This is a genomic window from Nonomuraea sp. NPDC003707 (assembly GCF_053587055.1).
In genome coordinates this window covers 35038-92708 of sequence record NZ_JBSFNK010000028.1, presented here as the reverse complement: position 1 = coordinate 92708, position 57671 = coordinate 35038, and the positions used below count along the sequence as shown (strand labels likewise).

Here is a 57671-nt window from a genome sequence, read left to right as displayed (position 1 = left end):
GCCGCGGCGGCGAGTTCGAGCTCGGCCGCCGAGCGGACCGTGGCGCTCACGAGCATCGCGAAACGGGTGACGCCCGCGCCGCGCGCTTCTTCGCGGGCGCTTTGGGTGGCGGCGGCGACCGCGACGGCGTCCCGTTCGGGGGTGGCCATCCCTCCAACCTTGAAGCGGGCGTCGCGCTTGTCGCGTTCGACGATGCGGGCGGCGGCGGCCGCATCGTGCGGCCGGTACAGCAGGGTGACACGTTTGCGCAGGATGTCGGGGTGCGGGTTGATCAGCTGGGTGAGTACCGAGGAATACACCTCGCCGCGCGGGGCGTCGGCCATGGCCCAGGTGATGGACACGCCGCTGTCGTGCACGTAGTGGTCCCATCCTTCCTGGTGGCTGGCCGGTCCTGCGTCGTCCCAGGTCAGGCCGGAGCCGCCCTGCTGGTGGGCTTGTTCGATGAGCGGGTGGGCGGCGGGGTCGTAGGCGATGCGGATCGCCTCGCACAGTTGGACGGCGCTCATCGGCCGGGCGGCTCCGGCGCCCGTCATGGCCAGCGCGCTGGACAGGCCCGGCAGCCGGGTGCCGATCTCGCGGGCCATCCGCTCAGCGGTGCGGCGTTTGCCGCCGGTGGGCGGGGTGGCCGTGTAGGTGAGCGCGATGCGGGTGCTGACCTGGGCTGAGCCGGCCGGGTAGGTGGCGACGATGTCGTCCAGGACGTGCCGGGCCAAGGCGGGCGCTTGCGGGGTGAGGTGGCTGGTGACCTCCTGGCCGAGGCGGGTGCCGGGGTCGGGCGCGGTTTCGACGGTGACGCTGGCGGCCACCAGGCTGGGTTCGCTGCCGAGGCTGGCCAGCCACTCCCCCCAGTAGGCGACCCACGTGTCGATCTGGTCGGGGTCGACGAGGCTGGCGCCGTCGGCGGCGCACTCCAGCACCACGCTGTAGTGGCCGACGGACGGCATTTCCAGCATGGCGAACGGCCGGTCGTAGCTGTCGCGGGCCTCGTGCAGGCGGCTGGCGGCGGCCAGCCCCGGCAGGCGGCAGACTCCTTCGTGGGTGCGGCTCAGCGGCCCGCCGTGATACAGGTGCCAGCCGGCCCGTTTGGTGCGGGCCCAGGACAGGCGGGCGGTCATGCGGTGCATCGCGGTGCGGCCGTGCCGGTCCTTGATCAGGAGCGGCAGCAGCCCGACCCCGAGGGTGACGGCAACGACCAGCCCGAGCGTCGGGGCGATGAGCGCGGCCAAGACGGCCAGGATCATCCCCGCCATCAGCACCAGGGTGGCGAGCATGCCGAGCCCGCCCACCCCCGGCGTGGTGGGCCGACGCCAGTTGCCGTAGGTCGGTTCAGACACTGCCACTGGGACCGCCCTGATCGTTCAGTTCCCGCTCGGTGGTGCTGCGGACCTTGCGGACGGCGCCCTTTGCTGTCTCGGCCGCGATGGTGACTGGCGCGGCCACCGCACCGGCTGCCCCGCCCGCGACGCGGCTGGCCCCGGCCGCGCCCTTGGCGGCGCCGACGGCGCCCTGACCGGCGCCCGCCTGGCCTGCGCCGGAGGTGGCGACCAGTTTGTCGGAACCCGCCACGGCGGGGGTCTCGGCGGCCGGGGTCTTGCCGTGCCGTCCCGACGCGCCGCGCTGACCATTCGCGCCGCGCACGCCGCCGCTCGGGGCCCGGCCCGACCCGGCGGGTGCCCCTCCTGAAGGGCCCGCGCCCGGGGCGCCTCGGGCGCCGGATCGCAGGCCCGTCATGGTCGGCAGCATGCGGGCGCCCGTGGCCACGGCCGCCGCCGCGCCCGCGACGGCTCCCGCGCCGCCGCCGCTGGTGGCCGCCGCCACCACGGGAGTCACGAACCGCATCAGCGCGGGCAGCGCGATCACGGCCAGGATGATCATCACAAACCCGGACAGCTTCGTGATCTCGTCGTTGGGTGTGTCCATCGCGGCGATGGCATAGGCGTAAATGGTCGCCGCCACGGGCTTGTACAGCAGGTAGGCCACCAGCCAGGAGACGGCCTTGCGGCCCGCGGCCCGGCCGCTTTCGCTGCCGCTGGCCGAAGCGATCAGCGGCAGCAGCCCGGTCAGCAGACCGAGCATGGCCGAGCGGATCAGCATGAGCACGAGCTGGATGAGGCCACTGATCAGCCCGAGCAGCGCAATGAACAAGATCATGCCCGCGGGTGGGACGCCGCTGGCCTGCGTGGTGATGAACGAGCCGGGGCTGGCCAGCGAGGTGAACTTGGTGAACGTGTCCGACCAATTGCCCTTGCCCGCCGATGCCTGCTGGAGGATCCACGCCGAGTAGCTGTCGCCGGCTTGGCTCAGGAGGATCACCACCGTAGCCCCGGCAGCGCTGACGACGGTGATGGCCACCACGGTCATCAGGGCACGCCCGGCGACCTCGGGCCTGCGCTGGATGGCCAGCCGACCGGCCGCGACCAGCAGGCCGAGCACCGCGGAGGCGGTCACGTACCAGTGGGTGTGCATCGCGATGAAGCTCACCGGGCCGCCGCTGTTGGCCAGGGGCGCCTGAAGGCCACCGGTCGGCATCTGCGCCCACCAGGTCAGCATCAGCGTCAGCACCTTGTCGCTGGATTCGGCGAACTTCTGGGCGAGCTGGTCGATGACGCCGCCGGGCACGCTCGCGAGCGCGTCGGCGGCGCCCTTGCCGGTGTCGCACAGCATCTTGGCGGCAGGGTTGCCGAGCAGCACATCACACGAGTTCGGCCCAGCACCTGGGCTGGCCGTCGGGGTCGGGGTCGGAGGGGGAAGCCGTAGCAGGTCCAGCAGCATCAGATGCCGCCCCACACGATGAACGAGGTCAGCGAGGCGACCTGCTGCACGGTGGGACTGAGGCCGCCGTCGGTGTGCAGGACCAACCGCCAGTCCCCGTTCACCCACCGGACGGTGAGCGTGTTGACCTTGAGCACCGACGACGGCGTCCGGGTGACCATCTGGATCACTGCCACCTCGGGCGCGTAGTGCACGAACCGGTAGCCGGCCAACTGGGCAAACACACCGGACTGGTCCAGGTCCTGGGTGATGGCGGCGCGGCTCTTGATGTAGGCATCCCGGCCGGTGCCCGGCACCACCTGCAGCCGGGTGACCTGCCGCCAGGAGTCGGCCAGCAGAAAGCGGACGCTGATCTGCCAGGCGGCGATCAGCGCGCCGTGCGGATTGTGGGCGTAACAGCGCGCGATCTGCCCATCCATGATGGCCGGACCCGCCTGCTGCGAGAGCGGCACCGCCACGCTCTTGAACACATCCCACCGAACCTGGGGCGGGCTGGACAACGAGGCCCGGCCGGCTGCTCCGCCGCAGGCCAGGGCAGGCGTGGGCGTGTCGGGTGTCGCCGACGATGTGGCGGCCTGGTCCAGGTCGCCAGGCGTGGCCGCCGTGGCCGCCGGAGTGGGCGGGGGCGCGCCGTCACCACCGAAGACGACGATCCCGGCCCCGGCCAACACCACGGCAGCCAGGAACAGGCCCGCCAGGACGAAGCCCGTCTTACGGGCGGCTGGCCTGGCCTGCGAGGCATCTGACGGTGGGCTGGTCACCGGCACCTCCGCAGGAAGCCCGCTCTTTCACCGGCGGCGGGAAGACAGTCGGTCATAGCAGGGCTCCGATGAGGCCGGTCGCCGAGGCGGCCAGGACGGCGGCCAGCGCCACCAGCCCCAGTCCGCGGGCATGCTCGCCACCTTCTCCGCGTCCGTGGATGATGGCCATCTTGCCCGCCACCAGCAGCACGCCGGCCACGCACAGGCCCGAGACGCCCCAGAACACCCACCTGAGAATCAGGGTGATCTTCTCGGATCCGGGTGGGGCGACCCCTCCCCCGCTCAGGTCGATGCCGGGCACCCCACCGGCCGACCCGGTTGCGGTGGCGGCGGGGCTCGCCTCGGGCGGTGGCAGGGCGACGAGGCCGGACACGGGCAGGGCATCCAGCGGCGCATGGGCACTGTGGCCGAGCACGGCCAGGTGATGCCATCCCTCAGCGATAGCGGCAAACACACTGATCATGGTTCATCCTTCGAGGTATCGGGCGAGGGATCGATACGGCCTGGGAAGGCGGACGTCGTGCGGCGTATCCACGCGGAGCGCCTGCACGAAGGGCAGCATCCACAGCTGCGGGACGCCGCCGGACAGCAGCGTGATGAAGTCGGCGATCGGCCTGGGCAGGCGGCCGGGCGCGTCGGCCACCACCGCCAGGCCGAGCAGGTCGACGCCCGCCAGGGATCCGCTGGCCCACTGCTGGATGGCGTCCTGGGCGGCCAGGAGCCCGGAGGCGTGGGAGCGGGCGACGACAACGACCGCGGCCCGCTCGCCGGGGCGGGGCTTGGGCCAGTAGCGGCCGTGCTCGCGGCCGCCTGGCACGGCCACCGCCAGGGTGGAGACCCCGGCCCCGCCATGGCAGCCGACCCACCACCACGGCGCGCTGGCTCCCGGCTGCAGCGGCCGCTCGGGCAGACCACGTCGCGGGGCGGGGACCGCGCCCGAGTGGGGGGTGACCTCCAGCGGCGGACGCAGCATCGTGCCCCGGTCCAGGGGTGAGGAACGGCGCCCGGCGTTGCCCACAGATCCTCCGCTTCCGTCGCAAACAATCGGTTTTACCGATGTGCGGTATTGAGTCAGATGTTGTGTCAGATAGTAGAAACCACCAATGAGGCGTTTCAACACGCTAGCTTGACTGACTTGTGAAGGCTTGTCAGGAAAAGTCGGGTGTCCGGTTCGCATGAGCGGAATCGTCAAGCTGGTCACCGGGGTGGTCGCCGTCGTGACCGCTTTGGTGCTCGGCCTGGTGGTGATGGCCGCCCTCGTCGGAGGCGCCGCGAGCTCCGCACCGGCCCCGCAGGTGCACGAGCTCAAGCAACAAGCGGTCCCGGCCAAGTACCGGTCCTGGGTCGCGCAGGCCGGACGCCTGTGCCCGCAGGTCAGCGCCGCCCTGATCGCTGCGCAACTCCAGGCGGAGTCGGGCTGGCGTGAGCGCGTCGTCTCATCGGCGGGCGCCCAGGGCTTGGCGCAGTTCATGCCCGGCACCTGGCGCAGCTTCGGCCGTGACGAGGACGGCAACGGCCGGGCGAGCCCGTTCGACCCGGGGGACGCCATCATGGCGATGGGCCGCTATGACTGCTTCCTGGCCACCAAGGTCGGCCACCTGGCCGGAGATGTGCTCGCCAACATCCTGGCCGCCTACAACGCCGGGCCCGGCGCCGTGCTGAGTCACCGTGGCGTGCCCCCCTTCGCCGAGACGCAGGCCTACATCCAGCGGATCAGGGCGCTGCTGCCGCGCTTCGGGCAGGTCCGCGATGCGCAGCTACCGCCTGCGGCGGGCGGGCTGGGCGGCCGGATCGTCGCGGCGGCCACCACGATGCTCGGCACCCCGTACTCCTGGGGCGGCGGGGGCAGCGGCGGGCCGAGCGCGGGTACCGGGCGGGGGGCGGCAACCGTCGGCTTCGATTGCTCGGGACTCGTGCAGTACGCCGTCTATCAGGCATCCGGCGGCCGGGTCCGGTTGCCGCGCACCTCTCAACAGCAGGCACGCGTGGGCAGCCCGGTAGAGCGCGGCGATCTGCAGCCGGGCGACCTCATCGCCTTCGACCGGCGCAACGGCGAGGGCTTCGGCCATATCGGCATCTACATCGGCAACGGGCGGATGGTCCACGCGCCGCAGACCGGCGATGTCGTACGCATCGGCTCCCTGGCCGGACGAACCGGCCAGATCTGGGCGATCAGGAGGATACGTTGAACACGTTCCGGCATCCCCGCTTCGGCCGCCGTGTACGGCGCGAGCAGCGTGAGCAGCGCGCCGATGCGCCGGCCCGGCGGCCTGCGGCGGCCACGCCCATGGGTGCTCTCGCCTCAGGCCGGGCCCGCGCTGCCATGGACCCGATGGCCGGGGACCCGACGGCCAGGGGCACGATGGGGTGCGGCCGGTGGCTGCTCGTGCTCGCCCTGGGCGCGCTGTGCGGATGCGGTGGCCCGGCCCCCGCGCCCACCACCACCGCCCCGGCGCCATCGGCGGTCCACAGGTCACAGACGCCCGACGCCGGTGAGGTCAACGGGCGCGACGCCGACGCCGTCAGCCGCACCACGCTGACGGTGATGGCCGGTGCGGACACGCGGACCGACACCGGCTTCCACGAGGCGAGCCTGCGCGCCGGTCGCTTCCTGACTCCGGGCTACCTGGCCGAGCTGCGCGCCGTGCGCCCTCAGGCCGGGCCGGGGGCGCAGTGGGAGTCGTGGCGCGCACACCGCGCCTACATCCGGCCGCAGCTGCGCCCCGGGGGTGATGAGCGACCGGCGGACACCGCGACGGAGGCGGTCCGGCAGTGGCGCGTTGACCTGCACCCGGTCGGCCGGGACGGCTGGCGGGGCGAGCCGCTGATGTGGATCGCGTTCGTGTCACTGGCGCGGACCGGTCCCGAGGCCGGGTGGAAGGTCTCGGCGGTGGTGCTGCGCTGACCTTGCTGTTCAGAGCTTGACACCGATCCGAGCGTTCTTGACTCCGGCCGGATATCTTGTCAAGACGCTGGTAACGAACGGGTAACAATGCCTTGGGGGTGTCATTGTCCCTATAAGCACACAAAACCCTCTGACTACATTTGACACCAGTATTTACTCATGTTGGGGCGTCGGCGTAGGGATTGAGGTGGCTGCATGTCGGAACCGACACCGCCCACGGCGCATCACCCGGCGCATCACCAGGCAGGCCCGCCGCTCGACATCCCCCCACTGGACATCCTCCCGCTGGATGCGGACTTCTCAGTCCCCTCCCCCACCTCCGGCCCCGAGTCGTTCGTTCCGCTGCCGCCCGGGCCGACGCCTGCGCCTTCCACCGCGGACACTCCCCCAGGCCAGGACCGCTTACCCTCGGCCGACCTGTGCGACTGGTACGGCGCCGACCTGGCCGACTACTGCCGCCTGTGGCTGCCTGATCCCGACTCCGCCGCCCGAGCGGTCGGCGACGTGCTGGCCTGGGCCCGCCACCACGGCGCGCACCTGAGCCAGCCCCATCGCATCCGGGCATGGCTGTACGCGCTGATGCGAGTGCGCTGCCTGACCGACACCGAGCACAGCCCCTCCACCGGCCCCTCCACGGGCCCCTTCCCCGCCGTCTCCGGCGAGCAGGCGCCCCAAGCCCAGCTGGCGCTGGACGCCCTGGCAGCGCTCGATCGCGATGACCGCGAACTCGTCGAACTGACCCTGCGCCACCAACTAGACCACGACGACGTCGCGGCCATCCTCGGCCGGCCACCGGCCGAGGTAGCCCACGCCGCTCAGGCCGCCATCGATCTGGCCCAGGCGTGGGCCAACGCCGTCCACCTCACCCGAACCGGACACCCCATCTGCCCCGAGGCGGCGCCGATCGCCGAAGCCTGGGACATTGGCCGCCGCCGCGAAACCCGCACTAAGCTGCGGATGCACATCGGCCGCTGCCCCACCTGCAGCAAGGCCGTCCATATGCGCACCAGCATGGAGTCCCTGCTCGCCGAACTCCCCCCGATCACGCTGACCCGGCAGCAACGCGAGCGCATCCTCCACGACCAGCCGCTCGCCGCCGCCATGAGCGTGGAACTCGACTCGTCCGGATTTCCGCGCCAGCCAGACGCTCTCCAGCCCGGCCTCCCGGCGGAAGAAGCGCCGCTGCTGGCCGCGGACCTGCGCGCCGCCAACGACGTCGATTTCTGGGCCGAGACGGAGCGCGACGAGGACGCCCGCCTGTGGCGCAGGCCAGCACGACCCGCCGCGGACGAGGTGTCCGCACCGCCCTCCAGCAGCCCAGCCGGCGACGTCGCACCGAGCGGGGCTCCTGACAGCGCTGGCGCCCGGCCGACGTTGAAAAGGACGCTGCCGACCCGCAGCCCTGATGGACTGCGGCCACTCGTGCCTGTCGTGCGGGTCAGCGGCATCATCGCCGTGGCGGTGACCGCCGTGATCGCCGCCGGCGCAGCCTGGTCAGCCCTTCAGCCCGCCCAGCCATCGGCGACGGTGGCTCCGGTGGCCGCTCCGGCCACCATCACGTTGCTCGGCAGTGACCCGCCGCTGCTGGATCCGCTTGCGGACGATCCCCCCGTCGACCCGCCCGCCGATCAGCCCACCACGGGGCCCACCAGCGCGCCCACCACCGGCAAGCCGACCCATCGGCCCACCCAGGCCCCCGCCTCGCGCTCGGCCCGCCCCACGGGACATCCGGCCAAAGCGGCCCCGAACAGCCAACCCGACAGCACCCGGACCCGGCCCACCAGAAACGGCGGAACACAGGATCCTCCTCGGCCCTCCTCCCGGCCGACCGTGTCCAACACTGTACGGAAACTGCCCAAACCGCCGTCACCCACCGCTAGCCTGTCCCCCTCATCGCTGGCGCTGGGCAGCGGCCGGTCCGCCTCGTTCGCCTTGCAGTGCACCGGCACCTGCCAGGTCACCGGCGGCTCCGGATCGAACGGCATCGCCGTGTCCGGCGTCCGCGTCAGCGTCTCCGCGCCGCAATCCCGGCCTGGGTGCACGCTCACCACGGAGTACGGCACCGCCTCCATCTCCTGGGGCGGCAGCGTCACCGGCGACGGCCGCACCAGCGCAGGCACCACGAGCGGCGGCGGCACCCTGACCTTGTCGGTCTCCTGGACGGTCGAGGCAGACAAGGGCACCTGGATACCCACCGGGTCGGTCGGCCATGTCGGCGATCGCCAGGGTTACTGGTCGAACTGCCGCAACGGCTGACCCGCCCCGCCACCCCTGGAAGAGGAAGAACGTGAAACAGTTCCTCAGCAGTATCACTCCGCGGGAGCGGCGCGCCGCCGCCGCCGGAACGATCATCTCCCTGACTCTCCTCGTGCCGGTTGTCGCGGTTGCCGATCCCGGCCTCATCCCCGGCACCGGGCCCGGCGCCGGGCCCGCGTCAACTCCCGAACAGTCCGTCAACGCCAAGAGCGGCGGCTCCTGCCGCAACATGTTGGCGGCCGACACCCCCACATACGTGGTGTGCCGGTGGCTGACCCCACCTCAGGACGCCGCCGGGGTGGCCGCGTTCTGGATGGCTGACAACGGCGCGAACCTCGAACGCGCCCGACCGCTGCCAGCCCAATACGTCCGCTGCAACCAGCCGACCGACCTCTCCAAAACGCCTCGCTGTAAAGGCGGCACCACGTTCTGCAAACAGCTTGCGCCCAGCGGCTGGCACCAGTGCACCAACGGCGTCACTGGCAAGGTCACCTACGAGCGGTACGTCAACGGCAAGAAGGTCGTCCGAAAGACGCCCCCGACTGCCGGGGCGTCCGCCTCGCCCTCCGCCACAACCCCGGCGGCGACGCCGCCCCCTGAGTCCTTCGACATCGCGACGCTCACCCCGGATGGCAACCCGGCCGACACCGCCGTGAGGCCTGCCCAGGACCCGACCCAAGCCGCCATACCTGCGGTGCCCACGGTGACCTCCGAACCGGCTGCCACCTCGACCGCCCCCAACCGTCCGGCCGCAACCGCGCCGGACGGGAACACCGTTGCCGAAGCGATCTCCGCCGCCAAGACCGCGGGGCTGCGCGTCTGGGTGGAAACCGACCTGGCAGACGACTACACGGCCGGCGACGCCCAATTCCAGGCCGCGCTGCGGTCCCTCATCGCCGCTGCCAAGCGGCCCGGCGTCTGGGGTGTCAAGTTCGCCGAGGACCTCGGCTACAACAGCGGCTTCGCCTCCAGCGAACAGGTCATCACATTCCTGGCTCGGGCCACCAAGGCTCTGCGCGCGGCACTGCCGGGCAAGCGCCTGGCCATCGGCGTGGTGGTGCCCGAACTCGGCTGCGGCTCCTCCCAACCGTGCATCAAGGCCATGCGCGCCAAGGCGCTGCTGGCCACCAAGCACCACGTCGACAGCTACCTCAAGGCCGCCGGCGTGGACCGGGTCGAGGTGGCCAGCGGACGGTTCGGCAGCGACCTGGCCCAGTACCAGGTGACCGACCCGCAAACGAACAAGCTGACCGCGATCACGCCAGCCCTGGCCACTCAGGCGCAGTGGCTGAGCATCCGGGCGCTCGGCTGGGACACCCTGGCCCAGATCGGCTCACGCGAGCACGGCCTGGCCCACAAGGGCGACAACTCCAGTTGGAACAAGACCACCGCCACCGCACAGATCGACGCCCGCGTCGGCACCGCGCTTGGGTTCGGCGCGCCCATCGTCACGCTGTGGGGCCATCACACCGTCGACAACGGCCAGACCTACCAGCTCTTGAACGCCGGACTGGCCACCAACGGAATGTGGAGCGTGCTGACCGGGCTGAACTTGCGAGGCCGGCTTGCGGTGGTCTTTGACCCCGGTTCTGTGGATGTGGGGGTCAGGCAGGACGTCACTGCACTCGGCCAGGGAGTGAGCGAGATCTTCATCCTGGCCTAATCCAGGCTCTGAAGGAAACGCTAAGTAAGAGCCTGCATTGCTGGCGCCTCGACCAGAAGCCTCTGATCGAGGTCCTGGTCGGCCACTGGAGATGCACCCCGTGACTGGAGACTTGACGGGGACTCGTTCACGATCGTCCACCGGCGGCCAGGCTCGACCCGTCGACCGATAAGCGGTACGGGCGGGCGCTGCGCCCCCCGATCGTCCTGTGGTCGGAGCCCGCATCCGATCAAGACGGGCGCCGCATGGTTTTGATCGGCGCCAACCGGGTGCTCGGCCCTGCGCTGCCGGACGGCGGTATTGATGCGTATGGGGCTGCTGTGGCTGATGTGCTTGGTGAGGTGGGCGAGTGGAAGCCTGGTCGGGTCGTGCGCCGTCCCGAGGTGGACGGGGACGGGGAGGCGGGGCCGTGCTTGTGGGTGCTCGCGCCGGACGCGTCGTGGCGGCCGTTCGCTGCGACTGGCCAGGTGGTAGACCAGGCGCAGGTGGGGCGTGGACGGCCATGAAGGCAGTGCCGCGTCTCAGTGACTTCGACTCTGCGGTGGACTGCGTGCGGGTTCAGGCGCCCCCGGCCTGGTGAAACGAGGAAGGGCCCGCCGTGGCGGGCCCCGCTGATGATCTTGTCGCACATGTGCGACAAGATCACCTACTCCTTCAAACCGTTCGTGCGGGCCCGCAGCCGCTTGGCTGCGTTCTCCAGCACCGTCGCCATCTCCTCGGCCTGCTCGGGATTGTCCCGGGCGAGCTGCTCCAGCGCGGCATCGTCGCGCCACAGTGTCACGCTCTTGGTGTAGCGGGGAAGCAACTCCTTCCGCGGCCTGTCGGGCGCGGGGGCAGGATTCTCGGGGCCCAGCACCATGTGCAGCTCGTCAACGGCCTTCTGCAGTGCGGCAGGGGAGGTGTCATCCCACTTCTCGACCAGACCCCATACCCTCTGCCTCGTGGCGGCGTCCGGGAGGCGAGCCAGGATCGCGATCTGCCGGAAGGTCAGCTTCGCCACGTGAGGAAGGTCGCGGTGGACTGGGGCGGCCTGCATCATCTTGTACGCGTGCTGCCGGGACATGTGCAGCCGGTCCTCGACGTACTCCTGGAACGACTTGTAGCCCAGAAGCTCCCACAGGTCGCCCTTCTTGACCTTCTCCAACGCCAACCCCTGAGTGAGGGTCAGATACCGCTCAGCGCGGTCTACGGCGCCATCATGGGCCTCCTGGGCGCCTCTGATGATCCGCTCGTAGTGGAGCAGCTTGTCGCGAGGGTCAGCGGCATCAGGCGCGTCCTCGTACTGCGGGCCGGTCGGAACCTGGAACGCAGGCTGCGGCACGCCCAGCACGGTACCGACGAGCACGGAATCGGGCGAGGTGTCGAGAACGCCGGCCCCCACTCCCCCACCGCCGGTGGCGTTGAGCCGCTCCATTTCAGCCTTCGCCCGGTCCAACGCGTTGAAGGATTCGTCGGCCTTGGCCTCTCCGCTGCGGGATCCCCCAGTGCGCTGCCGCCGAGGGGACGAGCGCTCACTCGGTTCGGTCACGGTCTCCACCACCTAGTTCCCTCCGTCGCGGCCGGCAGCCTTCTTCGGGTCCGCGGGCACTTCGTCCAGGTCAAGGGCGAACGTGACGATCTCGGCAAGGACCTCGGGATACTGGACCCACTCGCGAGGGAAGATGGGGAACGCCTCGGCATACTTGCCGTTGTCGTACAAGGGCATCGGCAGGACCGGCCGGTTCTTCTCCGCGAGTCGCGCGTACGACTTCCGGGTGAGGTGGGTGTCCTTACCGCCGGGCTTCTTGGCGCGGGCGAACATGACGACGCTGGCCAGTTCCTTGATGGCGTCGATCCTCGCGGCGAGCTCGAACGTCGGGTCGAGCTGGGAGGTGTCCATAGGAGTGGACTGGCACGGGATCAGAAGAGTGTCCGACACGTACAGCGCGGACTCCAGGACACCCTTGTGCTGGGGGCCGGTGTCCACGACGAGGTGCTTGAACTGACCCTCCATCGCCTTGATGCGCTTGGCCAGGTCCGGTGTCCCCCAGGCCATGACCTGAAGGTTGGTCGGCCAATGCTCCCCCGCGCCGAGCTTCCACAGCAGGCAGGAGTTGTTGGTGCCGTCGCCATCCACCAGAAGGACATTCTCCCCGGTGAAGGCCAACAGGAGGGCGAGGAAGACCGCGGTGGTGGTTTTGTTGACGCCGCCCTTCAGGTTGCCGATAGTGATCCTGATCGGTTGACCGTTCGCCACGATCGCGGCGACGATCACCTGCAAGTAGGCGCGGTCCTCGGGTGCCATCAGCTTCCACAGGATGGCGAGCTGCTCTTCGACTTCCTCGCGGTTGAGCTGGACGGGGGCAGACGGTTGACTCACCGGCTCCACCTCGCAGAGCGGTACGTGACGTGCATGGATGTCCTTCCAGTGATGAGGTGGCGACTCCGGCCGGCAAAGGGGGCGGCGGGAAGTCCCACACGAGGACATCCTAGAGAGTTGTTGAGCCGTGGTCTCGGACAAATAGCGGTGCCACGCAGACAGAAAGGCTGCCGTCCCGGATCGGAGCGGCAGCCCTTCCAAACCTCATCACTGGTTCGACACCCAGCATACCCGCGCCCTCGGCCCTGGTAGGGGGCTATGACGAAGCCCGTCGGAGCCGGATAAATGATCTTGTCGCACACGTGCGACAAGATCATTAACGCTATCCGGGGTGGCAATAGATGGACGCCGTGGCGATGTACCGGCTCCGCCTGTCCGCCTCGGCCACAGACCCGCTGTCCACCCCCGACCTCATCTAGGTGACGACGACCTGGCCGTCCTCGTGCGGCAGGTCCGTGAGGGGTGGTCGAATCCTCCAACGCGACGTACAGGATGCGACGCAACCAGAACTCCCCCACCGGCGCCTCGACCGAGTCGAGCGCCTCCAGCTTCAACTGGACGACCATCTCGCCGGTCTGAAGGTTCTCGCTGCCGCCCGGCGTCGGCCGTACCCGCAGACGTGGGTATGGCGGGACATGTTGCGCATCGACCCGGCCGGTGCCGCCCAGTTCGTGGCCGGGTACGTGGCGGGGGAGCGGGTGACCGTGCTGCGCGCCCGGCACAAGGTGGCGGCGCAGCCGGTCCGCTACATCGTGGCCGAGGCCGGGGTGCCGCTGCGGGGTTGGTGGGTGCCCACCGGGTGGGCGGCGGCGCCGGTTCGATCGGAGCCGGGCGGCCATGCTCGCGGGGCAGGGGCGGCCGGCCGGGGCGATCGCCATCATGACGGGGTGCTCGGAGGGGCACGTACGGCGGGAGCTGCGTGTCCTGGGGTACGACCGCCAGCCGATTCCGGCGGGAGAGGAGTTGGCGATGGCGTACGACCGGGCAGGCTCGATCCGTCGCTTGGCCGCGGAGTTGGGCTGTTCGGCGGGGCGGGTGAAGAACGCGCTGGAGCGGGACGGCATCAGGCGCCTGCCGAAGACGGCCGCGCTGGTGGCGATGGTGCGCGAGATGGGCGGCCGGAGGACGGCCGGAAGCTGGGGTGCAGCCTGGCCAGGCTGCGGGCCGCGCTGGAGAACGCAGGGGTGGCGGTTCGTGTCGTAGCGGCAGTGGCGTGAGACGGCAGATTCGGGGTTTTCTGGACGGATGGATGAGCAAGAGGCGAGGAACGCGGTGTGGGAATACAAGATGAAGCGGCTTGGCAGCAAGATCACACGATCGAAGCTGCAGCAGCAGTTCGACGAGCTTGGCGCGCAGGGGTGGGAGTTCGCGGGGTTCACGCCGACGGTGGAGTTGCAGGATGAGTCGGTGGAGTTCGATCGGTATTCCCTGGGCTGCTTGGTGATCTTTAAGAGGGTCGTCCAGAACCCTGCCTAACCGAGACATCACGAAGGGGCTGCACCCGCAGAGGGTGCAGCCCCTTCTCCTTGTGGTCCTACTCGGCGATGAGCTGCTGGTAGATGGCCCGAGCCTTCCTGACCAGGTGTTCGCCTGCGCGTACGCGCACGCTCCGGGTGCCGTGCACCCAATACTCTGCGGCGCCGTAGATCGTGATCTGCGTGTCGAGTGCCTGCACACGCGTGTCGTAGTCGTCGCGGTCGGGTGCCTTGACCAGCCACTCGGTGACCACCGTGACGTCGTGCGGCAAGCCGTCCTCCCGGTCGTACGCCCGAACGGCTCGGTTGGCCATCGTGGTGGTGAGGTTCTGGGTGGCGAGGCGGAGCGCGGTGCGGCGGACGGTCAGCATGTCGGGCGCCGGTCGGACGGGGCGGACCTGGCGGACGATCGGCACCGGGTCGGTGGGCTCGACGACGGGGACGGGCGCGTGCTTTCGGGTGAACAGGTTGAGCATGACAGGCTTCCTTTCTGAGGGTGGGTCAGCGCGCTGAGGCGCTGGCGTACATGTCGCCCAGCGCGTCGGGGTCAGCGCTGGAGTCAGAGCCGAGATCGGCGCTGACGTGATCGGAGCCAGCGCCAGAGTCGGCGCTAGGCGCCGGGACAGGGTCAGCGCTTGATCGGCCGTCAGCGTTCGTCTCGGCGGCGGCAGACTGGCGCTGAGTCGGGACAGCGGGCGCCGGGCCAGCGCTGGCGCTGACCTCGTCGCCGTCCGTCTCGGCGCTGGCTTCGCCATCCGAGTCGGCGTTGGGCCGGATGGCGGCCACCGCTGAGTCGCCGAGCTCGGCCATCCACTCAGCGCGCCAGGCGCGGGCGGTGGAGTCGCCAGCGCCGGTGTGCGCGACAAGCTCGGCGGTCTCCGGCGGCGGGCCGCCAGCGGCCATCCGCTCATCCCACAGGTCGCGGCCGCGCGCCTTCTTGCCGCTGCTCCTACCTGCGGTTTCGCTGTTCTTGCCGCCCGCGCCGGGGTCGGGCTTGGGCTTGCGCTTGGGCGCTGGGTCCGGGGGGAGCGAGGGCGAGGTCAGCGCCGGACGCTCCTCGCGCCCAGCGCTGGGGCCCGGGTCAGCGGTCGCCGCCGGGTCAGCGCTGGGCGTCGAGGCAGCGTCAGCACTGGCCGCCGGGTCAGCGCCGCCCGGCGCTGGGCCAGCGTCAGTCAGCGCCGCGGCGATCTTCTCGGCCCTGTCGTCAGCGGCCAACTCAGCGCGGGCCTGCTGGAACGCGTCGTAGATTTCAGCGACCCGAGCCAGCGCCAGATCGAGCGTCGCCGGGGCGGCGTCGTCCAGCATCCAGACCAAGTCAGCGTCGGCCTTGTCGCGCCAGAACGGGCCAAGCGCCACCTGCAGCCGCTTGCGGGCGGCCATGATCCGCTGCTGCATTTCCAGCGCTTGGCGGTAGCTGCTGATCTCCCACTTGACCATGAACCGGCGCAGTTCCCGGGACTCCTGGTAGTGGTGGAAGCGGCGGGCCCATGGGATCGGCTCCCGGGTGGCGTGCTTCTTGAGCAGCACGTGGCGGACCGACTCCACGATGCCGAGCACGACCAGGGGTGCCGGGAGGAAGATCAGCATCGCTCGGAAGTCGGGCCAGCCGGCGGCCGCGTTGATGACGACGGACAGCACGGTCAGCGCGCGGGCGATCCACCGCAGGACGGGCGCCTGCCAGCGGCACCAGGTGAACACGATGTCCCACACCACGATGACCAGCAGCGATATCTCGCCGGTCAGCGCCACACGCCACGGCTCGGCCACGCCGATGCGGGTCGCGAGCTGCACCAACGCCTCGTAGGAGGCGATCACGCTGTTGTAGAGCAGGTAGCCGCCCGCGATGACGGCGAACAGGACGGCCGCGATGTGGCCCTCGTGCAGCTTGCGCTTGGGGGTCTCTTCAAACGGGGGAGTCGTCACTTTAAGTCACCTTCAACGGATGGTCTTGAGCGGGGCGCTTGTGGGGGTGTGGGAGTTGGGAGAGGGAGGGGTCAGGCGGTGTTTTCGAGGCGTCTGGGGGAGGGGTGTGGGGGTCGCACACCCCCCACATGAGACGCTGTTTTCGCTGTTCAAGGCTGGTGTGCGGCCCTCATGTGTGGGGGCGTGGGGGTGTGGGGGTCTCCCACGTGAGGGTTGTGGGGGCCGCCGGGCCGGTCCCCGCCGTCCCCCGCCCCCGCCTGCCGGTCACCCTGCGTGGCAGTCACGAAGTGGATGCGGGCGTAGCCGCGCCGCCGATGACCGTTGCGCTCGAACGCGTTCGGCAGCGTGGTCACGCCGAACGGGGCGAGCGCAGCCGCCAACTCGGTCTTGCTGGGGAAGCCGAGCGCGGCCGCCAGATCCTCGGAGTGGATACGGTCGTCTCCGGCCGCGTCGAACACCGCCAGGGCGCGGCGGATCAGCTCCGGAACCTGGTCGGTGGCAGGCATTACGCCGGGCGCGATCCGCACACCAACCGCCTGGGCCGGTACGGCCCGGTTTTCCAGCGCGGCGGCGATCTCGGACGGGTGCGGCCAGTCGGCCATGTTCCCGCCCAGGACGAGCGTGAAGTCCCGCTGCCCCGCGACGGCCGGCGCGGGCGCGGGCGTGTAGACCGCGGGCAGCATGCCCTCCCCCTGCTCCTCGTAGTCGTCGTCAACGTCGAGTTCGGTGAACGCGGCCCGCATCCGGTCGAACCGGGTGTCGAACGCCGACCCGATCGCCGAGCGGGCGGCCCGCTCGGCAGCCGGGTCGAACTCCGGCCGGATGCGGGAGATCGCGATGGCGGCGCGGGTGATCTGCAGGAACTCCATGAACGGGGCCTTGAAGGGGCGCGGCTTCTCCTGGTCGAACTGGATGAAGCCGCAGCCCGGCCCGTCCAGGTCCTCCAGGGACAGGCCCTTGCCCCACCCGAACAGGTAGGCAATCTCCTCGGCGTCCTGCACGTACATGCCGATCCGCAGGCTGGACTGCTTTTTGACGTTGACGGGGATGACGTCCTGCGTGGCGCGCAGGCCGGAGAAGTGCACTTCGACCGCCTCGTTGCGGCCGATCCGCTGGATCTCGGCCAGGTTGGACCGCAGCTCAGCGAAGCGCGGGTCCGCGGACTGGCCCATCGCCTCGGCCGACTCGTCCACGACGATCACGTACGCGGGCAGGTCGGCGCTGATCGGCAGGAGCTGGGAGTTGGCTGCCTTCTTGATGCGGCGGGTGGAGCGCTTGCGGTCCTTGGCGATCGCGAGCATCGCCCGCGACACCTGCAGCGCCTCGTCGATGTTGGAGGCGGCCCAGCCCAGCGGAGAGCGCTCGATCTCGCCCTCGATCCACGGGTCGAGCCACGGCTGCGACAGGCCGCCGCCGTTGAGGTCGATGTGGATCACGATGGCGTCGCGGGATCGGCCGACCTCGGAAGTGAGGACGTGCTGGAGCAGCGTCTTGCCGGAGCCGCGCTGACCGGTGATGAGCCCGGCCTTCTGCCGTAGGACGACCTCGACGGGGGAGGCGTCGCGGAACTCGCCGAGGAACTTCGGGTCCAGGAAGCTGGTCGGGGTGTAGTCCTCCGGGTAGGGGATGATCTCGGCGAGCCGGTTGACGATGCCGACGCGCATCCAGGCCGAGCCCCGGTCGGGGCCCTTGGTGACCTCGATGCCGCAGCCGTTGGGCAGCTTGGCGTTGGTCGCCATGGTGTCGGCGCCGCGCTCCAGGTCGGCGCGGGACCGGCCGGGGGTGACGAGCCGCGTGAGTAGGTCGTAGCCGGTCCGGCCGGGCCACCAGCGGACTTCCTCGATCTGGACGTTCATCTGGCAGCAGGCCAGGACGCGCCGCTCCCAGTCCTGGGCGAGGCGTACGGAGGAGCGCAGCACGAGCGCGCCCCGGCCCGCTGCCACTGCCTGCCGCTGCTGCTCGCGCACGGCCAGCGGGGAGGCGACGACGGCGGCCAATGCGCCGATGCCGAGTGAGGCGAAGCTCTCCATCTGCCAGAACTTGGTGAACAGGGTCCAGGTGAGCCAGGAGCCGGCCGCGCACCAGCAGCCGAGCCGGTACAGCAGGGCAGAAGGCGCGACACCGTGGGCGGCGTCGGCGATGAAGGTTCCACCCGCGGCCACGACGGTCGCGGCAGCACCCCAGAACGGGTTGACGTCGAAGGCGTCGCCGAGGGCGGCCGTCGTCGCGAGGGCGGCGGTCGCCTGGGTGGCTGCCGACAGGACACCCTGGAGCGCGGACGGCTGCCTGCCGTTGTTGGTGCGCTGTGGGGTGGTGGCCACGTGCTTCTCCTTCTGTGCTGGTGCGCGGGGGTAGAGCGGGCGGGACGGGTCAGGCGTTGATGTCCCACTTGTGCTCGTTGACGCGGGGAGCGTCGTGCCTGGCGATGTCGTCGGCGTGGGCACCGCGGAAGGTGACGGCGAGCTGCCTGGCAGCGGGGATGACCGCGGCCATGCCCTTGACGACCTCGGCGAAGTCCTGAACGACGACCTGGTGGATGGGGTGTGCCGCCTGGAGTCGCTGCCCGATCCGAGTGAAGGCGAGGGCAATGTTCTCGGGCACCTGGTACATCGCGTCGAGGTGCTCGGCGACGGTCATCATCTTGGGCACGTCGTACAGCGAGGCGGCATTGAGCATTTCGACGGACATGAGCACGAGCGGGTTCTCGCCGGTGGCGGCATAGGTGACGTGGGTCATTCGGGGGCTCCTCATCTGTTGCGTCGGGTTGGGGGTTGCGGGCTGGCCGGTCGGTGCGTCTTCGGGCTGGGCGGTGGGGGCCTCGGCGTCGGGGGCGGGGGTCTTGTCGAGGAGGCGGCGGGCCCGCGCGATCAGTCGCGTGAACAGGGCGTACAGGCCGATCCGGGTGGTCGCGTCCCAGGCACTGAGGTGGCCCGCCACTCGGGTCACGCCGGTCCAGAGCCGCCGCCGCCCGTCCCACAGGCGGCCGGTGCGCCGGTTCGCCCAGGCGCGAACGGTCTGACGGGTGCGGGGGAACCGCTCCCGCCCGCCGCGCCATCCATGACGGTTCTCAGCCGACGTGCCGTTTCCACTGGTCTCGCGCCTGCTGTGAGGCTTCCGATATCGGAAGTTCCTCAGCGGGCCACCGTCCCCCGAACCCCTGCGGGAACGACGGCCGCCTCCTGCGGGAGTTCGGTGCGTTGCGTCCGCGCCGCTCGATCGGGCAGCGCGGCGGGCCTTGCGGGTGCTGCCCGATCCGCTGGCGTCCCCGCCCGCGCCGCCGCTGCGGACACGGCCGCGCTGGTTACGGAAAAGACCACCGCGGCGGTGGGCCACGTACGCGACGCCCGCCCCGGCGACGGCCGCACCACCGCCAACCAGGCCGCCGACTCCGGCGAGCTGGTAGAGGCCGGTGACGAGCAGCGTCGCCGTGGCCAGACCGCCCACAAGGAGCGTCCGGCCGGGCGCGAACGCGGGGGAGATGGCGCCGTCGTCGGTGATGGGCTCGGGCTCCTCGGCCGGGGCCGGGACGGGCACGTGCTCCTCCACCGTGACCTCGTCATCGAGCTCGGCGGGCTGCTCCTGCTGTTCGACCTTCACGTACGTCACGGTGTCACCGCCAGGAAAGCGGCCATGGCGTTGGTGAGGGCATCAAGGTTGCCGCTCAGGAACGCGACGAACGCGCCGCCGGCCGCCGATGCGGCCAGGAGGGCGAACGCCTGGAGGGTGGCGAGCTGGAACGCGTGCCAGTCGCGGGTCTGCCCCGTGCCGGAGCAGCCCCAGCAGCGGGCGATGAACGCCCCGCAGTAGGTCATCGAGCTGTCGCCCTGGCACATCTGGCACGGCTCGCGCGGGGGGATCAGAACGCTCATCTCCTCGCCCCTTCCGATCGCATCTTGGCTATCTACACCTTACAAGCTACCTTGATAGGTGTAGATAGACAAGAAGGGGTTGTTGACGTTGATAGCCAAGACCGGTATCCCGGTGGCTCCAAGGGCTGGCACCCTAGGTGTCGGCACACCACCAACAGCGATGGGATGGATCATGGCCGCAGGGCACCCCTTCGAGGAGATCGCCAAGAGGCTGCGGTCAGAGATCCTGAGCGGCAAACGGACGCCCGGTGAGAAGCTGCCGAGCGAGAACGACCTTCAGGACCTGTGGGGGGTGTCGCGGGTGACGGTGCAGCGGGCCATCCAAGAGATCGTCGATGAGGGCCTGGCCGTCACGGTCCCGAAGAAGGGGGCCTTCGTGCGCGCCTACGATCGCAGCACGCGCGAAGTAGAGCTCGACACCGTCAACCGGGAGTTCGGCGCCACGGTGGAGGTGGGGCTCGTTGCGACCCCGACCCTGCTGGAGGAACCCGCCCCTGTCGAGCCGGGCGTCTTCCGGAGACGGGTCGTGGGCGGCAGCATCCTTGAGACCTACTGGGCCCGGTCGATCACCAACCAGGTGCCCGAACTGGCGTCGCCGGCTCCGCTGGAGCACGCCGATCTGCTGCTCCTCGTCCGGGTCGGCATCAAGCCGATCAGGGGGACTGCTGAGGTGATTGCTCGGATGCCCACTCGGGAAGAGTCCGGCCTGTTGGACATCGTCCGGGCGACGCCCGTACTCGAGCAACGAGTGTGCCTGTTCTGCGGGCGGCGGCCCATCGGGATGCGGTTCGAGATCTACCCCGGCGACCGCCACATGCTGCAGTACGACCTTGCCCCGCTGGACGATCCCGAGGCGTGAAACGACGAAAGCCCCGCCGACGCGGGGCTTTTCTGATGAAGGGATGGCGTCTATTGCGTCGCATCGCGTACGACGGTGAGGCCCACCGTGGCGAAGCCCTCCACGCTGGCTTCGCCACCCACCTCGCACCAGCGAGTGATCGCGTCCAGGAGCGCGTGGTCCGCGACGGGGGAGAGCGCACCGAGGTAATCGAGTAGCGCCTGTTCGTCGATCCCCCACTTCGTGCCGAAGTAGCCGGGCGGATAGCCGCCGGCGCTGCCGAATGCGTCGCGGCAGTCCGCGTAGACCAGGCCGGGCGTAAGTCCGAGGCCGGGGGACATGAGGTGGCCAGTCAGGACGTCGGTGAGGCACCTGGCCTGGCCGAGGGAGAGCCGCAGGCGGCTCAGCTCGATGGCGAGCGCGTCACGCCACAGTCCCAACTCGATCGCGGCCTGCATATCGGCACAGCCGGTCCTCATGGTGTCGGCGCGCTGTTCCAGCCAGGCGCTGGTGTCATTGTCCAGGGTGATCGTCATGCTGGTCTCCTTCGTGGTGGCAATGCCCGCTGGATGGTGGGCGGGCAGAGAGGCGGCCGGGCATCGCTCCCGCGTAAGAGCTCTCGGCTCGGGGTGGATCCCAGATGTTCTCCCCGGCCGCCCGTCTGCTCGTCCACACGTTTGGGTGGGGTGGAAGGGGCAGCCGGGCGCCGCTCTGGGAGGGCTCAAGGCCCGGGGGGGATGAGGGGTCTCATCCCGGCTGCCCTGGTCTATCCGTCGGCGGTTGTGGGTGGAAAGGCGATCTCCTCGGAGTAGAGGACGTCATGCTGCAGGCAGTAGTGCAGGCAGCTCAGCAACCGCCCTGCAAGATTCCGGAGTGCGGCGGCCCAGCGGTCGCCGGCCTCGCGTCGCCGGTCGTAGTGCGCCCGAGCACCAGGGGAGCGGGTCAGGCTGGAAAAGGCCCACTGGTGGCAGGTCCCCTTCAGGAACTTGTTGGCGACTCGGCGATGGCTGACGGACCGACTGCCTCCGCTGGACCAGGTGAGCGGGGCGACCCCGGCGTAGGCCTTCAGGCCGCGCGGGCTGGCGAACCGCTCTGGGTCGTCTCCGATCTCGGCGAGAAGCCGGGAGCCCATCACGGGGCCGACTCCGGGGAAAGAAAGGTAGATCTTGGCCTGCGGGTGGGACAGGAACACGGCGGTGGCTTCGGCGTCGAGGGTGTGGACGAGGTGGTCGGCATGGTCGAGGAAGTTGAGGGTCGCGAGCATCGCGACTCCCATGGTCTCCTCCACCGCTGGCGGCTGGCGTAGTTGCCGCGCCCGGAACACCTCGTGGAGCCGTTCGGCCTGCTGGTTCACCAGCCTGATGCGGCCGGCGGCCGTCAAGGTGTCGGCGATCTGCCTGCGGGTGAGCTTCGCGGCCTTGGCGGGGGTGGGGGCGAGGTGGAGGAGGGCGCGCGCTTCAGGGCGCAGGATCTTCTTGGGCAGGTCTTCCCACGCCTGGAGAGCCGCGGGGTAGTAGCCGCGCAGCTGACTGCGCAGGCGGCGGAAGTAGTACTGCTGCTCGCGCACCGCGTGACGGTGGGCGCGGGACAGTTCGGTGAGGGCGAGAGCCTGCTCGCTGGTGGCCGGCAGCGCCCGGTGGAGGTGGCCGTCAGTACGGATGATGTTGGCCAGGAGCAGGGCGTCGCTTTTGTCGCTCTTGCGCTTCTTGGCAGGGCTCACCCGGCCGCGGTAGCGGGCTACGACGGTGGGGTTGATGGCGATTACCGGCTGTCCGACTCTGCGCAGCCCGGCGACGAGAAGGGAGCGGCCGGTCTCGATCGCGATGGGCACGTGCTTGCGGGAGTGCCGGTGCGAGGGGGTGAGCCCGGACAGCAATCGGAGCAGTTCTTTGAGCCCTTCGGGCGTCTCCAAGATTTGCGTCTCGGCGACCAGGGCGCCCTTGCCGTCGATCACTGCCACGTCGTGCCAGGTCTCCGACCAGTCGATGCCACACCAGAACCGTGGCACTTGCGCGCTCCCTTCGCCGGTGGTGAGGGCGGGCCGGGCCGCTCGCTCTCGGTCTCAGAACTCACGCTTCTGGGTCGCAAAAGGCGTTCACCCGGCCCGCTGCGCAGGACCCTACACTGATCAGCCATATATGGCTGAAAGTTGGGTGGAATGATGAGCCAGCACGAGCAGGCGGCGGCAGACGAACGGGCGTGGGAGGGGTCGGTGCGGTACGACCAAGCTCCCAATACCTACATCGCCCGCGGCGACTGGCCCACAGCGGATCTCGTGCCGGACGCACCTCCGGGAGCCCACTACGCCCAGGAGATCGCTCGACGCCTGCAGGCGGCCCGCGGCGAGCGTGGCCTGTCCCAGCAGGCACTCGCCGACATGGCTGGGCTCGGGCAACGCACCATCAGCCGAGTCCTGTACGGGGATGTGTACTGCGACGTCGCGACCTTGGCCCGGTTGGAGACCGCGCTCCAGATCAGCCTCTACCCAGGAGACTGGTTCACCCAAGAACTGTAGCGACGCGCAGAAGCCCCGACCCGAGCACGAGCGGTCGGGGTTTCTGCGTGAGAAGTTGATGGTGGCCCGTCCAGGAGTACGAGCTAGGCCCAGACCAGGTTCCTGCTGGCGCCGGCTCGGCCGGGCTCCTGCCAGAGCACGCGGATGGAGCGCCGCTGCTCGGCCAGGGTCGCGCGGAGGCGGGTGACTTCGAGTTCATCCGTCGCGGTCACGCGGCGTTCTCCTGGGTGTCGGGTTGCTCGGCGGGCTGGTTGCCTGCGCGGACGGCCAGCACCCGGGCGGGGTGAAGCTGGCTCGGGTGCGGCATCTCCTGCTGGTCGCGATCAAGGCACCAAAATCCTTGATCGGCGCCGCACGACTCGCAGTACACCTGCTTGGCCGCCTGCAGCTCCTTCTCGCGCGCTGAGAGCTTCTTGGGGCGCAGGGATGCCCGGAGGTCCTTGATCGCCTTGCTAGCGATCTCTCCGCGCTCTACAGGGGCGTTCTGGGGCTGCGCGCGGGTCTTCTCCTCGGTGGGCGGGGCGGCTGCCAGCTCATCCAGCTCGGCGCGGCGTTCCTCCCACGCGGGCGGCGTCGGCGTGCCCTTGGGTGTTGTCGCCGTGGCGGCCGCTGGTGGGGCGGCATGCGGCGTGGCCGGGGCGGGGGCCGGCCGGTCGGTGCGGCGCTTGCCGCCCTCGCAGGCCGAGCAGTCCCCGCCGTGGTCGACGTCCTGGCCGTCCTCGCACCGCGCGTTGGCGCAGAGCCGGGCACGGACCAGGGTGATGGCGGCCGCGACTGGGTCGTTGACGCGCTCGCCCTTGTGCTGCCACCACGCCCAACGGCGCTCGATCCTCGCGACCACCTCGACAGGGCTGCGGTTGCCCAACTCGCGCTGGATCGCACCCATCACCTTGCCGGACGCTCCGCGGCTGATGCGGCGGCGCAGCTCCTCGGGCAGCTGCTCGAACACGGCGACGGCTGGGGCCACCGGCGGGCGCTGTTCGAGGTGGGTCGTTGTCGCTGGCTTGTCGGCTCCGGCCGGAACGGCCGCGCGTCCCGACTCCTCCTCGACCTGTAGAGCGCCTACGGCGGGAGGAGGATCGTGGAGGGAGTTTCTTGTAGGGGAGTTGTCTTTAAAGGAGTTGGGGGATTCAGAAACCCCTCTGGAGTCTTTGCTAATCCCCCCTGGCAGGGATTCAGAATCCCCCCTGGCTTCGCTGCCGTGGGGGGGCTGTGAAACCCCCCTGGCATCCGAGACGCGTTCCCCCTGGTCAGATGGAGTGTCGTCGTCGAGACGGGGGCCGAGTGACTTGGGGCGGCGCTGCGGCGCGGACTTGCCCTTGTCGCTGCGTGAGGTACGCGCCGGGGCCGGGGCCAGGTTGGGCCGATCGGCCGGAGTCAGCGGCGGCAGGCCGCGCGTCGCCCGCTCGGCGTTCACCTGCGCCATCTGGGCGTCGGAGAACCACGAGTAGGGGATCTGGAGGTCGTACACGTGCGGCCGCCGGTTGGCCGGGATGTGAGCGGCGGCGGACTGGTTCCCGGAGGCGATGATGCCGCGCTTGCGTAGAGCGGCCTGCATCTTCTGCACCGTCTTGGTGTCGCACATGGCCGCCTGGGCGAGCGTCTTCTTCGACTTGTAGGAGGTGGTGCCGTCGTCGGGGGTGCGCTGCGCCATCGCGACCAGCACGAGCTTCTCGGTTGGTGAGATGACGGGCGCGTAGTACATGGCCCAGTCTTCGGACAGGTTGCTCATCGGGCGTTCATCTGTGTGTAGGGGTGGCGTCCGACGGGGACGTCGGGGGCGGCGATGTGCGCGAGCCGGCCGGCCAACTCCTCATCGGAGGGCGTGGCGAATGGCCTGGGCGCGGAGGAAACGGCCGCGGTGCGGCGCTTCCGGAGGGTGAGCAGCATGTGCGGGTCTTTCTCTCGGTGGGGGACCGAGGTGTCTCGTACGGGTTGCCGGACCTGCGCGCGAACAGGTCGCGAGACTGACGTCCAACGGCGAAGAGCAGAGGCGCGTTTTGTCTGGTCACGCCCGAGTGGGGTGCGCATCCCGAGCGTGACGCGGGTGTCTGCGCGGTGGCGCGGACATGACTGGGGCGTCGCCGACGCCCCGTGCGGAGTCCGTCAGGGCCGAGGTCGCCCCTGGAATGTGTTCCGCTCGCCCATGGCGATCGCCTCGTCCAGGCACCACCTACGAACGGGACAACCTCGGCGGCACTCTTTGGCCTCGTCGGATTGCGGGCGGGGACGGCCGCCGCGCAGGGGCTCCTTGTCGTTGACGTCATCGGGCACAGAGCCCGCCGCCTTGACGTCGTTGGTGTTCACGTGCCCACCTCCGCAAGCTCGCCAGCCTGCGCCGACTCGGCCTGGTGGGCGGCGTCGCGCTCAGTGACGAGCGCCTGACGCTTCGGCATGAAGACCGCGCCGATCGCCTGCTCGTCCGGCGCACTGATGTGACCCGCCTTGATCTCGGCGTCGATCTGGTTGCCGATATGGTTCATCTGATCGAGCGACGTCGCCCCGCTGATGGCGATGATGATCTTCGATAGCAGCGACGGACCACTGTCGCCGTTGAGCGGCCGGTCGCCCTCATCGTGGCCAAGCGAGACCTGCTCGGGCACGTGCGCCTGGATGTCGCCCTGCTCCTCGCTGCTTTGCGCCTCCTGCGTGGCCGCCATCTCCTCGGGCGTCGATTCGGGCCAGATGAGGGTACTGCGCACCAGGGCATCGGTCTGGCCCTTGTTGTAGAGCGACAGGCCGAACTGGTCGCCGAGCGGGATCGCGGCGCGCTTCGTCGCGACGGAGATCGCCGACTTCATGGCCAGTTCGTGGGCATCGCCCCGGACCTGGTTCATCGCGGTCTCGGCGGTGCCGTTCTCGAAGTGGCACATGACGTTACCGTCCGGATCCTTGATCGTCAGCCGGACGACCGCCCGGTAGCAGACGTCCCACCGGCCGGGCTTGTTCACCCGCTCCGTCTCGAACACGAGGTCGAGACGGAGGAGGTCAGTGTCCCAGTTGCCGAACCCGAAGATCCGGTTGAGGTGCGCGAGCCCGTCCTGCTGCGAGATGTGCGAATGGCCCTTCCCGTCGCGCAGGACGCGCTTCGTATCGATCGGCTGGAGGAGCTGCCGAATCTGCCGCCGCAGGAAGCCGCGTCGGCGAGGCTTCCGGGCCAGCTTGGTCGTGCCGAGCAAGGTGTCTCCATTTCCTGGGGCTACGCCAGGGCGTTGGGACCGCTCCCGCTGCCGCTGCCGTTCCAGCGGTGCCGAAGGGGGCGTACAACGAAGACGCTCCCCAGATAACCGCTAAAATATATAGGGTTATTTATTGCATGATCACACTATAGTCCAACCCGAACCGGGTCAACACACCCACCTCACTCGTCTCGCAACTCCTGAATCGCCACTCAGTGGATCGCTTCACCAGCAGCGCAAACAGTCCTGAGGGGGGTTACCAGCCGGCGAAAAGGTCTCTAATCTCCTCGACAGAGAACCAAGCCATCACCGCCAGGCGCCGCGGGACCGCAGCACGCCGGCTATTCAACCCGTGCGAAGCCGTCCCCATGGCAACCTGGTATCCGCGCTCTCATCACGTGATCCCTCCCCGGGGACACGAAAGGGCCCTCTCCCCACAGCCACGGGAAGAGGGCCCATCGTGTTCAAGATCGGTGTGCGCGCCCGTGACTCCGGCGGGCAGTCAATCCCCGAGAGGACTGAAGGCGGTACCCCTGTCCGGCGGACGCGCACGAGACGGTCTGCCCCAGGAATAGGACCACGCGTCTGCTGCACATCATAAGCGGCCCAAGACGGGTTCACATTCCCGTCGACTTGGCGTCCCCTACCTTCAGCGGCCACACCACGTCGTAGAGAGCGGAGATCGCCGCAGCTTCGGCAGTCTGCTCCCACCGCGAATCACCAGAAGCGATACCAGTTGCGCTGTTGGCCTTGGGGACGCAGGGCTCGTTTACCTCGCCCCCCGACTGCTCGGCGAGCGCCTGGTTATAGTCGCGGGACGGCCGGGCGGCCATCAGGCTCTTGCGCCAGGCGGTGACGGCCACCTCGACGTCGATCAGGTCAGTGAAGGCGAGGGGTGCTCGGTGGCGTGCGTGCCGATCTGACCACTCCGGCTCACGTTACTTGTTGGACCTCCACTCGGGTCGGTGCTATGCCCCCGAAGGGGAGGTGTTTTCGCAGGTCAAAGAAGGTCCGATCACGAGTTGAGCATTTTGCCTCGGCACAGGTGAATGGCGAGGTGGAATCGGAGCATGGGCTTCATCCGGCGCTCTCCCCAGCCGTATACGCGTCCGCCCGAGCTGCGGCCGCCCCGTTCGATGTGGTGGTGGGCTCTTCCCGCTGCTCTCCTGGTCGGTGCAGCAGTCTGGGGCACCAGCGCCTGGCTGCTGCGGGACGTGGACAAACTGGACATCGACAAGCAAGTCTCCACCCGGATCGAGGCCGTCCGGACCGCACTGGCGGCCGGTGCCGGCGTTGGTGCCGCAGTGACACTGCTACTGGCCGTACGCCGCCAGCGGCACCTGGAGCTGACCGCCGCGCACACCACCCACGACGCCGCCGAGCGCCGGGTGACCGAGCTCTACACGAAGGCGGTTGAGCAGCTCGGCAACGACCAGGCCCCGGTCCGCCTCGGCGGCCTATACGCCCTGGAACGCCTCGCTCAGGACACCCCGGCACTACGGCAGACCATCGTGGATGTCATCTGCGCCTACCTTCGCATGCCCTACACCCTGCCTCCAGACGAACTGCCCTCGGCCGAGTCCGCTGTACCACGCGTCGCCATCGCTGGCGTCTCCGCACCAGCCGGACGCGATCCGCATGAAGAACGTCAGGTCCGCCTCACCGCCCAGCGCATCCTGGCCGCGCACCTTCGCTATGACCCAACAGCCCCACGCCGCTGGTGGCGGCCTCGCGGCGCCCCCAACCCCGGCCACTGGGACGGCATCAACCTCGACCTCACCGGTGCCACCCTCATCAGGTTCGAGCTGATCCACTGCCGCGCCAGGGAGGTCAGTTTCGGCGGGGCGACCTTCACCGGCTCTGCCAGGTTCGGCGGGGCGACCTTCACGGGTACCGCCAGGTTCGTTGGGGCGACTTTCACCAGCTCCGCCTCGTTTGGCGGGGTTACCTTCGGTGGCGCAGCGGAGTTCCACGAGGCGACCTTCAGTCCCATCATGTTTGGGAAGGCGACCTTCACCGGGTCCGCCGGCTTCCTGGGGGCGACGTTCGCCAGCACTGCCCTGTTCCAGGAGGCGACCTTCACCAGCGCTCCCGGGTTTCAGGGAGTGACCTTCACCAGCGGCGTGCAGTTCAGGGGGGCGACGGGGCTGGACAAAGCGAAGTTGAACGGCGCGCGGGTGGCGCCAGCCGCGTCTGAGGAGCGGGTATGGCCGCTGACCTGGCGGGTGGAGGCTGGCGAAGACGGGTGGCAGACGCTGCGCGTGGCGACCTCCCCAGCGGAGGGCGAGACGGCGGACAGCGGAGCGGACCCACAGACGGGAGAGTGATACAAGGTCGCACTCCGGGCAGCGCGACCTGCGGAAACGGGCCGTGGCCGGTTGAGCCTGTGTCATTGCAAGCGGCAGTACATGTGCCCTCGGTACGAGGATTCGGCTCTACAGATCACGTTCGACGCCGTGTCTTGCTGGTCGAGGCGGCACGGCTGGCCGCCTCCCCGTCGTACCCGCCAGCCGATGTGCGGGTGAGCCGGGAAACGCGGATGCAGCTGGCGCCCTCTGCGAACCTGGTGCGGTGGATCGTGAGGACGCGAGACGGCTTTTGGGGCAGATTGAACCGCGTCGCGCACCTCATCCACGATCGCCTCGGTCACCATGTCCGAGGGGAGATCGAGAAGCTGCATAAGACGGCCAGCTTGTCGAGTGACCTGTTCGGGCGGGAGTTTCACCACGAACCGGGCGGCTGCGCGCAGGGCCATCAAGCGCTCTTCATTGAAACGGAGGGTGCGGTGGTCGCGGAGAACCGCATCGACGACCGCATCGCCGAGGGGGACAACCTCGTCGACCATGATGCTGGCCAGAGCCGGGCCCCCGCGTCGTGTGAGCACATCCGCAGGATCGCTGCCCTCAGGAAACCGAGCCGCGACCGGATCGGAGGCGACGGCGTAGATGTCCGCGTAGGTGCGAATCAGCGCCTTTTGCCCAGCTTGGTCGGAGTCGAAAGCGATCACGAGCCCAGTGCGTCTCACGTCTGCCGCGTCGGCCAGTGCCGTCAGCTGGGCAGAGGTAAGCGCAGTTCCTCCGGGACACACCGCAGGAATCCCCGCCACGGTGTTGGCCAGCACGTCCAGGGGGCCCTCAACGATGGCGGGGCGGGCACCGCTGCGCAGCACGGTTCGGCCTTCATAGAGGCCGAACAAGATGGCGCCCTTGTGGAAAATGGACGTCTCAGGGGTGTTGAGGTACTTCGGAGTTGTCGGTGAAGCATTGCTCGGGGCGCGACCAACGAAGCCGACGATGGAGCCACTGGCGGCCCGGTAGGGCAGCATGAGGCGGTTGCGGAAACGGTCGATGAGCCTGCCGCTACGATCCCGGGCGGCCAGGCCAGCCTGCTCGATGGATTCCAGGCTGATACCACGGGTGTGGTGTAGATACGCGAGCAGCGCTGTGCCGGTGGCCGGCGCGTAACCCACACCCCATCGAGTGAGCACGTCGTCGGGGAAACCCCGTTGATGGAGGTAGCGCGGCACCCAGCTGGCGGCAAGGCGGTCCTGAAAGAAGCGGTGGGCCAGGACGTGGATGCGCACCAACTCGTGATCGGGAGCCTGTGGTTGTTGCCCTGGCACGTTGGGGTTGAAGGGCGGGGATGCTGCGCTGGAGTGAGCCATCGTCCATCTCAGGTTGTGCGTCGGCGGTTGGAAGACAGGGGCTGTGTCACCGCTCGACTGCGTGGGCGGTCGAGGGACGGCCGGTCTGCGTGGTTCGGTGGTCGTGTGGATCAGCGTGCTGGGCCGCGTGGGTGAGCTGCTGTGTCGCCGAGCGGGGGAAGGCCGCGGCCACGGCTGCGCCGGCCATGTGCGCGGCTGAGGATGCTGCCACGGGTGGGGTGGCGTCGCCTGGGGGACGAGCATCAGTGGTGCTGGCCTGCAGGTGGGCTGCATGCCGGTAGGCCGCGTGCATGAGGGTCTGGATGGTGGGCCGGTGGGCGTAGCCGTTGGGGACGTAGCCCAACAGGAACACCATGGCGTGCGCTGCCTCCCCTGCCGCCGTGGCGTGTTCGAGGGCCGGCTGCGGGTCGGGTTCGTCCTGGCAAGACCGTAGGCCCTCCATGGCCTGCTCAAGGCGTGTCCCAGCGGCGTGAAGATGACGCATGTGAACCGTGTGTTCGTCATCAGGGCCGGATGCTGCGGGGCCGGCGGTGGCGATGTTGCTCAGGTCGCGCCACGTGCTGGTGTCCCGCCACCGGTCGTACGCTTCCACCACCTGGTGGGTGTCTGCCCGGCGAGCCTCCTGGGAGAGGAAGGCCTGGGCGTGGAGATGGCCTTGGTCCACAGGGGCCGTCCAGCGGCTGGCGTGCTGGAAGCTTGCCCGCGCCAGGTCCCGCAGTGCCTGTTGCTCGTCCGGATCCGTCATGGTGTCGGCGAGCTGGGCGGCGCGCATGCTGGCGTCGATCCAGCGCTGGCCGGTCTCGGTGACGCTGGCAGAGCCGAGACCGTCGCGCAGTTCGGTGAGCAGGGTCGCCACGTCCTGCTGGAGCGCGTCCATTTCGGGGGTAGGCGCGTCCTGGCGTTGGCGCGCCTCCTGCCACCGTTGACTTCGTTCGGCCAGCTCGCGCCCAGCACCAGTAACCGCCTGCAGATTCGGGTACGGCTCGGCGTACAGCATGAGCGGGTCGGAGACGGTCACCACCTGCGGATCATTGGGTTCGGTCTCGTTCGCCGGAATCAGCAGACGGTCCACTCTGACGGGCTCGGCAGAATCCGCGCGGGCGATGGCGGCGACCCGGGCACCGTGCCGGGCCAGCGCCTGCTCCATCCGGCGGGCCGCCAGAGCGAAGGGGCCGGTGGACATCGTGGCCAGCTCCGCGGCCTGGCGACGCGCCTGAACCAGGTGTTCCACTAGGTCGGCGTGCGATGCCCGGTCTGGTACGGGTTGTTCTGCTATCGCCTGGCTGAGGTCGCGCAGCAGGGAGGTGAGGGGCTCACTCTTCTCTTGCGGCCCAAGGTGAGGGCTGGCGTAGATGGCGAGCAGGTTGCCCCTGGCCTGCCGGAGCACGTTGTGGCCTGCGACGATCTCGGTTGGCTTCTGGTAGGGCGGCAGAACCGTTGCCAGGAACGACGTCTCATCCAGCGGCGGCAGGGATGCTGATCGCTCGCGGGCGGCATGGTAGGCGGGGTTCGGGCCGTTGTCGGGCGCGTCGGGGCCGCGTAGGTGACGGTAGGTGTGCGGGGCGAGCAGCTCGGCAAGCCGGGGCCGGAGAGTGCCCGAGCGGGGACCGAAGTACGCCGCCTTCACCGTTTCACTGGGGATGTCGTCGTAGCGGTCGGCCAGGTGGTTTTCCAGCCAGGAGTCATAGACACTGAGGAAGTTGTCCAGGTGGTTGACGTTGGCGACGCGCCACAACTTTTCGTCGCCGGCCTCGGTCAGCGCGGCAATCCACTCCACGTCGCTGGACGACAGCCCCAGCTGATGCTCGTCGTTGAGCTGGGTCAGGGCCTGCCTCACATCAGCCTCTTGCCTGGAGGGTTCGATCGCGGGGGCAGGGCCGGGGTCGTCGATGAGCCTGCGGTGCATGTCGGCCATCTGCCGCGGCTCCAGGGGGCCGCGGAAGGCGCCGCCGGCCATGTACCGAACAACCCGAGGGAGTTCCCGCCGGGTGCTGGTGCACGCCTTGCCATGAGCGGCCACCAGGAACGGACGCTCGGCGTCGTCACTGACCCGCACCTGCAGATGCACAGCCTTGCCCTCGCCGAGCGTGAACGCCAGCAAGTCCCGGCGCGGATCGTGCTGGTAGTCGCGGCCGGCGAGTTCCGCGCCGAGCACTTCCGCCATCCGGCCGGGGTCCAGATCGGCGCGAGCATCGGTGATGGCCATGTCCAGCAGCTCTTGCTCGACCTCGGCCATCCGAGTGCGAACCTCGTTCAGCCGGTCAGCGTGCGGGAACGGCTGGCCCAGCTGCTGCCGGGCAAGTTCGGCGTCCTGGATGTCGCGCTCGGCGCCCTCCAGTGCCGACTCGCGCCAGGCTTCCAGCCCACGCAACTGCTTTTCCAGTGCGACAATCGTGTGGCCGCCGTCCTTGTCGGCCAAGTTATCCAGGTCGAGGAACGTACCGTGCAGGTACTTGACGTCGAGGCCCAGGTTTACGAACGCGCCGCGCTTGCGCTCGTATCCGGCGGTCATCATCAGGGCGAACCCGCCCAGCTGTCCCACCTGAGTGGTGAGGTTGGTGTCGGGTTTGTTCTGGGCGGTGCGAACCAGTTGGTGTTGCACGATCGACTTGAGTTGCTGCCACGCGTCGGCCCGCTTGGTATGGCGCTGACCTTGGAGGGTGATGGCGAACTCGTCACCACGAGTGTCCACCCGCTGCTCAATCAGCTGAGCGAGTTCGTCTGCCTCACGGCGCCGGGAACTGGCCTGCGCGGTGAGCTCTCGTACGGTGCGGCCCAGGCGGCCCTGTCGCCGGTTGTAGGCGGTCGCTTGCCGCTGCAGCTGCTTGAGTTCGCCGTTGAGCTGTGCTTTCTCCACCAGCAGCGGGTTGCCGGTGGCCATCGCGCGTATCTCCTCCATTGACAGCGCCGGCGAGTCGAGATCGTCGATGTCCTCGCCGGTGATCTCGCCGCTTTGCAGCTTGTGGATCTCTTCGGCCTTATAGGTGAGGAGGTCCCAACTGGCCGCGTCTCGGGTGCCCTCAGTGACATAGACGAAGCGGTGCACCTGGTCGAACACGTTGCCATTACGTGGCAGCCGACCGTAGCGCTGGATCATGTCGCGAGGCCGGTGCGGCGCATCCAGATGGTGCTCGGCAATGCCCCAGCGCTGCATGTTGACTCCGACGCCCATAGTGGAGGTGCTGCCGATCACAAAGTCGAAGTCACCGTTCTGAAGGCGAAGCATGGCCTGCGCCTTAGCGTCCTCGGTCTTGGCATCCTGCATGCGCCAGATCCTGTGGCGCGGGACGCCGCCCGCGACCAGACGATCGGTGGCCTCGTCATAGACGTTCCAGGCCTCCTTGGGGGTGCTCATATCGCAGAACATCGCCTGCAGTCGGGCTGGTGCAGGGCGTTCTTCTCCGGTGGCCTTGTCGATGTAGGTGATGCCCTCGTACTGCTTGTAGATCTTCAGGGCGTTATCGACCGCAATGTCGACCTTTGTGGGGCCTGAGGGTTCCAGCCCACGCAGCCGCGGATCGAGTGCCAGCTCGCGAGCATGATGCGACAGCAGCAGCCAATTGTCGTCCTGAGGCTCGACGCCGCCCGCTTCGAGCCGCTCGGCCCGCTCCACGAGATGATCGATGTAGGCGTCCTGCTCCGGCATTCTCGGGCAGACGACAATCTCGGCCTCCCGCTTGCCATCGCTTGGCCGGGGTGCCAGCGGCGGCTCGGGGATGTAGGGGAGTTTCGATTTGGGAACGTAGTCGATGAAGCGGCGCCAAAACTGGCTCAGCGCCAGCGTCTTGGTGTAGCGCAGCCGTTCCTTTACCCGCAGCGCGTTGCCGACGACGGTGCTTTCGACGCGCATGTCAGGGGCAATGAACACAGAGGCGAAGTCGTCGATGTGGACAATGCCTTGCTCCTTCAGGAGATGGGGAGCTAGCTGAGCGGCGACGGTGTGCGTCTCGGCGATGGCGTTGGTGACGAACGTGGCCGTTGCTCCGACAGTGCGGCCGCCGCGGCTCCGGACGTAGTGCAGCATCACCTCGATCTGGGCGGAGCGCTTGCTGTTGTTGGTGTAGCGCAGGCCGTAGATCTTGGAGTCGCGGCGGCGGTTCTTGAAGTTGTCGAACTCGTCGACGAAGAGCGCGTCGATGCCCGACAGCTCCAGGTTGGCGCCGTCATCGCGTTGGCGCGCCAGATCCTGCTTGACCTTCTCTCTCGCGTTCTTGATCGTCTCCTGGCGCTTCTTGACCGACAGACCGTCCAGGTTGAGCGCGCCTAACACCTGGTCGTTGGTGTACTCGGCCAACGTCTCTTCCCGCAGGGGCATGCGAGCGGCGGCCTCGTAGGTCAGCAGCACGAAGTCCCAGTTCCCCTCAGCGCACTTCGCCACGAACTCGCGCCGGTTGCCGCGCAGGGTGCGGGCGGAGCCGCGCAGATAGTTGGCGTTGGGGAAGACTCTGCGCGTTTCGCGTTCAAACTCGTCGATGACGTTGCCGGGCACGATGATGGCCGGCTTGGAGGCAATGCCGAGTTGCTTCATCTTGATTGCCGCGGCGATCATCGTGCGGGTTTTGCCGGCGCCGGTTGCGTGGGCGAGCCCGACGGTGTCCTCGCACAGGGTGCGGGCGACGCCCGCTACCTGGTGGGGATACAACTGGACCGCAGGCGACATGCCTGGAAAGCTGATCTGCATGCGGCGGTAGTCCGGGTTGACGTAGCCGTTGAACGATTCGTTGAACTGCTTGGCCACGTCGTCGGAGCGGGTGGGATCGTCCCAGATCCAGTCGGCGAATCTCTGATGCAGTTCCGTGACCTTTTCGCGAGCGAGCGCGGTTTGCCCGTGGTTGGGAACCCGCCTGGTCGACTCGCCTACCTGGATCGTGTCGTACACGATGGGGGTGGACTGGTCGAGCGCGTGCACGGCGATCTCGACGGCCTTCTTGCGTTCGGTCCCCCACTCCTCCTCCAGCACGGCACTGCCGCGGCTTGGCCGGACCTTCCATCCGGTGTCTTCTTCCTTCTTCTCCAGGCGCACTGTGAGGTTCGGGTCGTGGAAGGCGTCGCGGAGGAAGTCCTGCATCATCTCGACGGGGATCCACGGCTCGCCCAGCTTGACGCTGATCTGCTCTGGCTCCCAATCTTCCGGGATGACCTTTTCCAGGGCTTGCACATTGCGCACGAAGTCGGGGTCGGCTTCAGCGGCCGCCTTCGCGGCGCGCAACTTCTTGCGCACCTCACCGGCCAGGTACAGTGTCGCGGTCTCGGGCTGGCCGGTGGCGGGGTCAGTGAACAGGAGATCCCCGCACATTCGGCGGGCCTCGTCCTCATCGCAGCCCAGCAGCCATGCCACGTACGGCATGCGGATCTCGCCGTGCTGGTCGAAGGAGACCATCAATGCCTCTTCGGCGCGGTCCACGCCGAGCGGCGGGTCGTTGCGGCCGATCACCCGCTGGGTGAAGATCTCCTGCTTGCGGGCGGTCTGGGTCTCCTCGTCGAAGATTTCCAGGCCCATCAGCCAGGAATCGTCGGCGAGGTGCTGACGCACCGGCGGGTACTGGCGGCGCAGCTTGGGTTCCCCGGTTTCGGGATCTATGTGGCCGCTGTTGATGAGCTTGAACCGGTTGTAGGGGCCGTAGCGGGTGACGTAGCCGTCGTAGAGGTGGTTGAGCCGTTCGCGCAGTTCCAGAATTTCCGCGGTGTCGTCGAGGGTCTCGAGCTGAGCTTCCAAGAGCCGTTGGACGGTGTTGCGCATCCGTACCGCTGTGGCCAACTCGGCGACCTGTGTCTTGGGCACCTTGTACGGGACGGCGTTGCCGCCTTCCACGATGGTGAAGCGGCCGGCGTCGTCGACGTCCAGGTGCCCTTCCGGCCGCTCGCGCACTTCCTGCACGGGCTTCACCGGTTGCTGTTGCTGGGGCGGCTCGCTGCTCCAGGTCAGCCCGTCGCGCTCGGCGCGCTCCACCAGCCGGGCCAGCGCCTGCTCCAGCACGGGCCCCAGAGGTTCGTCCAGCCGGACGGCCAACTCGTCTTCGCGGCGCAGCCCGCCCGTCTCCAACTGGCCGAGCACCTGCTCGGGATGCTCGCGGAAGTACTCGTTCAGCCGCACCTGCGTGTCGTCGACCGTGATGACGGGCGATCGCTCCCACGCGGTGGGATCCGGGGCTTTCCCCTCCTCACGGCGGCGCAGCAGCACGATGTCGGTCAGCGCCTTGGTGCCGGCGGCCCGCTGGTGGGCGGTGGACGGGAGCCGGATGGCGCCGACCAGGTCGGCCTGGGCCGCCAGTTCGCGGCGGGCGGCCGGGTTGAGCTTGTCCAGTGTGTAGGCGGAGGTGATGACGGCCAGCAGGCCGCCCTCCTTGACCATGTCCATGGACTTGATCAGGAAGTGGTCGTGGATTCTGTGCCGCCGCTTGGGGTTGTACCGTTCGTCCACCAGGGAGATCGATCCGAACGGCACGTTGCCGATCACCAGGTCGAATCCGCCTGCGGGCAGCCGGGAGTCGGCGAACGATTCGTTGAAGATGCGCGCCTGCGGATACAGGTAGCGTGCGATGGCTGCGGTGGTGGGGTCGAGCTCGACCCCGACCATGTTCGCCTTCTCGGGCGCCAACCCGATGAAGGTGCCCGCTCCGCAGCCGGGCTCCAGGACCTGGCCGCCGGTGAAACCCAGCCGCTGGATCGCGGCCCACAGCGGGCCAGCGATCGCCGGGTCGGTGTAGTGCGCGTTGAGCGTGTTGAGCGCGGCCGCGTCGTAGTCTTCCGGCGACAGCAGCTCGCGCAGTTGGTTGCGCGCCCACGCGAACCGCTCGTGCTTGTCGTCGCGTTCGTCGAACACCGCCGGCACCGCGCCCCAACCGGACCAGCGGGCCAGCACCTGCTGCTCCTCGGCGGTGGCGGGCCGGTCCTCAGCTTGGAGGCGCCGGAGCGCGGTCAGGGCGGCCAGGTTGGCGCGCACCCGGGCGACCTCACCGGACGGAGCGAGGTCGTCTTGGCCAGCGAAGCGGAAGGCCGGGTCGGCGTCCGGGCGTCCCGCCGTCACGTTGTCAGAAGGCGTGTCCTGGCCAGGGTCGACCTGACCGCTCTGGTCGGCGGCGGGCTCGGCCGCACCAGGGGAGACGTCGGATTCCGGCTGTGAGCCGTCCGAGCCTGGCTCACCGGCGACCTCGACGCCCGTTTCGCGGATGGTGCCGCGAATCTCCTCCCATCCCTGCCCGTCGGGATCCAACTGCTCGGCCCGCTCAATCAGCGCGAGCGCACCCTCGGCATCGCCGGCGGTGAACAGCTCATAAGCCTGCGAGGAGAGCTCTGTGGCCTGCTGACGGCGTTCGGCACGGGCGCGTTCGTGCTGGCGGAATCGGCGCCGCCGCTCCTTGTCATCGAACGTGAACACCTCGGGGTGAGCGGCCAGATAGGCGTCGACCCACTCCTTCTCCTGCTGGCCTGCCTCCCCTGTCAGATGGTGCTCGCCGTAGGTGTCGGCGATGTATCGGCCGGGATCACCGGTCCAGGCGTGGCTGGCCGCATGGTTCTCGATCGCCTCGACCAGGCGTCGGCGCCGCCCAGGCGACATGCCGGGAGGGGAAGGAGGGGTGCCGTCGTCGGTGGACGGCAGCGGTGTGGGGTCAATCCACCGTTCGCGCACCTGACGTCGCGTCTGCTCCCAATCCCCGGCATCGGGGTAGGCGCGCGCGACATCGTCCACGGCTGCCAGCGCGTTGTCCAGCTCGCCGGCCGTGGTCAGGCGATCCGCCTCGACCAGCGCGGCGGTGACGCGGTCCCGCCGCTCCCGATTGGCGCGGATGACCTCCTGATGCGTCGCATCCCATGCATCCCGAGCCACGATGCCGGCCCGATGCAGCCGCCTTTGTTCCTCATAGATCGGGCTGCCCAGGGCATGGCCGTCGGCTGCCTGATCGATCAAGTCCCGCAAGGCCGCCCAGGCGGCCAGCATGTCGCCTTCGTTGTCTCCGGCCAGGGCCTGCCGGTAGGCGTCGGCGGCGGCGGTGATCTGCGGCTCGATCTCTGCCGGAAATACTCCAGGCTGCGGAATCAGCGGCTGGCCGCTGTCCTGTACCGCAGCGGAAAGCTGTTGGTGTTCGTGCCCTGGGCTCTGGATCGCCGCATCGCCCTCAGGCTGTCCCGCCGGGCCGATGGCATCGGCGCCCGGCTGGGTTGCGGCGCCGTTGACTAGTCCGGTGTCACGCCCTTCTCCGGCGGCAGGTACACCATCTCGCTCAGAATGGTCTCCCGCGCGCTGGCCTGGGCCGCTTCCATGCGTCGCGTCTTGGCGAGGTAGCCCTCCTCGGGCTGGTCCGGCCCCGCCAACTCCTGCGTCTTGTCCAGCACCAGCTGAGCGATCTCCTCGCCTAGCTCGGTGAAGTGCGTCTCCGGGTCGCTGATCTGCTGGTAGGCCGTCGGACGCCACCGCTTGGTGTACTGTTCGGCCAACCTGCCGTAGTGATTCATGAGCCTGATTCTGTCCTTCTTCCGGCTGGGCTGCCTCGGCCGGCTCCGCTTGCGACGCCGGTTGTGCCGATTGGATGCGGTGTTGGTCAGGCCGCGTCGCAGGCGCGGCCTCAACCGGCTGAAGTTGGGCGATCAGCTCGGGGGCGACGTTGAACTCGTGCAGCAGTTCGTCGTCGAGGATCCACTCCAGCGATCCGATGTCCAGGCTGACCCGTGCCCGGGTGACGGTGACATAGGCGAGCCGCAGGTCTTCAGCGGGCGGCAGGTTCGTTGTGCCGTCCTCATTGGTGGTCGGGCCGGAGAAGTCGTCGGCGATCAACACGTGATCCCACTCGCGGCCCTTGGCCTTGTGCGCGGTGCTGACGATCAGCTCTGGCTTATGTTCCGGATCTTTGGTGTCCTCGGGGACCATCTGGTCGATGATCGAGATGAGGCCTTGTGGTTTGTGCTTGTCCACCAGGCGGACGAAGGTGCGTAGACCTCTCTCCTCTGGGTGTTCCTCGACGTACTCGCGAACCTCGTCCCAGTCCTTGAACCCGGCAAGCTCTGGATGCTTGGTGGGACGCCTCGCCATCAACTCGCCGGCCGCCTTGGCGATGGCCCGCAGATCACGACCACCACCCACCATGGCAACGCGCTTGCCCGCGTCCAGCCCTTGGATGACGGCGGCGACGGCTCCCGCATTGGTGCGACACAGCACCGCGTCAGGATCGGGGACCGGACCAAGACGGCTGTCGCGGTGGGGGTTTCCCTCCAGCAGAAACGGCGACTTGAGGAGGGCCAAGAACCGGTTTCCGGCGGTGGCCACCGCGTGGCCGAACCGCCAGGACTGAGTTAGCGGCAGGACGACCTCTGCGGGCCAGCGATCGAGCGCGTCGACGGCGCCGCGGAAGCCATAGATGGACTGGCGCGAGTCGCCCACCACGATGGTCTGGATGGGCTGGCGTCGCACCACGTCCGCTTGGACTTCTGAGATGTCTTGCGCCTCATCGAAGAAGATCAGGTCAGTGTGGAGGCGCGGCCTGCTCAAGGCCCAGATCTTCTGGTAGTCGTCGTGGTCGAACAGAAGTTTGCCTTGAGGGTCGGTGATGTCCGCCCAAGCGTGCTTGGCGTAGTGGAGCACCGTGCGGTTCAACTCCGACGGTGGTGTGTCGAACGTCGGCACATGGCGCGCGTCAAGCTCTGGGTCGGCGCTGTTGCGGAACTTGACCACGGCCTGCATCGCCAGGCGCGCCAGGGTGACCCCCTGAACGGTGTCCTCGCCGATGATGATCTCGTCAGGGATACCGAGGACCTCAGCGACCTCCTCGGGGCGCTGAACTCCCTTGCCGACTGCGTCCAGCTTGGCCGCGTATTTCCCTCCCACCAGACCGGCTCGGGCCAGCGCGTGGAAGGTGCTGACCCGGACGTTAGGGCCGAATGCTCCCTTGGCGTCGTTGACGATGGAGCTGTTGAACGCCAGGTAGAGGATCTTCTTGCTGGGTGCCGCCTCGGCGACGCGAGCGGCGAGCATGCGCAGGACTGTGGTCTTGCCGGTTCCGGCCAGCGCCTGCACGGCCACCTGCTGGCGGTCATCCAGGATCGCGTCGATGATGCGCTGCTGCTGGGGTGTCGGTGGGTGCGACACCGTTTCCTCAGCCGCTTCAGCATCCAGTGTGACCAGCGCCTGCCGAATCTGCGCAACGGCGTGGTCAGCGTTTGCGCTGCTGCCCATGTACAGCCAGGCGTCGGGGCGGCGTCCCCACCAGAACTGGTTCTTCTTCAGCGCCGCACGCAGCAGCTCGGGATCTCCTCGGTCGGTGCCGCGGACGAGAAGGTCGTGCCCCTCCTGCACAATGGTGATCTTGTTGGACCATGCTCCCGCCGGTGCTGGCGGTCCTTGTCCAACCTTCGGATCACCCGCCCCAACCTCTGGGACGCTCTGGTCTGGCGTCGAGGTCGCCGCTGGTTCACTCGTGCGGGCAGGCGCCTGATCAACAGCGGGGTTCGACCTGTGATCCTCCCGCGCAGGTGACGGCTGGGACGGCCAGACCCTGACCGTGTTGAGGTCCACCTCGACGGTGACCGTCTCGCCGGTGGCTGTATGCACGCCCTCCACCACGGCGACGCCGTTGGCATCGGCCTGATCTCGCAGCCACCTCATGTCGTGGTGCGCGCCCAGAGAGAAGTTCGTGTGTGGCGGCCACCCGGCGGCCTCGTCGGGGTAGGCGCTGAGGTAGTGATAGCCGGCGCCCAGGTTGACGTAGCCCTCAAGCAGGATCTCTGCCCGTACCTGCCGAACCTGCCCTGCCTGTTCGGCAGAGCTCGCGCCCGCTTCCGGATCCGCGGCTGCGTTCTCGGCGTCTGGGCTCACGGACTCGGCCGACTCTGCGTCTACGGCGGCGGCCGGTGACGGACCGGCAGCGGCAGTTGTTGCTTCTTGGCCGGCAGCGGGCGGTCGTTCCTCCGGCTGCGAGCCTGCCGGGGACAGTCCTGCATGCGTCTGAAGGGCGGCGTAGAAGCGGGTAGCAACCTCGCCCGCTGGTGGAGCACCGTTCAACCCGAGCGAGACGTCCGCCCATCGCCGGCCGACGAACACGGGGAACACGCCAGCCCCGGTGGTGACGAACATCGTCCAGGCGGCGGCGCGGCCACGCTGCCAGGAGACGCCGATGCTGGCCGCCTCGCTATCCCAGGTCAGCTGGAATCGGCCGCCGCCGGGGTCCTGCTCGGCCAGCGAGGTGTGGATGTCCATCGCATAGCGCAGGTTGTCGGCCTGCTCCTGGCCGAGAGGGGCCGCGCATTGGGAGGGATCGGCGCATCCATGAAGCTCGTGCCACACCTGCTGCAGCCGATCGCTCTCGGACGCGGCCGCGCCGGAGGTGGCCTGCAGGCTGGGATGCTGGGCTGGGGCGAACACGCCCACGGCGGGGAAGGGGGTGTTCGCGCCCTGCCGGGGGTAGGCGCGTTTCTTCGTCGCCCGAGGTCCTGTCCGAGTGACGATAGTGATCACGCCGGGCAGGGTGGGGTTGTTGGGCGCTACCTCCAGCACCTCGTGCGCGTCCATGGTGCGGGAGCGGGGACCACGCGGGACCTGGATGACGTCGCCGACCACGACACGGTCGGCGGGCAGGTAGGCGACGGGGTTGCCGTCAGCTTCGGCCCTGTCGAAGGCAAGCCAACGAAGCGCCTGCTCCGGCGTCATGCCTGCATACGGATCGATGGATTCCCGGCTGATCAGAGCGGGCGCGACAATCCCATAGCTGCCGTCCGACCAGCGCACCACCTGATGCAGGCCGGGCGCGAGGTCGGCATCGGCGGCAGGAAGCGCTCCGCTGGCGACCGCGGGCCGACTCTGATCGCCGTCCTCACCCTGACCTCGTACGGTCAGTGGAGTGTCGTCGGCATGCAGGATGCGTTCGGGCCGCAGCGGTCCACCCCACGGGCTGTCCTCGGCGAGGCCGCGCGTGCCAGATGGAACGGCATTCTCCTGGTCCGCAGCCGCATGCGGTTCTGCAGGAGCCGGGGCAGGTGGCGTCTGCGAGGTGGGCGTGCCCGCATCGTGAGCGGACAGCTCGGCTGTGGGTGAGGGGCCGCTGTCGGGCAGAGCCCACAGATCACCCATCCGCAAGATGCCATCATCGGCGGTCAGGTGAACCGGGCGGGTCGGCCCCTCAACGGTGCGCAGGTCGACGACGATGCCGTTCGAGTCGCGGTGGGGCGGCCTGATGGCGATGCCCTCGATGATCTCGGGGTCCCAGCGGCCGGCTCGCGGCCGGGCGATACGCAGCCGGTCGCCGCGTACGATCTCGTCCGGTTTGATGGGGCCGCGGTGGCGCCCCTCCCTGGCGTGGTGAGCGGTCCAGATGCGCTCGTTGTCCAGTACGACGGCAAGAGCGTCGTGGCGCTCGTGGGTGCGGTCGTGGTTGGCAACGATGTGCACGACGGCATCGCGCAGGGCCAGACCCTCCGCCGAGGTCCACGACTCCACGGCCTCCCGGAAAATTTCGGCGTGCCAGGGGAACGGCCGCCCGTCACGGTCTCGAGCTTGGCTCTCGACCAGGTGGGCCAACTCGACGACTTCGCTCTCCGGCCGGTTCTTGAGCAGTACGTTCGGCACCACGTCGTCACCGGCGTGCGTGGTGGCGATGCCGTACGCGCCGCCATCCTGGAAGACCACCAGGTGTCCGTCGGGGCTGACCGTCAGGCTGGGGCTGTCGGCGATGGTCTCCAGCCGTGCTCGGACCCGGGCGTTGCGTGACGCACTTGCCCGAGGGGATTGGGCCAGCGCGCGCAGGCGTTGGCGCAACGGCGCGAGCGGGTCGGCGGCGTCACCGGCGGCTGGCTGGTCAGCTGGCTCGCTGGCGGCAACTGGTGGCGCGTCGGCTGCGGGCGTGTGCGGCTGGCCCACGCTGGTGTGGTTGCCATCTTCGGCGGGCGCCGATCGTTCCGTTGCCGTGTCGGGCCGGTCAACGATCACGTCCGCCGGGTCGAACAGGGCTCCGGCCTCCGGCTGGGATGCCGGGTCCTCCAGCGCGGGAGCGGGCGCCGGGGGTGAGGTGGATGCCGCGGGGGAGCCGGGGCTGGCGCTCTGCTGCGGCACGGCCGCAGGCTCGGCTGGCGGCGCGACCTCCTTCGGCTCGGCGGTCTGCGGCCGGCCGGTGGCCACGACCATGCCCTGTACGGGTTGGCTGTGGTCGCCGCGCGCCCAGTGGTCGAATTGCGCGCGACTGGCGTGGATGACCTCCCACGAGCCGTTATGAACCTTGGCCCAGTGCTCGGCCGTGGCCTGCGCGGCTTCCGCGCTGGCTTCGTTGCTCTGGGTGAAAGCCAGCGCTCCAGCTGCGTTGTAGGCGTGCGCGATGAACATCGGCGCTGGTGCGGCCGCACGGTGCGGCCTGGCGGGCCGGGCCTTGCCGGTGCCCGTCCTCTGCGGGGCGGCGGGCGGCGGGGCCGTCTGGGGCTGGGTGTCCTGCCCTGGGCCGCCGGAATCGGGTTGCGCCGCTTCAGTCGGTTCCGCTGGTGGGGCCACGCGAGCGTCGTCGGCGGATTCCTGGTCGTCTTGCCGGGCGGTGTCCTTTGGCGCGTCGCTGCTGGGCGGGCCGGGCTCGGACGGAGGCGGGGACACCTGCGGGAGCAACTCGGCAGCCAAGTGCCGAATGCGTGTCAGCGTGGCTTCATCGATCGTGTCCGCCGCGTCCTCGGCCGGGCCGCCGTCAGTCGGAGGAACCAGCGGCTCGGGTTGCAGCGCGTCGGTGAAGAGCCGGTTCGTGTGCGCGGCCAGCAGCTGGGCGAGTTCCTCGGCTGCGTTCCGGACAGGGTCGTTGTCACGCGGGCGGTTCTTCTGCGCGTCCTGGACATGCTGGAGAAGCGCGCGGCCTTCGCGCAGGATCGCGGTCCGGGTATCGGTCAAGCCGCGTGAGACCAGTTGGCCGAGCCGTTTCCAGCCCCACCGGCCGGTTCGAGCACCGCCGGGCGTCTGCACCTGCACAGCCAAACCGCCCGCCGACACCTCGATGTCTTCGACAGCGCCGGGATCGGTTTCGTGTGGGAGGCGCCGCCCACTGGCGTGCCGGAACTGCGAGGGCCGGGCCGCGCCGGGAGTCGTGATCGATTCGACTAGCTGGGCCACCCAGGGCGCGCCGAGCCGTTGCATCGCCCGCGCCATGTCGTCGGCGGTGACCTCGCCGGGAGCGATGCCGAGGTGAGGCAGGTAGCGGGCGGCCGCCACGTCCGGCGGTAGCCTGGCGCCGTCCCGGATAACCTCGACCAGGACACGACCGTCCTGCTCGTGGTGTACCCCATATCGGATACCTGCCTGATACAGGCCGTGCAGGATGGTGTTCGTGGTCGACTCGGGCGTGGGGATGAGCACACCAGGCGGGAGGTCCTGCTCTGCCGGCGCTGGCGGGACGGGCGCAGCCTGCTGGACGCACGCGTGGAGCTTCCTGATGAAGGCGTCTTGAACTGCTGAAATCTCGTAGAACAGGTTCGCGAAGCTGGCCGGTATCCCGGTCTCGGCCGGGTGACGGAACTGATCCGCTACCCAGAATGACAGGATGCGCTCGGTGAAATCCTCCGACGCCAGCACCTCATCGGAGATCATCGTGGCGCGGGCGGCCTGTAGCCCCTCGTGCTGAAGGGCCCGTTCGAGCAGGATGCGCGCCACCGGCATCACATGCCGCATGGCCGAGCGTTGGGCCGCCGGGTGGCCGGACAGGAACTTCTTGCCGAAGTGCTCGGCAACCAGCGCCTCCAACTCCTGGCCTGCCGTTGGCTCGGCGGCGGCCTGGCCGGGCGCCGGGGCGGGAGTCTCCACCGCGGCCGGCAAGGCAGGCTCCGCGGCTGGCAGCCCGGCCGTTTGAGCGCCTGTGTCCATGGCGGCCTCGGCGTGCGGCTCCGCCGGCGAGCTCTCCCGCTCTTGCCGGTCGACTGCGAGGTTCGGCAGCCGGGGCAGCCGGACCACCGCCACCGATACCTCGTCAGCGTCGAGATGCAGGGTGTGCGGCTCGCTGACCGGTGTGCCCCACTCGCGCTGCAACAGCCTGCCGCGAAGCTCCAGGTGAGTGTCGTGGCGGCGCGGTGGTTCGTCGAGAATCAGCAGCCCGTGACCGTCCAGCGTGCCGACAGCATCACCAAGGCTGAGGTCGTCGAATGGCGGGGACTCCTCCCACGTTTTCGGAACGACAGCTTCAAGCTCGTCAAGGCGGTGCAGCAGCGAGGGCAGTTCGGCATCGTCGATGGAGCGCGGCGCGGGTTCGGCGGGGGGCGTGTGCCGGTCGGGCTCGAACAAGGTCTGCTGCGTCGCGGCTGCGCTGTTGCGCGCGATGGCCGCAACCACGATGTCGTCGCGAGCACGTTCGGCCATCGCGCTCAACTCGTCGATCGCCTGATCTTGAAACGGCCGCTGGCCCAGGAGTTCAAACGCTTCCAAACCGCGTCTGTAGTGCTGGTACAACGTTTCGGCGCGGCCGAGCACGACCATCCGCGGGTTGGATAGTGCCGGCCGGATCCACTTATCGGCCAGATCCGCCCACTTGATCAGCATCTCGCGCCGGACCGGCTGCCCGTTGGCGTCGTTCACCTCTACCCGTAGCCCGGCCCGCGTGTGATGGACGGTGCCGCCAAGCCCGCCGATCCCCACGGTCTTGCGGCCGAACCGATCAAGGGCCTGGGCCGGGTCAGGGCTTTGAACGGCCTCTACCAGCTGCCAGAACCACGTGGCGGTGAAGCGCTTGAGCTGCTCCCCGATTTCTGCAGCGGTGAACCGCCGTGGCACTGTGGCGGCGCGGTTGGCGGGCGAAGGGGCGCTCGCGGTCGGCCGCTGGTCGGCGGGGGGCACGACCGACGTCGAGGACCGGGATGCGGGCTCGCCTCCCGGACCGGCGCTTGCCGGCTGCTCGCTGGACGGCGGGAGGGAATCGGCCTGGTCAGACGACCCCGATGGGGCAGCTTCGCTCTGCTCGTGGTGGGCGGTGGCCGTTGCGAGCCGATCGCCGCTGGGGTCGGTATCCGGGACGGCGCCGGCCGTGCTGGCAGGGGCGGTTTCCGCACGGGCAGGCTCGACGGCGGGGACGGCGGGGGCTGCCGGGTCGGCCAGCGTTGCCAACGAGCGCGGCAAAGTCAGCGTGGTGACCGGCGCGGTATCTGCCGGATCGGACGGCTTGTGCCAGGGATGTACGACGCGGCGGCCGTCAGGGAGTACCCCGTGGATATCGTACCGGTCGGCGGCCTCCTCCACCGTGATCACACGCATGGGACTCAGCTGATAGCCGGGGGCCAGGATGACGCTGCCCGACTGAAGATCAAAAACAGGGGTCGGGTGTCGTGCGACTGCGGCAATGGCGTCGGCCAGCTCGTCAAGCCGCGCTCGCCCGCTTGACGTCTCCCCCGGGAAGGGGTCCAGATGGAGGTTCGGTTGATGCACGGCGAGGGCATCTCGGATGATGCCGTTCTGGGCGGTGTGCCCTATTGCCTCCAGTTCCGCGAGCACAGCCCGGTGGAGGGCGGACTCCCCCATCAGCGTGTAGGTATCGGCCAGCCACCTGTACCGGCTGCTGAGTGTGCTGGCCTTGGTCAAGTTGGCGGCATGGTCGCCCCTCAGTCCGGGCTGGATCCACCGGTGCAGCTGGGCCCATGTCAGATCGTGGATACGGCGGTTCGGTGCGTCTCCCGCCTCGATGCGCAGGCCTTGCCGGCGCACGCTAAAAGAGCGCCACGTTGGAGAACTGAGGGACCCGCCGACGCCGGCACCCGCGCTGGCGCCGCTGATCAGCCGCGACAAGGTAGCGGGATCGTCCCGGCTGAGGACGAGTTCGGCCATGAAATAGGAGCCTCTGGACAGCAGGACCTCGGCGGTGTCCAGGTCCATGAGGGCTGCGGGATTGACAGTGGCAGCCGTACTGGCCGTGGCGGCTTGCCGTCCGTCCTGCTCCGCCTGCTGCTGGTGTCGGCCCGGCTGGGGCTGCCCGTTCGCGGCGGCTGGGACGTGATGGTCTCCGTCGGCCTGGCCAGTCTGGCTGGCAGCGGCGGCCTGGCTCGGCGTCGCCCCACCGTCCCCGAGCAGGCTGTGATCGTCGGCCACGTCCGGCGCAGGAGGAGCCGGCACGGGGTGAGGCTGGGGCGCGGGCGATGGGCGTGTCGCGCTGCGAGGTGGCTTGGTGGGCTCAAGGCGGATCCGCTGGGCAGCGACCTCGCCGTTTCGAGAGGTGGTGCCATCGTCGCCGTCGCCGTTGACGACCAGGTCGTCTCCGATGACGTCGTTCCTGACGTTGAGATCGTCTTGGCCGTGCTGCTGGAGGCCGTGCTGCTGGAGCACGTTGGAACTCGCTGGTGGGGCTGCCTGGTCGGCGTTGCTGGTGCCGTTCGAGGAATGTGCGGCTGTCCGCGGCGGCGTGCTCGCGGTGGGGTCAGGTTCCGGATCGGGCTGCTGCTGCGCGCGCGGGGTGGCGACCTCGCTGTCCTGACCGGCGGCGCCCGGCTGCGGCTCCGCCATCCGCGAGGAGGGGGCGGCAGCGCCGGGAGAAGGAGGTGAGGCCGTCGAGGCCCCGTTGGAGGGAGAGCGGCGGACACGGGCGCGCATGGCGGCCACGGCGTGGTCGTCACGTTCGCGGATGCGCGGCCCGACGATGTCGCGCACCTGGTCGGCCGATGCCCCGGCGAGCACCACCACGCCCCACGCGGCGTACATGCCCTCCTGCAGGCGCGCCAGCATCGTCTGCCGGGCCTGGCCGTCTTGCCATCCGGTGACGTAGCGCCACACGCTGACCATTTCGTCGATGCTCACGTCGCGCCACCACTCGTTGGTGAGCCGTTCCAGCAACACCGCCTGCTGGTAGACGTGGGCGGGATTCTCGCCGCGCTGTTCGGCGTCGGAGGCGTGCAGGCGCAGCCGGGTGTAGTTCAGCTCCTGCTCGGCTTGCGCGGCGAACGTCAGCTGATCGGCGGCCAGCTCGGGGATGGTGTGCTCGGCGGCTCGATCTCGATGCTGGGTGATGAGGAGTTCGAGCCGGTGTTGTTCGGCGAGCAGGGCCTGTCTCAGCTCTGCCGGGCTGACCGGGACGATGTGAGTTCCTGCCAGCACGTGGGCGCGCCAGTCGAGGATGTGCTGATGGACCTGGCGGGCTTGGTCGGCGCTGACCGTGGCCACGGGCGGGCCGGTGATGGTCGGGCCGTGATGGAGCTCGACCTGGTAGCGGCTGGTCATCAGGTGGTCGGCGGGCTGGCCGTTGATCTGCGCCAGTGTGCCGACGTAGCGCTGCAGGTGCTCGGCCGCGACCTGCTCGGGTGGGATCCCGGGCGGCAGGGGCAGGTCGAGCTGATGTGCGATGACGGTGTTGCGGCTGGTATCGCGTACGGCCAGGCTGACGGTGGCGTACCCGGGATCGGTGCGGCGGGCCAGCGTAGAGGTGGCCGCGCGGGCGAGAAGCTCGACCACGTCCCGGGCGGGCGTGGACAGATCGATGGCGATGCCGTACAGCTGAGCCGTCTGATCGCGCAGATGACGCAGCGCGGCTTCGGCGTATGGTTCGCCGAGCCACGCCCAGCTGGCGGTGATCTCCCAGGCGGCGCCGATGCGTTCCGGTGTGGCCTGCTCCCACCACTGCTCCTGGTAGGGCTGGCGCATGTAGGGGAGCGCAAGCTGGTGCTCGGCGGTGAGTTCGAGACTGAATTGGCGGACCTCGGCGGGGCCGGCCGTGCGGGCGCGCTGGCCGCGCTGGCGGCGATCGTTGACGATCTGCTCGGCGCGCTGGAGTCCGGCGGTGATGGCCTGGCGAACTCTCCGCAGCAGGCTGCGGCCAGAGGGGGTGGGCCTGAACTGAGTCTCGGTCATGGCCGCCGCGTGCCTTGATCCCGCGGAGTGCAAGGGCGCACGTTGCCTCCTTCGATGCGTCGGCAGGCAGCGGTATGCGCGCCGGGCACGGGTGCCAGCGTTGAACAGGACACTGGCGGGGGCTGGGGTCCGGTCACGCTTTCCGCAGCAGCAAAGCGGTGACCGGACCCCTACCGATTTGGCGCATCCGGTGCCAATCGGAGTCGTGGAAGCGCAAGGTCGACGACTGAGGTGGCGGCCGGTACCTGGTCCCCGCGAAGGGTGAGGCCGTGGTCGGGCCACAGGTTGTCCGGTGCCATAGGCGCCTTCCTGCAACAGGCGTTGCGATGATGCGACGACGAGCTCAGGCCGATGATGACGGTCTGAACGATGAGACAAGACAGTAGCTGTCATGAGTGGTTAATGGCGATGTCAATATGCCGTTTAGTAGGCCCTTAACGTGAAATTTGATGGTTGCGGTGCCGATGCGGTGCTCGGCAGCCGCCTTGCGGCCTTGGTCAGCGTTCGAGATCTCGCCGCCGCTGGGGCGCCTTGCTGGAACGGGGCTGCTTGGCGGGCGTAGCGCGATTCTGCGCCAGCGTGAGCCGCTCGCGCGGGCTGCCAACGAAACCGGCGGGCACCGTGGCGATCGTCCGTGCGAGCTGCGCATCTTCTGGCGCCTGCTGAGCAAGGTCGGAGGCGGAGGTGGAGGCCGGGGCGGCGGTCGGAGCCAGCTCGTCGACGGCGGGCGCGCTGGGGACCGTGGGGCCAGCGGGCGACGAGGCCGGATCCGGGCCGGGGGCGGCGGTGGCAGAGTGTTGAGCGAGCTCGGCCTGGGTCAAGGTGATGGCGCGGTTGTCCGCGTCGACCAGGCGCAACGAGTACAGGCGCGGATGAGGCGCGTTGATCTCGCTCAGCCAGGCGTTCATGACCCGGCGTGCCGCGTCCTTGGTGTTCTCGCCGGCCTCGACCGTCACTACCCCGCGGCGAACCGTGTTGATCTCGCCCTCGTATCGGCTGCCGGGGCGGAGGATGGCGTACTCGTAGGCCGGGCGGCCTCGTGCGTACGCCTCGTACAGCTCGAGCTGTACCAGCACCTCGCCGCGCGTGGCGGTCGAGGCGACAGCGGCACCCGTCAGGGCGGCCAGACGCCCCCGCAGGTGAGCGAGCATGCCCGCCTGCGTGGCGCCCGGCTTCCACTGCTCGACCACGCCCCACACGCCCGCGATCTCTTTCGGACTAGCGGTCTCCCACCAGGCGTCATCCAGGTCCCTCACCAGCATGGCCGCCTGGAAAACATGGTCGGGATCTTCTCCGCGAAGCTCGGCTTCGCATGCCCGCAACTGCATGTTGGCATGAGCCAGTTGCCGCCTCAGCGTCTCCACGTCTGGCTGGATGGTGGACGACGTGCCGCCCTCTGTTTCCGCGCCGACGGCGGCCCCTGGGGCACTGACGCCGCGGGCCTCTCGCTCTCCGCGCAGCTGCTCTCGGGCACGATCCAGCCGCGGATCGTGCTGCCGGATCAGATCGTGGAGTCGGCGCCGTTCCGACAACCACGCGTCGATTCGCTCATCCGGCGGCGCCGTTTCCTGCCCAGCGATGATGCGTGCGCGACGCGCGGCGATACGTTCGATGACTCTGGGCGCCCGCCCGCCATCGAGTGTGAGGAGATGCCGCTCGTGAGGGCCCTCACCTTGCGTCAGCGTGATGACGTAGCGGGCGGGCTGGTCCCAACCGTTGGCTTGCGTCCGCGCCAGCGCCACGATCTGCTCGGCGGCGAACAACTCCAGCGGCACGCCCTCGCCGATCACGACGCCGCGTGCACCGGTCACCCGCTGATCCTGCTCGGCAGGGCCGCGAGCCTTCGCCATGATCTGGAAATTCACCACCCGCTCCGGCGGCGGGGCGTACTCCGCCTCCGCGGCCGCCTGGCCCGCGCCCGGCGCCGCCAGGAGCCGCGCCAGGTCGCCGTTCATCGGCACGGGCGCCAGCTCCAGCCCGAACCGTTCGGCGATCTGTTCGCGCATGTGCTGCAGGGTGGCCTGCGCGTATGGCTGGATCGGAGCCCAGGAGGAGGCCCGCTCCCACATGTCGCTGACCCGGTCAGGGCGGTTGGCCACTCGCGTCCACCAGCGGTCCCGCCATACCTCGCGCAGCAGCACCTCATCCACCCGGTACAAGGCGTTCATGCGTTCCCGGTAGGCCGCGCCGGCGGCCTCGTCGGCTGCCTGTGCCTGCTGCGCGGCCGCGGCTCGTTGATGCGCCAGAGCGGTGGCCACCTCCGTCGCCGCCGACAGCAGGGTGCGCAGCGTGTCCCGGACGGAGCCGATCACCTCGTCGGATTCGCTCATCTGCTGATCACGCTCCGTTCGTCGGCGCCGCTCTGGCGGCGCGGGACCGGCTCGGCCGTCGGAGCGGCCGAGCGAGGTTGTCGCACGCCGACCGTCGAGGGGGAGGAATGCTGTGGGCGATGGTGAAGGGTCGCCAACTGGTGGTGGGCGACCTCGGCGAGCAGCCGCGCCTGCCGGGCCTGGCCCCGGGCGATGTGCGCATCGTGGATCGCCTCCATCAGCCGGGTGATCTGGCGCAGCAGCAGCACCTGCCCGACAGCGCCTTGTCCCTGGGTGGAGGCTTGAGCGATGACGACGGCGACACCGCGCAGGTCTAGCACCGCCGAGCGGCGGGGGCTTCGCGGGGTGCCGCGCCGTGTCTGCGCCGAATACGCCAAGATGTTCGCGGCGCGCGCCAGCGGTCCGGACCTCTTCTCCAGGCGTTCGGACCAGGCCGAGAGCAGTCCGGCCGTGTCCCTGGCCACGGCCGCCCAGGCGTCTACGTCGTCGGGAGGGACGGCGCCGAGCCGCTGCCGAACCGAAGCCACGACCTGGGCGGCCTGCTCCCAGGTACGACCGTGGTAGGTGACCGTCTCCGGCAAGCTGCCTCGTTCCGTCCCCGCTCGTACCGAAGGAGTGGGGACGCCCATGGACAGCTCCCATCGTTGTCGCAAGCGCGGTAAGGCCAGATCAGCGGCAAGGCTGCTGCCCCTGTACCAGACCGGAGGCCCCTCACCTGGACGGGGAAGCGCCACGGCATAGCCGACCGTTCGCCCATCGAGGCGGTGGGCGTGCACGAGCGCGCCGGCCTGCTGGAGCCGTCGCGCGAACTCCGCTTCCCCGCCGGCCGTCGTCGCGCACGCGCGCACCAGGCGGGCCAACCTGAGCCGGTCAGGCTCGTCTCGGCCCTCCCGCTGAGCGCGTTCCAGCTCAGCTCGTGTCAGCCCAGGCAACCCCGCGCCGGGCCGGCCGTCGACCACCTGCAGGCCATAGGCGCGTTCGAGATCGGCGCACGCCCGGCTGAGCTTGGTCCAATCACGGAACGTCGAAGCGCGCGTCTCGTCCTCGCGGACGAGGTTCACCACCACGTGGATGTGGTCGTTTCCGCCGGCGGACAGGCCGTGATGAACCGCGATCCACCGGCACGGAGCCTTACCGGATGACGGGTCATCGAAGCCCAGTCGCCGCACGATCTCCCGAGCGATCTGCCCCCACTCCGCGTCCGACAGGCGTCGATCATCTGGTGGCAGGCTGAGCGAGCAGTGCCAGACATAGTCCCCGACCAGGCTGCGCGTGAGAAGCGTGCGAGGGGCATCCAGCTCCAGCTTGGCAGCATGAAGCTGGCCAGCCTCGGCAAGGCGTGGCTCGCCTTCCAGGTTCACGTGCTCGGCGCAGGCCACGAGATGCGGGTCGCGGTGCTCGTCGCTCCTGCCGGGCCCGAACAGGTAGTCGAGCAGCCCAGGAAGGTCATTCCCGTACGGCAGACTGACCTTGCCGTTCACGGCCTGCTCGCTTCGGCCGGCCGGGCGCTCGCCGCGAAAGGTTCAAGGGCTCGGCTCAGCCGGTTGGCGGCGTGCGCGACCGCCGTTGAGGTCGGCTCCCACACTGTGGCGTCGGCGCCCGCGGTTGCCGCCACCCGGCGCAGTTCGTCCAGGTTGACGCTGAGGCTGCTGATCAGCCGGCGTAATGCCATGAGCTCCAACGTCAACGTGCGCCGTTCTGTGATGCCAAGCCCGCCGCTACTCAAGGCCGACTCGACCAGCAACCGCGCCATCGTGACTCCCAGACGTGACGCGCGCTCCTCAACGAGCTTTCTCTCCTCGATCGACATCCTGACCCGGACCTGACGCGAGCGCCCACCACTGACCCGTCGACGCCGCCCAGTCTGGGGCGGAAGTACATCCGGAACGGCCCTGTCAGGAGGAGTAGCGCCAGCCTGCCTCACAACGAACTCCTCTCTCAAAGGCCGAGTTACACAACACCAACATGAGGAGTTTGCTCGCGTAAAGCTGATTGTCGGAAGACCTCGGGGGCCTTTAGGTGCCACCTAACGCCTATCTTGCTGCATAAAGGGGCTGGCCTGGTGATCTTCTGCGGCGGTTCCCGCTGTTGAGCGCGGAGATTCTGTCAGTGGAAACGCGGAGTTCCTGTCAGTCCTCGCGCGGGCTTGATGTCAGTACCCGACGCGCCTGCACCTGCCACGCCGCTTCACGAATGGCCAGGGCGGGTGTGGGCCAGCCCAAGTTCGGCTTCAATCCGGTCGCATGTTTCCCGCATCCGGTACCAGTTGCCGTGCATCTCCGGGATTCGTCCGTCCTGACGGGCGAGGGTGGCCACCAGGTGGATGTGATCGCGGGCATGCCGGAGCGCGATCCACCGGCAGGCTCCGACGTCGCCGAACGGGGCGATGCCGGCGGCGTCGACGAGGCGGGTGGCGATCCACGCCCAGGTGGTGTCGGTGAGGGGCCGGTCGTGGCGTGCGGTCAGCGCGGTGCAGTGCCAGACGTACCGAAGCAGCGGCCGGGCGGCAGCCCGAGCCGGACGGTTGAGGTGCGCGGCCAGGTCGTCGAGTGTCGCGTCGGTGCGCGCCGGGTCAGGCTCGAAGGGGTCCCAGGCGGCGATCAGGTGCGGCCCGACGCCCCTGCTCGCCGTCGCGCCAGGCGGCGCGTTCGGCGGGGCGCAGCTCGCGGGCGAAGGCCTCCTGCATGGTGCGTAAGGCCAGCGGCCGGGCCTGGGCCCATCCCCGGCGCAGGAAGTCCGGCACCGGGACGCCCGCCGCCAGTCCGTCGCCGGCCACGGCGGCGGTACGTGCTCGGTGGACCGCACTGATGTTGCCGCGGTAGTAGGCGAAAGCTTCTCGGTCGGTCTCGCTCAGCTGGTAGGGCTGTTTGCCGGGGCGGGCCGCGCGTGCGCCGGGCCCGTCCTGGCTGATCCATCGCCATACCGTGCGCTCGTCGACCCCCAGCCCGGAGGCGGCCAGCCGGACATGCCCGCTCGTCAAGGTCCCACTCGAGCGCAGCTGCTCCAACCGCGCCACGGCGACTTGCCGCTGTTCAGGATCAACCCGCTTCGGCACGCTGGCCTCCCAGCGATCCGGGGCTCACATTTGGCTCAGTGTGGCGCAAGCACCACTTTCTGCGAGCGTCGCACCCCTGCCGGAAGGTAGCAAGCCAGTTACGGAAAGTCGGCCACCTCAGAGATGTACGGAAGGAGCGGGCGGCGGACGGGGCGCGGACCTCGCGCCGCTGCGAGCAGTCAGAAACCTTCCACGAGGCCGGCCGCGATGTCGTCCGGCGGATTGGTGTACAGGCGCAGGTAGCGGTCGTTGGCGTGGCCAAGGCGGCGCTCCAACTCGGCGCGGTTGTGGCCGGAGGCCTCCGACAGCAGATAGCCGAAGGTGTGGCGCAGGTCGTGCGGCCGCAGCGTACCCAGGTCACGCTCGCGGTCGCCGCTCTGGGCGTCGTGCAGGCGACCGATCTCACCGACAATGGTGTTGATCGAGCGCGGGGACAGCCGGCCGCCGGGCCGGCGGGCGGTGATGGAGGAGGCGGCCAGGAACAGCGCGGCCGACTCGGCGTCGAGGTCGCCGACGCGTTCCTGCTCCAGGTAGTCGGCCAGCGCCTGGCGGGTGTCACGGCCGAGGAAGACGGTCCGGCTGGTGCGGCCCTTGCCGCGCACGTCGATTAGGCGGGCCTTCTTGACCCGTCGCAACTCCGCCGGCGTGGGCGGGTCGAGCTGGGCCAGGTCGAGGCCGACGACCTCGGCGCGGCGTAGCCCGGTGCCGAGGATGAGGTGCACGATGGCGCGGTCGCGCAGCGGACGGGCGTGCCGGTGGACCGCGCGGGCGGCGTTGCGGTGGCGGCGGCCGGTCAGTTGGTGGAAGTCCTCGATGCGGTCCAGCACGTTCTTGACGGTGCGGACCTGGCTGCCGGTCAGGGCCCGCACGGTGGGGGCGGGCAGCCGCAGCGGGGCGACGTTCTTGGTCGGATCGCCGTGGCGCAGCAGCCCGGCCGGGGCGTGGGCGCCGATCCAGGTGAACAGCGCCGACAGGTGGGCCAGGTGGTTGTTGACGGTGGCCGGCGCCATCGGGGCGGGGGTGCCGTCCTTGGTGCGGTTACCGGCGGCGGCCAGGTGGTCGCGCCAGGCGGTGATCTCGCGCGGGGTGACGGCCGGCAGCCGGTCGTGGCCGAGGCCGTCGGTGAGCCAGGCGATGAAGCGCCGCACATGACGGGTGATCTTGGCGGCGACCTCGTCGGAGCGCACCCCGCGGACGGCCAGGGCGAGGTAGCGGTCGGCCCAGGCGGTCAGGCTGTCCTCGGGGCTGGCGACATCATCGGAAAGCCGGATTACCTTTCGTGAAGTGATGTTGGCGTTATCCTGGTCCTCGCGTGGAGAGGTCGAGCTGGGAGTTGGGGCAGGCACCCTGCCAGGTTACTTCACAGAAGGGCCATTTCCTGAAAGGACTGGTCTATATGGCTCGGGGTCTTGCGAGAAAGGAAGTCATGTCCGTCACGGAAGGCCGCCAGGCGGGACCCGGCGTTCAGATCACGGTCTCTGACCTGTCACAGCTTCGGTCGCTGCGCGGCTGGCTGGAACGGGTCACCGGTATCCAGGTCGAGCAGGTGGCGGGCACGCCCGGGCCCGGTGAACAGGGTGCGGCGGATGCGCTAATGCTTCTGGCCGGCAGCGGCGGGATGCTGGCGGTCGCCATCAAGACGTTGCCGGAGTTCATCCGCTCGCGTCGCTCCGACATCGAGCTCACCCTGAAGACCGAGGGCAAAGAGATCACGGTGAACGCCAAGAACGCCGACGACATCCAGAGCATCGTCGACACGTTCCTCAATGCCTGACCTTCTGCGGGATTTCTCCCGGTCCCGGGCGGTCCTGATCGGGGTGGGCACCTACACGCATCTGCCGCCGGTGAAGGCCGCGCTCAACAGTCTGGCTCGTTTCACCTCTGTGCTCACCGGCCCGCTGTGCGCCTGGCCCGCCGACCGGATCTCGGTGCTCTCCGACGTCAGGCAGCCCGGCGATCTGCCCGACCGGCTGGTAGAACTTTTCGAACCCGCCAAGGACGTCGCGTTGTTCTACTACGTGGGCCACGGCCAGGTCGACCCCTTCGACACCTTATGCCTGGGGTTGGTGGACTCCCGTAAGGAAGCCACCCGGCGCAGAACCACCAGCCTGCCCTTCGATGCAGTGCGGCATGCCCTGGTCAGCAGCCGCGCCCGAACCAAGATCGTGATATTGGATTGCTGTTACGCGGGACTGGCCGCTGAGGGCCCCGGCTCCCTAACCGCCCCCGACATGCTGGACCACACCCGCGGTACCGGCGCTTACACGCTGGCCGCCGCCGGGGAGTTCGCCACCGCCTGGTACGACACCGACACCGCAGCGCCCACGCCGCAGACCTACTTCACCCAGTACTTGGTCGATGTCATCGAGGCGGGGATCGCGGGGGAGGGCCCAGACCTAGCCTTGGAGCCGATCTTCTACGCCGCCTTGGACGCTCTGACCCGCGATGGCAAGCCGTTGCCGACCAGCCGAGCCACCGGCCAGGCGACCAGGATCGTCTTCGCCCGCAACGCGGCCGCCATCCCTCTAAGCCCCTCCAGACCGGTGACCGCCATCGACTCTCCACAGCCGGGCCATTCCGATCTGCCCCCGCAGGATTCTCTGCCCGCCGCACAACCGACTCCGGCACAAGACGAGGCGCCGGAAGCCACGCGGGAGTTCAGAGTCGAGCGAATGCCGGAATCCACAAACCCCGTAGCAGAGCCCGCAGATGAAGACACGGCTCAACCGGCCGATGATCCTCTGCGCGTTTCAGGCCCTTCTCCGACAACGACCCTGGATCCCTACCTCGCCGACGCTCAACCGGCCGTCCCCGAACCAGTCTCTCCGGCTGTTCCTCTCACGCCTTCGCCCGCGCCGGCCGAAAACCCTTCCCCCCTGTCCCGGCGCCGTGTCCTAGTCTCCCTGTCGGCCGTCGCAGCCGCCGGGGCAGCCGCCGGTGTGATCATTCCCCTCGTGCTGCATGACGCCGACTCCAAACCCGACGACCACCCCATCGCCACCGCCACCCAGCTCGGCAAGCCCCTCACCGGCCACACCGGCGAAGTCTTGGCGGTGGCGGTCGGTACCACCCTGAACGGCAAGACCATCGCCGTGTCCGGCAGCAACGACAGGACGCTGCGGGTGTGGGACCTGGCCACCGGAAAACAGCTCGGCGAGCTCCTCACCGGCCACACCGGCCCCGTCTGGGCGGTGGCGGTCGGTACCCTGAACGGCAAGACCATCGCCGTGTCCGGCAGCATCGACAGGACGCTGCGGGTGTGGGACCTGGCCACCGGAAAACAGCTCGGCAAGCCCCTCACCGGCCACACCGGCTACGTCTCGGCGGTGGCGATCGGTACA

The 57671-nt window shown here is 69.2% G+C and carries 36 protein-coding genes (1 of these 36 running past the window's edge); 11 read left to right on the top strand and 25 right to left on the bottom strand.

What is annotated here, in order from left to right; genetic code table 11:
* The 5 genes in view from ACWDRB_RS47560 to ACWDRB_RS47540 are tightly spaced (at most 52 nt apart) and all read right to left on the bottom strand, a layout consistent with a single transcriptional unit that may run on beyond the window.
* On the bottom strand, positions 1-1340 hold the 5' portion of the coding sequence (locus ACWDRB_RS47560) for an SCO6880 family protein (protein ID WP_449905658.1). Its footprint begins 142 nt before the window's first position; the window shows 1340 of its 1482 coding nt (coding positions 1-1340); the start codon lies at positions 1338-1340; the stop codon falls past the left edge of the window.
* On the bottom strand, positions 1327-2787 hold the full coding sequence (locus ACWDRB_RS47555) for a hypothetical protein (protein ID WP_449905656.1): 1461 nt from the start codon (positions 2785-2787) through the stop codon (positions 1327-1329). The genes ACWDRB_RS47560 and ACWDRB_RS47555 overlap by 14 nt, the downstream gene beginning before the upstream one ends.
* Positions 2772-3533 carry a hypothetical protein gene (locus tag ACWDRB_RS47550; RefSeq protein ID WP_449905654.1) on the bottom strand — a complete coding sequence of 254 codons (762 nt, stop codon included), beginning with the start codon at positions 3531-3533 and terminating at the stop codon, positions 2772-2774. Before ACWDRB_RS47550 ends, ACWDRB_RS47555 begins: the two co-directional genes overlap by 16 nt.
* A gap of 52 nt (positions 3534-3585) precedes the next feature.
* Positions 3586-3996: a hypothetical protein gene (locus ACWDRB_RS47545; RefSeq protein ID WP_449905652.1), complete on the bottom strand. Its 411-nt coding sequence runs from the start codon at positions 3994-3996 to the stop codon at positions 3586-3588.
* 3 nt (positions 3997-3999) lie between these two features.
* The gene (locus ACWDRB_RS47540) at positions 4000-4551 is read right to left on the bottom strand and encodes a DUF6668 family protein (protein ID WP_449905650.1); all 552 of its coding nucleotides are present in this window, start codon (positions 4549-4551) and stop codon (positions 4000-4002) included.
* A gap of 157 nt (positions 4552-4708) precedes the next feature.
* Here ACWDRB_RS47540 and ACWDRB_RS47535 point away from each other — a divergent pair, with 157 nt between their 5' ends.
* The 4 genes from ACWDRB_RS47535 (at position 4709) to ACWDRB_RS47520 (ending at position 10357) form a co-directional block, all read left to right on the top strand.
* Positions 4709-5722, top strand: coding sequence for a C40 family peptidase (locus tag ACWDRB_RS47535; RefSeq protein WP_449905648.1), 1014 nt, complete (start codon positions 4709-4711; stop codon positions 5720-5722).
* Positions 5719-6438, top strand: coding sequence for a hypothetical protein (locus ACWDRB_RS47530; protein ID WP_449905646.1), 720 nt, complete (start codon positions 5719-5721; stop codon positions 6436-6438). The genes ACWDRB_RS47535 and ACWDRB_RS47530 overlap by 4 nt, the downstream gene beginning before the upstream one ends.
* 195 nt (positions 6439-6633) lie before the next feature.
* The gene (locus tag ACWDRB_RS47525) at positions 6634-8694 is read left to right on the top strand and encodes a hypothetical protein (RefSeq protein ID WP_449905644.1); all 2061 of its coding nucleotides are present in this window, start codon (positions 6634-6636) and stop codon (positions 8692-8694) included.
* A gap of 31 nt (positions 8695-8725) precedes the next feature.
* Entirely contained in the window at positions 8726-10357 is a 1632-nt protein-coding gene (locus ACWDRB_RS47520) for a hypothetical protein (protein WP_449905643.1), read from the top strand.
* A gap of 646 nt (positions 10358-11003) precedes the next feature.
* Here the strand turns inward: ACWDRB_RS47520 and ACWDRB_RS47515 are convergent.
* A complete protein-coding gene (locus tag ACWDRB_RS47515; protein ID WP_449905641.1) occupies positions 11004-11897 on the bottom strand; it encodes a hypothetical protein in 894 nt (297 codons plus the stop codon).
* Positions 11898-12716, bottom strand: coding sequence for an AAA family ATPase (locus tag ACWDRB_RS47510; protein WP_449905639.1), 819 nt, complete (start codon positions 12714-12716; stop codon positions 11898-11900).
* A gap of 837 nt (positions 12717-13553) precedes the next feature.
* Between ACWDRB_RS47510 and ACWDRB_RS47505 the strand changes: the two genes are divergently transcribed.
* Complete coding sequence (locus ACWDRB_RS47505) at positions 13554-13919, top strand: helix-turn-helix domain-containing protein (protein WP_449905637.1); 366 nt, start codon at positions 13554-13556, stop codon at positions 13917-13919.
* Positions 13920-13961: 42 nt separating this feature from the next.
* Positions 13962-14192, top strand: coding sequence for a hypothetical protein (locus ACWDRB_RS47500; protein ID WP_449905635.1), 231 nt, complete (start codon positions 13962-13964; stop codon positions 14190-14192).
* Positions 14193-14250: 58 nt separating this feature from the next.
* Here the strand turns inward: ACWDRB_RS47500 and ACWDRB_RS47495 are convergent, their stop codons facing one another.
* From ACWDRB_RS47495 to ACWDRB_RS47475, 5 genes are all read right to left on the bottom strand, one after another.
* Positions 14251-14667: a hypothetical protein gene (locus tag ACWDRB_RS47495; RefSeq protein WP_449905633.1), complete on the bottom strand. Its 417-nt coding sequence runs from the start codon at positions 14665-14667 to the stop codon at positions 14251-14253.
* 25 nt (positions 14668-14692) lie between these two features.
* Positions 14693-16114, bottom strand: coding sequence for a hypothetical protein (locus ACWDRB_RS47490; protein ID WP_449905631.1), 1422 nt, complete (start codon positions 16112-16114; stop codon positions 14693-14695).
* A 149-nt stretch (positions 16115-16263) separates the two neighbouring features.
* Positions 16264-18435 carry a hypothetical protein gene (locus ACWDRB_RS47485; protein ID WP_449905629.1) on the bottom strand — a complete coding sequence of 724 codons (2172 nt, stop codon included), beginning with the start codon at positions 18433-18435 and terminating at the stop codon, positions 16264-16266.
* Positions 18436-18484: 49 nt separating this feature from the next.
* The gene (locus ACWDRB_RS47480; RefSeq protein ID WP_449905627.1) at positions 18485-19720 is read right to left on the bottom strand and encodes a hypothetical protein; all 1236 of its coding nucleotides are present in this window, start codon (positions 19718-19720) and stop codon (positions 18485-18487) included.
* On the bottom strand, positions 19717-19983 hold the full coding sequence (locus ACWDRB_RS47475) for a hypothetical protein (RefSeq protein WP_449905625.1): 267 nt from the start codon (positions 19981-19983) through the stop codon (positions 19717-19719). Before ACWDRB_RS47475 ends, ACWDRB_RS47480 begins: the two co-directional genes overlap by 4 nt.
* Positions 19984-20155: 172 nt before the next feature.
* On the opposite strand from ACWDRB_RS47475, the gene ACWDRB_RS47470 reads away from it, so the two are divergent.
* Positions 20156-20842 (top strand): GntR family transcriptional regulator, encoded by a 687-nt coding sequence (locus ACWDRB_RS47470; protein ID WP_449905623.1) that lies wholly within the window; start codon positions 20156-20158, stop codon positions 20840-20842.
* A gap of 50 nt (positions 20843-20892) precedes the next feature.
* Here ACWDRB_RS47470 and ACWDRB_RS47465 read toward each other — a convergent pair whose 3' ends face one another.
* Positions 20893-21357, bottom strand: a complete 465-nt coding sequence (locus ACWDRB_RS47465) for a hypothetical protein (protein WP_449905621.1) — start codon at positions 21355-21357, stop codon at positions 20893-20895.
* Positions 21358-21587: 230 nt separating this feature from the next.
* Positions 21588-22829 carry an IS110 family transposase gene (locus tag ACWDRB_RS47460; RefSeq protein WP_449905619.1) on the bottom strand — a complete coding sequence of 414 codons (1242 nt, stop codon included), beginning with the start codon at positions 22827-22829 and terminating at the stop codon, positions 21588-21590.
* A 150-nt stretch (positions 22830-22979) separates the two neighbouring features.
* On the opposite strand from ACWDRB_RS47460, the gene ACWDRB_RS47455 reads away from it, so the two are divergent.
* A complete protein-coding gene (locus tag ACWDRB_RS47455; protein WP_449905617.1) occupies positions 22980-23336 on the top strand; it encodes a helix-turn-helix domain-containing protein in 357 nt (118 codons plus the stop codon).
* A gap of 83 nt (positions 23337-23419) precedes the next feature.
* On the opposite strand, the gene ACWDRB_RS47450 is transcribed toward ACWDRB_RS47455, so the two are convergent.
* From ACWDRB_RS47450 to ACWDRB_RS47435, 4 genes are all read right to left on the bottom strand, one after another.
* Positions 23420-23548, bottom strand: coding sequence for a hypothetical protein (locus ACWDRB_RS47450; RefSeq protein ID WP_449905615.1), 129 nt, complete (start codon positions 23546-23548; stop codon positions 23420-23422).
* On the bottom strand, positions 23545-25068 hold the full coding sequence (locus tag ACWDRB_RS47445; protein WP_449905613.1) for a hypothetical protein: 1524 nt from the start codon (positions 25066-25068) through the stop codon (positions 23545-23547). The genes ACWDRB_RS47450 and ACWDRB_RS47445 overlap by 4 nt, the downstream gene beginning before the upstream one ends.
* Before the next feature lie 571 nt (positions 25069-25639).
* A complete protein-coding gene (locus tag ACWDRB_RS47440) occupies positions 25640-26515 on the bottom strand; it encodes a Rad52/Rad22 family DNA repair protein (RefSeq protein WP_449905611.1) in 876 nt (291 codons plus the stop codon).
* Between the two features lie 617 nt (positions 26516-27132).
* The gene (locus ACWDRB_RS47435; protein ID WP_449905609.1) at positions 27133-27378 is read right to left on the bottom strand and encodes a hypothetical protein; all 246 of its coding nucleotides are present in this window, start codon (positions 27376-27378) and stop codon (positions 27133-27135) included.
* Positions 27379-27585: 207 nt separating this feature from the next.
* On the opposite strand from ACWDRB_RS47435, the gene ACWDRB_RS47430 reads away from it, so the two are divergent.
* Positions 27586-28842, top strand: coding sequence for a pentapeptide repeat-containing protein (locus ACWDRB_RS47430; protein ID WP_449905607.1), 1257 nt, complete (start codon positions 27586-27588; stop codon positions 28840-28842).
* 62 nt (positions 28843-28904) lie between these two features.
* Here the strand turns inward: ACWDRB_RS47430 and ACWDRB_RS47425 are convergent, their stop codons facing one another.
* The 7 genes from ACWDRB_RS47425 to ACWDRB_RS47395 all read right to left on the bottom strand — a co-directional run bounded on the left by ACWDRB_RS47425 (position 28905) and on the right by ACWDRB_RS47395 (position 55676).
* A complete protein-coding gene (locus ACWDRB_RS47425) occupies positions 28905-30098 on the bottom strand; it encodes a toprim domain-containing protein (RefSeq protein ID WP_449905605.1) in 1194 nt (397 codons plus the stop codon).
* 127 nt (positions 30099-30225) lie between these two features.
* Complete coding sequence (locus ACWDRB_RS47420) at positions 30226-48945, bottom strand: UvrD-helicase domain-containing protein (RefSeq protein ID WP_449905603.1); 18720 nt, start codon at positions 48943-48945, stop codon at positions 30226-30228.
* 497 nt (positions 48946-49442) lie between these two features.
* Positions 49443-51275, bottom strand: a complete 1833-nt coding sequence (locus ACWDRB_RS47415) for a hypothetical protein (protein WP_449905601.1) — start codon at positions 51273-51275, stop codon at positions 49443-49445.
* Positions 51272-52756 (bottom strand): relaxase/mobilization nuclease domain-containing protein, encoded by a 1485-nt coding sequence (locus ACWDRB_RS47410; protein WP_449905599.1) that lies wholly within the window; start codon positions 52754-52756, stop codon positions 51272-51274. The genes ACWDRB_RS47415 and ACWDRB_RS47410 overlap by 4 nt, the downstream gene beginning before the upstream one ends.
* Entirely contained in the window at positions 52753-53199 is a 447-nt protein-coding gene (locus ACWDRB_RS47405) for a plasmid mobilization protein (RefSeq protein WP_449905856.1), read from the bottom strand. The genes ACWDRB_RS47410 and ACWDRB_RS47405 overlap by 4 nt, the downstream gene beginning before the upstream one ends.
* Positions 53200-53847: 648 nt before the next feature.
* Complete coding sequence (locus tag ACWDRB_RS47400) at positions 53848-54255, bottom strand: hypothetical protein (RefSeq protein ID WP_449905597.1); 408 nt, start codon at positions 54253-54255, stop codon at positions 53848-53850.
* Positions 54256-54509: 254 nt separating this feature from the next.
* Positions 54510-55676: a tyrosine-type recombinase/integrase gene (locus ACWDRB_RS47395; protein WP_449905595.1), complete on the bottom strand. Its 1167-nt coding sequence runs from the start codon at positions 55674-55676 to the stop codon at positions 54510-54512.
* An 80-nt stretch (positions 55677-55756) separates the two neighbouring features.
* On the opposite strand from ACWDRB_RS47395, the gene ACWDRB_RS47390 reads away from it, so the two are divergent.
* Both ACWDRB_RS47390 and ACWDRB_RS47385 read left to right on the top strand, forming a co-directional pair.
* Positions 55757-56104, top strand: coding sequence for an effector-associated constant component EACC1 (locus tag ACWDRB_RS47390; protein WP_449905593.1), 348 nt, complete (start codon positions 55757-55759; stop codon positions 56102-56104).
* On the top strand, positions 56097-57671 hold a 1575-nt coding region (locus ACWDRB_RS47385), incomplete at its 3' end, for a caspase, EACC1-associated type (RefSeq protein WP_449905591.1). The genes ACWDRB_RS47390 and ACWDRB_RS47385, both read left to right, overlap by 8 nt.

Coding starts and splice junctions, on each gene's coding strand:
- ACWDRB_RS47545 (WP_449905652.1), bottom strand. CDS start 3,996: ATGATCAGTGTGTTTGCCGCTATCGCTGAGGGATGGCATCACCTGGCC.
- ACWDRB_RS47535 (WP_449905648.1), top strand. CDS start 4,709: ATGAGCGGAATCGTCAAGCTGGTCACCGGGGTGGTCGCCGTCGTGACC.
- ACWDRB_RS47525 (WP_449905644.1), top strand. CDS start 6,634: ATGTCGGAACCGACACCGCCCACGGCGCATCACCCGGCGCATCACCAG.
- ACWDRB_RS47505 (WP_449905637.1), top strand. CDS start 13,554: ATGCTCGCGGGGCAGGGGCGGCCGGCCGGGGCGATCGCCATCATGACG.
- ACWDRB_RS47500 (WP_449905635.1), top strand. CDS start 13,962: ATGGATGAGCAAGAGGCGAGGAACGCGGTGTGGGAATACAAGATGAAG.
- ACWDRB_RS47495 (WP_449905633.1), bottom strand. CDS start 14,667: ATGCTCAACCTGTTCACCCGAAAGCACGCGCCCGTCCCCGTCGTCGAG.
- ACWDRB_RS47475 (WP_449905625.1), bottom strand. CDS start 19,983: ATGAGCGTTCTGATCCCCCCGCGCGAGCCGTGCCAGATGTGCCAGGGC.
- ACWDRB_RS47470 (WP_449905623.1), top strand. CDS start 20,156: ATGGCCGCAGGGCACCCCTTCGAGGAGATCGCCAAGAGGCTGCGGTCA.
- ACWDRB_RS47465 (WP_449905621.1), bottom strand. CDS start 21,357: ATGACGATCACCCTGGACAATGACACCAGCGCCTGGCTGGAACAGCGC.
- ACWDRB_RS47455 (WP_449905617.1), top strand. CDS start 22,980: ATGATGAGCCAGCACGAGCAGGCGGCGGCAGACGAACGGGCGTGGGAG.
- ACWDRB_RS47445 (WP_449905613.1), bottom strand. CDS start 25,068: ATGAGCAACCTGTCCGAAGACTGGGCCATGTACTACGCGCCCGTCATC.
- ACWDRB_RS47430 (WP_449905607.1), top strand. CDS start 27,586: ATGGGCTTCATCCGGCGCTCTCCCCAGCCGTATACGCGTCCGCCCGAG.
- ACWDRB_RS47420 (WP_449905603.1), bottom strand. CDS start 48,945: ATGACCGAGACTCAGTTCAGGCCCACCCCCTCTGGCCGCAGCCTGCTG.
- ACWDRB_RS47415 (WP_449905601.1), bottom strand. CDS start 51,275: ATGAGCGAATCCGACGAGGTGATCGGCTCCGTCCGGGACACGCTGCGC.
- ACWDRB_RS47390 (WP_449905593.1), top strand. CDS start 55,757: ATGTCCGTCACGGAAGGCCGCCAGGCGGGACCCGGCGTTCAGATCACG.